Source organism: Streptomyces sp. NPDC048277, from assembly GCF_040652235.1.
GTDB lineage: Bacteria > Actinomycetota > Actinomycetes > Streptomycetales > Streptomycetaceae > Streptomyces.
On record NZ_JBEZLQ010000010.1, the window covers coordinates 228,439 to 284,443 of the forward strand.

Annotated in this window: 51 protein-coding genes and 1 tRNA gene (1 of these 52 cut by a window edge); 26 read left to right on the forward strand and 26 right to left on the reverse strand. The window is 70.6% G+C overall.

Annotated features, from left to right (window positions below):
• Positions 1–194 precede the first annotated feature (194 nt).
• Both AB0D85_RS22990 and AB0D85_RS22995 read left to right on the forward strand, forming a co-directional pair.
• On the forward strand, positions 195–1,091 hold the full coding sequence (locus AB0D85_RS22990) for a hypothetical protein (RefSeq protein WP_362322992.1): 897 nt from the start codon (positions 195–197) through the stop codon (positions 1,089–1,091).
• Positions 1,092–1,276: 185 nt separating this feature from the next.
• The gene (locus AB0D85_RS22995) at positions 1,277–1,750 is read left to right on the forward strand and encodes a carboxymuconolactone decarboxylase family protein (RefSeq protein WP_362322994.1); all 474 of its coding nucleotides are present in this window, start codon (positions 1,277–1,279) and stop codon (positions 1,748–1,750) included.
• A 26-nt stretch (positions 1,751–1,776) separates the two neighbouring features.
• On the opposite strand, the gene AB0D85_RS23000 is transcribed toward AB0D85_RS22995, so the two are convergent.
• Positions 1,777–2,232 (reverse strand): MarR family transcriptional regulator, encoded by a 456-nt coding sequence (locus AB0D85_RS23000; RefSeq protein ID WP_362322996.1) that lies wholly within the window; start codon positions 2,230–2,232, stop codon positions 1,777–1,779.
• A 99-nt stretch (positions 2,233–2,331) separates the two neighbouring features.
• Here AB0D85_RS23000 and AB0D85_RS23005 point away from each other — a divergent pair, with 99 nt between their 5' ends.
• Together AB0D85_RS23005 and AB0D85_RS23010 are read left to right on the forward strand one after the other, a co-directional pair.
• Entirely contained in the window at positions 2,332–3,330 is a 999-nt protein-coding gene (locus AB0D85_RS23005) for an NADP-dependent oxidoreductase (RefSeq protein ID WP_362322998.1), read from the forward strand.
• A 141-nt stretch (positions 3,331–3,471) separates the two neighbouring features.
• A complete protein-coding gene (locus AB0D85_RS23010; protein ID WP_362323000.1) occupies positions 3,472–4,794 on the forward strand; it encodes a transposase in 1,323 nt (440 codons plus the stop codon).
• A gap of 107 nt (positions 4,795–4,901) precedes the next feature.
• Here AB0D85_RS23010 and AB0D85_RS23015 read toward each other — a convergent pair whose 3' ends face one another.
• Complete coding sequence (locus AB0D85_RS23015) at positions 4,902–6,059, reverse strand: serine hydrolase domain-containing protein (protein WP_362323002.1); 1,158 nt, start codon at positions 6,057–6,059, stop codon at positions 4,902–4,904.
• Complete coding sequence (locus AB0D85_RS23020; protein WP_362323004.1) at positions 6,056–8,596, reverse strand: M14 family zinc carboxypeptidase; 2,541 nt, start codon at positions 8,594–8,596, stop codon at positions 6,056–6,058. The genes AB0D85_RS23015 and AB0D85_RS23020 overlap by 4 nt, the downstream gene beginning before the upstream one ends.
• 178 nt (positions 8,597–8,774) lie before the next feature.
• Here AB0D85_RS23020 and AB0D85_RS23025 point away from each other — a divergent pair, with 178 nt between their 5' ends.
• A complete protein-coding gene (locus AB0D85_RS23025; RefSeq protein ID WP_362323006.1) occupies positions 8,775–9,563 on the forward strand; it encodes an EI24 domain-containing protein in 789 nt (262 codons plus the stop codon).
• A gap of 49 nt (positions 9,564–9,612) precedes the next feature.
• Here AB0D85_RS23025 and AB0D85_RS23030 read toward each other — a convergent pair whose 3' ends face one another.
• A complete protein-coding gene (locus tag AB0D85_RS23030; RefSeq protein WP_362323008.1) occupies positions 9,613–10,866 on the reverse strand; it encodes a pyroglutamyl peptidase in 1,254 nt (417 codons plus the stop codon).
• Between the two features lie 69 nt (positions 10,867–10,935).
• A complete protein-coding gene (locus AB0D85_RS23035) occupies positions 10,936–11,907 on the reverse strand; it encodes a LysR family transcriptional regulator (RefSeq protein WP_362323010.1) in 972 nt (323 codons plus the stop codon).
• A 109-nt stretch (positions 11,908–12,016) separates the two neighbouring features.
• Here AB0D85_RS23035 and AB0D85_RS23040 point away from each other — a divergent pair, with 109 nt between their 5' ends.
• Positions 12,017–12,409, forward strand: a complete 393-nt coding sequence (locus AB0D85_RS23040; RefSeq protein WP_362323012.1) for a RidA family protein — start codon at positions 12,017–12,019, stop codon at positions 12,407–12,409.
• Between the two features lie 159 nt (positions 12,410–12,568).
• Here the strand turns inward: AB0D85_RS23040 and AB0D85_RS23045 are convergent, their stop codons facing one another.
• Together AB0D85_RS23045 and AB0D85_RS23050 are read right to left on the reverse strand one after the other, a co-directional pair.
• Entirely contained in the window at positions 12,569–13,543 is a 975-nt protein-coding gene (locus AB0D85_RS23045) for an aldose epimerase family protein (protein ID WP_362323014.1), read from the reverse strand.
• Between the two features lie 38 nt (positions 13,544–13,581).
• The gene (locus tag AB0D85_RS23050) at positions 13,582–14,475 is read right to left on the reverse strand and encodes an SGNH/GDSL hydrolase family protein (RefSeq protein WP_362323016.1); all 894 of its coding nucleotides are present in this window, start codon (positions 14,473–14,475) and stop codon (positions 13,582–13,584) included.
• A gap of 252 nt (positions 14,476–14,727) precedes the next feature.
• On the opposite strand from AB0D85_RS23050, the gene AB0D85_RS23055 reads away from it, so the two are divergent.
• Positions 14,728–15,222: a DUF3145 domain-containing protein gene (locus AB0D85_RS23055; RefSeq protein WP_123977426.1), complete on the forward strand. Its 495-nt coding sequence runs from the start codon at positions 14,728–14,730 to the stop codon at positions 15,220–15,222.
• A 125-nt stretch (positions 15,223–15,347) separates the two neighbouring features.
• On the opposite strand, the gene fabF is transcribed toward AB0D85_RS23055, so the two are convergent.
• From fabF to fasR, 5 genes are all read right to left on the reverse strand, one after another.
• A complete protein-coding gene (gene fabF / locus AB0D85_RS23060) occupies positions 15,348–16,610 on the reverse strand; it encodes a beta-ketoacyl-ACP synthase II (RefSeq protein ID WP_362323018.1) in 1,263 nt (420 codons plus the stop codon).
• 103 nt (positions 16,611–16,713) lie between these two features.
• Complete coding sequence (locus AB0D85_RS23065) at positions 16,714–16,962, reverse strand: acyl carrier protein (protein ID WP_355710875.1); 249 nt, start codon at positions 16,960–16,962, stop codon at positions 16,714–16,716.
• A 90-nt stretch (positions 16,963–17,052) separates the two neighbouring features.
• Positions 17,053–18,084, reverse strand: a complete 1,032-nt coding sequence (locus tag AB0D85_RS23070) for a ketoacyl-ACP synthase III (RefSeq protein ID WP_362323021.1) — start codon at positions 18,082–18,084, stop codon at positions 17,053–17,055.
• A gap of 17 nt (positions 18,085–18,101) precedes the next feature.
• The gene (locus AB0D85_RS23075) at positions 18,102–19,013 is read right to left on the reverse strand and encodes an ACP S-malonyltransferase (RefSeq protein WP_362323023.1); all 912 of its coding nucleotides are present in this window, start codon (positions 19,011–19,013) and stop codon (positions 18,102–18,104) included.
• 89 nt (positions 19,014–19,102) lie between these two features.
• Positions 19,103–20,308, reverse strand: a complete 1,206-nt coding sequence (gene fasR, locus AB0D85_RS23080) for a fatty acid biosynthesis transcriptional regulator FasR (RefSeq protein WP_362323025.1) — start codon at positions 20,306–20,308, stop codon at positions 19,103–19,105.
• Positions 20,309–20,381: 73 nt separating this feature from the next.
• Between fasR and AB0D85_RS23085 the strand changes: the two genes are divergently transcribed.
• Both AB0D85_RS23085 and AB0D85_RS23090 read left to right on the forward strand, forming a co-directional pair.
• Positions 20,382–21,038, forward strand: a complete 657-nt coding sequence (locus tag AB0D85_RS23085) for a pirin family protein (RefSeq protein ID WP_362323300.1) — start codon at positions 20,382–20,384, stop codon at positions 21,036–21,038.
• A 114-nt stretch (positions 21,039–21,152) separates the two neighbouring features.
• Positions 21,153–21,680 carry a DUF4232 domain-containing protein gene (locus AB0D85_RS23090; protein ID WP_362323027.1) on the forward strand — a complete coding sequence of 176 codons (528 nt, stop codon included), beginning with the start codon at positions 21,153–21,155 and terminating at the stop codon, positions 21,678–21,680.
• Between the two features lie 74 nt (positions 21,681–21,754).
• Here the strand turns inward: AB0D85_RS23090 and AB0D85_RS23095 are convergent, their stop codons facing one another.
• Positions 21,755–22,582: a serine hydrolase domain-containing protein gene (locus tag AB0D85_RS23095; protein ID WP_362323029.1), complete on the reverse strand. Its 828-nt coding sequence runs from the start codon at positions 22,580–22,582 to the stop codon at positions 21,755–21,757.
• 19 nt (positions 22,583–22,601) lie between these two features.
• Positions 22,602–23,072, reverse strand: a complete 471-nt coding sequence (locus AB0D85_RS23100; protein ID WP_362323031.1) for an N-acetyltransferase — start codon at positions 23,070–23,072, stop codon at positions 22,602–22,604.
• A 97-nt stretch (positions 23,073–23,169) separates the two neighbouring features.
• Between AB0D85_RS23100 and AB0D85_RS23105 the strand changes: the two genes are divergently transcribed.
• Complete coding sequence (locus AB0D85_RS23105) at positions 23,170–23,637, forward strand: MerR family transcriptional regulator (protein ID WP_362323033.1); 468 nt, start codon at positions 23,170–23,172, stop codon at positions 23,635–23,637.
• Between the two features lie 94 nt (positions 23,638–23,731).
• Here AB0D85_RS23105 and AB0D85_RS23110 read toward each other — a convergent pair whose 3' ends face one another.
• The 3 genes from AB0D85_RS23110 to AB0D85_RS23120 form a co-directional block, all read right to left on the reverse strand.
• Positions 23,732–24,580, reverse strand: a complete 849-nt coding sequence (locus AB0D85_RS23110) for a DUF4429 domain-containing protein (RefSeq protein ID WP_362323035.1) — start codon at positions 24,578–24,580, stop codon at positions 23,732–23,734.
• A 67-nt stretch (positions 24,581–24,647) separates the two neighbouring features.
• Positions 24,648–25,865, reverse strand: coding sequence for an alpha/beta hydrolase (locus AB0D85_RS23115; protein ID WP_362323037.1), 1,218 nt, complete (start codon positions 25,863–25,865; stop codon positions 24,648–24,650).
• Between the two features lie 100 nt (positions 25,866–25,965).
• Complete coding sequence (locus tag AB0D85_RS23120) at positions 25,966–26,592, reverse strand: TetR family transcriptional regulator (protein WP_362323039.1); 627 nt, start codon at positions 26,590–26,592, stop codon at positions 25,966–25,968.
• Between the two features lie 66 nt (positions 26,593–26,658).
• Here AB0D85_RS23120 and AB0D85_RS23125 point away from each other — a divergent pair, with 66 nt between their 5' ends.
• Positions 26,659–28,278: an MFS transporter gene (locus tag AB0D85_RS23125; RefSeq protein ID WP_362323041.1), complete on the forward strand. Its 1,620-nt coding sequence runs from the start codon at positions 26,659–26,661 to the stop codon at positions 28,276–28,278.
• Between the two features lie 217 nt (positions 28,279–28,495).
• Here the strand turns inward: AB0D85_RS23125 and AB0D85_RS23130 are convergent, their stop codons facing one another.
• A complete protein-coding gene (locus AB0D85_RS23130) occupies positions 28,496–29,281 on the reverse strand; it encodes a potassium channel family protein (protein WP_362323043.1) in 786 nt (261 codons plus the stop codon).
• A gap of 135 nt (positions 29,282–29,416) precedes the next feature.
• The gene (gene aceE / locus AB0D85_RS23135) at positions 29,417–32,164 is read right to left on the reverse strand and encodes a pyruvate dehydrogenase (acetyl-transferring), homodimeric type (RefSeq protein ID WP_362323045.1); all 2,748 of its coding nucleotides are present in this window, start codon (positions 32,162–32,164) and stop codon (positions 29,417–29,419) included.
• A 404-nt stretch (positions 32,165–32,568) separates the two neighbouring features.
• Here aceE and AB0D85_RS23140 point away from each other — a divergent pair, with 404 nt between their 5' ends.
• The 6 genes from AB0D85_RS23140 (at position 32,569) to AB0D85_RS23165 (ending at position 37,186) form a co-directional block, all read left to right on the forward strand.
• Positions 32,569–33,006, forward strand: coding sequence for a DUF3052 domain-containing protein (locus AB0D85_RS23140; protein ID WP_355710888.1), 438 nt, complete (start codon positions 32,569–32,571; stop codon positions 33,004–33,006).
• A 117-nt stretch (positions 33,007–33,123) separates the two neighbouring features.
• A complete protein-coding gene (locus AB0D85_RS23145; RefSeq protein ID WP_362323047.1) occupies positions 33,124–33,582 on the forward strand; it encodes a peroxiredoxin in 459 nt (152 codons plus the stop codon).
• A gap of 163 nt (positions 33,583–33,745) precedes the next feature.
• A complete protein-coding gene (locus tag AB0D85_RS23150) occupies positions 33,746–34,321 on the forward strand; it encodes a TerD family protein (protein WP_360231231.1) in 576 nt (191 codons plus the stop codon).
• A gap of 139 nt (positions 34,322–34,460) precedes the next feature.
• The gene (locus AB0D85_RS23155; protein WP_362323049.1) at positions 34,461–35,036 is read left to right on the forward strand and encodes a TerD family protein; all 576 of its coding nucleotides are present in this window, start codon (positions 34,461–34,463) and stop codon (positions 35,034–35,036) included.
• Positions 35,037–35,192: 156 nt separating this feature from the next.
• On the forward strand, positions 35,193–36,338 hold the full coding sequence (locus tag AB0D85_RS23160; RefSeq protein WP_362323052.1) for a DUF475 domain-containing protein: 1,146 nt from the start codon (positions 35,193–35,195) through the stop codon (positions 36,336–36,338).
• Positions 36,339–36,448: 110 nt separating this feature from the next.
• Positions 36,449–37,186: a Tellurium resistance gene (locus AB0D85_RS23165; protein ID WP_362323303.1), complete on the forward strand. Its 738-nt coding sequence runs from the start codon at positions 36,449–36,451 to the stop codon at positions 37,184–37,186.
• Positions 37,187–37,204: 18 nt separating this feature from the next.
• Here the strand turns inward: AB0D85_RS23165 and AB0D85_RS23170 are convergent, their stop codons facing one another.
• Positions 37,205–38,005 carry a TerD family protein gene (locus AB0D85_RS23170; RefSeq protein WP_362323055.1) on the reverse strand — a complete coding sequence of 267 codons (801 nt, stop codon included), beginning with the start codon at positions 38,003–38,005 and terminating at the stop codon, positions 37,205–37,207.
• A 177-nt stretch (positions 38,006–38,182) separates the two neighbouring features.
• Here AB0D85_RS23170 and AB0D85_RS23175 point away from each other — a divergent pair, with 177 nt between their 5' ends.
• The 3 genes from AB0D85_RS23175 to AB0D85_RS23185 are packed head-to-tail and all read left to right on the forward strand — an operon-like array spanning position 38,183 to position 42,815.
• The gene (locus tag AB0D85_RS23175; protein WP_362323058.1) at positions 38,183–39,355 is read left to right on the forward strand and encodes an HpcH/HpaI aldolase/citrate lyase family protein; all 1,173 of its coding nucleotides are present in this window, start codon (positions 38,183–38,185) and stop codon (positions 39,353–39,355) included.
• A gap of 29 nt (positions 39,356–39,384) precedes the next feature.
• A complete protein-coding gene (locus AB0D85_RS23180) occupies positions 39,385–42,000 on the forward strand; it encodes a phosphoribosyltransferase (RefSeq protein ID WP_362323061.1) in 2,616 nt (871 codons plus the stop codon).
• The gene (locus AB0D85_RS23185; RefSeq protein WP_362323064.1) at positions 42,000–42,815 is read left to right on the forward strand and encodes an HAD family hydrolase; all 816 of its coding nucleotides are present in this window, start codon (positions 42,000–42,002) and stop codon (positions 42,813–42,815) included. Before AB0D85_RS23180 ends, AB0D85_RS23185 begins: the two co-directional genes overlap by 1 nt.
• 53 nt (positions 42,816–42,868) lie before the next feature.
• Here the strand turns inward: AB0D85_RS23185 and AB0D85_RS23190 are convergent, their stop codons facing one another.
• Complete coding sequence (locus tag AB0D85_RS23190; RefSeq protein WP_362323067.1) at positions 42,869–43,072, reverse strand: zinc ribbon domain-containing protein; 204 nt, start codon at positions 43,070–43,072, stop codon at positions 42,869–42,871.
• 642 nt (positions 43,073–43,714) lie between these two features.
• Between AB0D85_RS23190 and AB0D85_RS23195 the strand changes: the two genes are divergently transcribed.
• The 3 genes from AB0D85_RS23195 to AB0D85_RS23205 all read left to right on the forward strand — a co-directional run bounded on the left by AB0D85_RS23195 (position 43,715) and on the right by AB0D85_RS23205 (position 48,463).
• Positions 43,715–45,832 (forward strand): transglycosylase domain-containing protein, encoded by a 2,118-nt coding sequence (locus tag AB0D85_RS23195; protein WP_362323306.1) that lies wholly within the window; start codon positions 43,715–43,717, stop codon positions 45,830–45,832.
• Between the two features lie 53 nt (positions 45,833–45,885).
• Positions 45,886–47,181 carry a hypothetical protein gene (locus tag AB0D85_RS23200; protein ID WP_362323070.1) on the forward strand — a complete coding sequence of 432 codons (1,296 nt, stop codon included), beginning with the start codon at positions 45,886–45,888 and terminating at the stop codon, positions 47,179–47,181.
• A 109-nt stretch (positions 47,182–47,290) separates the two neighbouring features.
• Positions 47,291–48,463: an amidase domain-containing protein gene (locus AB0D85_RS23205; RefSeq protein ID WP_362323073.1), complete on the forward strand. Its 1,173-nt coding sequence runs from the start codon at positions 47,291–47,293 to the stop codon at positions 48,461–48,463.
• Here AB0D85_RS23205 and AB0D85_RS23210 read toward each other — a convergent pair.
• Together AB0D85_RS23210 and AB0D85_RS23215 are read right to left on the reverse strand one after the other, a co-directional pair.
• Positions 48,451–48,996 carry a DUF4383 domain-containing protein gene (locus tag AB0D85_RS23210; RefSeq protein WP_362323076.1) on the reverse strand — a complete coding sequence of 182 codons (546 nt, stop codon included), beginning with the start codon at positions 48,994–48,996 and terminating at the stop codon, positions 48,451–48,453. The genes AB0D85_RS23205 and AB0D85_RS23210 overlap by 13 nt on opposite strands.
• Before the next feature lie 116 nt (positions 48,997–49,112).
• Complete coding sequence (locus tag AB0D85_RS23215) at positions 49,113–50,555, reverse strand: hypothetical protein (protein WP_362323079.1); 1,443 nt, start codon at positions 50,553–50,555, stop codon at positions 49,113–49,115.
• 139 nt (positions 50,556–50,694) lie between these two features.
• On the opposite strand from AB0D85_RS23215, the gene AB0D85_RS23220 reads away from it, so the two are divergent.
• Positions 50,695–50,766 (forward strand) — tRNA-Val (locus AB0D85_RS23220).
• A gap of 48 nt (positions 50,767–50,814) precedes the next feature.
• Here the strand turns inward: AB0D85_RS23220 and AB0D85_RS23225 are convergent.
• Together AB0D85_RS23225 and AB0D85_RS23230 are read right to left on the reverse strand one after the other, a co-directional pair.
• Positions 50,815–51,144, reverse strand: a complete 330-nt coding sequence (locus tag AB0D85_RS23225) for a hypothetical protein (RefSeq protein ID WP_362323082.1) — start codon at positions 51,142–51,144, stop codon at positions 50,815–50,817.
• Between the two features lie 127 nt (positions 51,145–51,271).
• Entirely contained in the window at positions 51,272–52,357 is a 1,086-nt protein-coding gene (locus AB0D85_RS23230) for a DUF5937 family protein (RefSeq protein ID WP_362323085.1), read from the reverse strand.
• 100 nt (positions 52,358–52,457) lie between these two features.
• On the opposite strand from AB0D85_RS23230, the gene AB0D85_RS23235 reads away from it, so the two are divergent.
• Positions 52,458–53,660 (forward strand): MFS transporter, encoded by a 1,203-nt coding sequence (locus AB0D85_RS23235; protein WP_362323088.1) that lies wholly within the window; start codon positions 52,458–52,460, stop codon positions 53,658–53,660.
• Between the two features lie 61 nt (positions 53,661–53,721).
• Here the strand turns inward: AB0D85_RS23235 and AB0D85_RS23240 are convergent, their stop codons facing one another.
• Positions 53,722–55,629 (reverse strand): SMI1/KNR4 family protein, encoded by a 1,908-nt coding sequence (locus tag AB0D85_RS23240; RefSeq protein ID WP_362323091.1) that lies wholly within the window; start codon positions 55,627–55,629, stop codon positions 53,722–53,724.
• Positions 55,630–55,735: 106 nt separating this feature from the next.
• Here AB0D85_RS23240 and AB0D85_RS23245 point away from each other — a divergent pair, with 106 nt between their 5' ends.
• Positions 55,736–56,005: the 5' end (the start) of a hypothetical protein gene (locus tag AB0D85_RS23245; RefSeq protein WP_362323094.1), read on the forward strand. Its footprint extends 312 nt past the window's final position; only the first 270 of its 582 coding nucleotides appear in the window; its start codon is at positions 55,736–55,738; the stop codon falls past the right edge of the window.

The following is a 56,005-nucleotide window of genomic DNA, read 5'->3' on the forward strand; positions in this document are numbered from 1 at the left end:
GCCTCTCAGCTGTTCGAGATTTCGTCACTCGTTCGAAATGCTGGCGTGACAGTAAGGACGGGGCGGTCGGAGTGTCAATGGGTCGAACAGGTAACGGTTTCGACAAGGCTTTCGACAGTTTTTTCGGTCCCCTACAGAACCTTCACAGAGGTGCCTGGTTATGTGACCGGCGGGGAACTTAGTCTTCCCGCGTCATGGACTACTGCCACCCGTGCCGACGGCACCTCAACGGCGCCCTCGCCTGCCCGGGGTGCGGCACACCGATCGAAACGCTACGCGCGTCCGCGCCGGAAGCGGACGCGGCTCCTCTGTCGGGAGCGGGGTTCGCGGGTGGCGGACACGGGGGCTACGCCGACGGGGCGTACGACCCGCACGGCGGCTACGACGCGGGGGCGTACGAGCGTGACGGTGACGCCGGTGGCGGCGATGCCGAGGGCCACGACGGCGAGGGTGACGACGGCGACGAGCCCCGGGCCGGCGGCCGTGCCGACCGGCGCCGGTCGGGTCGCGGCCGGGGTCGCGGCCGGGGCGCCGGGAGTCCCTCCGAGGCCGACGGGGACGCCGCCACGGGCCCTTCCGAGGCCGACGGCAGCCGTCGCGACCGCAAGGCCGCGGCCCATCGCCGGCGGCGCCGCAGGGTCCTGCTGGTGACCGCGGCGTGCGTGCTCGCGGCGGGCGGCCTGAGCCTCGCCGAACTCGGCACGGACGCCATACCGTTCACGAGCCCGGGCCCGGCCTCGGCGGGCGGCGACACCACCGACGGCGGTACGTCGACGTCGTCCCCGGGCACGACGGCCGAGCCCCTGGGCAACACGTCCGGCGCGACGGGCGCGCCGGACTCCGCGTCGGCCGACCCCTCCGCGTCCCCGTCCCCGTCCGCGTCGAAGGACAAGGCGTCCGACTCCCCGTCGGCGTCCCCGAAGGACACGGACGCGCAGTCGGCGACGACGGGCCCGATCACGAAGACACCGACGGCAACGGCGACGAGCACGACGGGATCGACCCCGACGGCCGATCCCACGACATCGGACCCGACCCCGGCCCCGTCCCCGAGCGCCACGTGCAACCGGTTCCTGTGGTGGTGCACGTGACTGAAGCGCCCCGACAGGGGCGCGGGGCTGTATCGATTTGCGGCTCCGCCGCGTGGGCGCGACCAGCCCCCACCGGCGCGCACTCAAAAAACCCACCAACGCAAATCCAGCAAACGTGTCACATTCGACGAACCCGTTCCGTCGTAGGTGTGTAACCCGCCGAGCCCCACCACAGGGAGCACACCATGGAAGCCCGCCTGAACGTCTTCGCCAGCCCCCTCGCCAACAAGCTCATCAAGCACTTCGTCGGCGCCGGCAAGGTCGCCCACGAGTCGACGATCCCGGACTCCACCCTGGAACTCGTGAAGATCCGCGCCAGCCAGATCAACGGCTGCGGCTTCTGCCTCGACATGCACACCAAGGACGCGGCCGCCGCGGGCGAGACCCAGCAGCGTCTCCACATGGTCGGCGCATGGCGCGAGGCGACCGTCTTCACCGAGGCCGAGCGCGCCGCCCTGGAACTCGCCGAGCAGGGCACCCGGATCGCCGACGCGGCGGGCGGCGTCCCGGACGAGGTGTGGGCGAACGCGGCCAAGCACTTCGACCAGGAGGAACTCGTCGCGCTCGTGGCGACGATCGCCGCCATCAACGCCTTCAACCGGCTGAACGTGATGTTCCAGCAGCCGGCGGGCGACTACCGGCCCGGCCAGTTCGCGTAACTCCCCGAAGGAGCCCGGCGCCGGCCCTACGCGTCGGCGCCGAGCATCCGGCGCAGCAGGTCCCGCAGGGACAGCCGCTCCTCGTCCGACAGCCCCGCCAGCGGCTCGCGCGCGAAGCGCAGCCCCTCGCGCAGATCGCGGGCGACCCGCCGGCCCTCGTCCGTCGCCGCCGCCAGCTTCACCCGGCGGTCGGCCGGGTCGGGCCGCCGCTCCACGAGCCCGCGTGCCTCCAGCCGGTCCACGATCCCGGTCACGTTCGACGGCTCGCACTTCAGCTTCTGCGCCAGCTTCCGCATCGGCAGCGGCTCCAGCGACAGCAGGCTGAGCAGCCGCGCCTGCGCCCCGGTGAGCGTGTGCTCGCCCGCCGCGTCCTCGTAGTCCGCGTAGAAGCGGGCCACGACGTCCCCGATGAGCTCGACGACCTCCATGGTCAGGGCGTCGGGCCGACGGGTCTTCGCTGGGCTGGACTGTGAGGTGGACATGGACTCCAGCGTACCCCGTTACTTGACATCCTGAAATATTAAGGAGCATGGTTGTTTCAGGTACTGAAGTAATTGTAGTGATCCGGAAAGGCGCACGTCATGATCAACCGCGAGTGGCACCTCGTCAGCCGTCCCGTCGGCTGGCCGAAGCCGGAGGACTTCGCCCTGGTGGAGGCGGAGGTCCCGACGCCGGGTGAGGGACAGGTGCTGGTACGGAACAAGTACCTCTCCGTCGACCCGTACATGCGCGGCCGGATGAGTGCCGCCAAGTCGTACGTCGCCCCCTTCGAGCTGGGCAAGGTCATGCAGGGCGGCGCGGTCGGCGAGGTCGTCGAGTCGAACGCCGAGGGCATCGCGGCCGGCGACCACGTCCTGCACTTCCTCGGCTGGCGCGAGTACGCCGTCGTGGACGCGAAGACCGCGGTCAAGGTCGACGCCGACGCCGCGCCCCTGTCGACGTACCTCGGCGTCCTCGGCATGACCGGCCTCACCGCCTACGCGGGCCTGCTGCGCACCGCCTCCTTCAAGGAGGGCGACTCCGTCTTCGTGTCGGGCGCGGCCGGCGCGGTCGGCAGCCAGGTCGGCCAGATCGCCAAGCTCAAGGGCGCCTCCCGGGTGATCGGCTCGGCCGGCTCCGACGAGAAGGTCAAGCTGCTGGTCGAGGAGTACGGCTTCGACGCGGCGTTCAACTACAAGAACGGCTCGGTCAGCGAGCAGCTCCGCGCGGCCGCGCCCGACGGTGTCGACGTCTACTTCGACAACGTCGGCGGCGACCACCTGGAGGCCGCGATCGGGCAGCTGAACAAGGGCGGCCGGATCGCCGTCTGCGGCATGATCTCCGTCTACAACAGCACCGAACCCGTCCCGGGCCCGAAGAACCTCGCCCGGCTCATCCAGACCCGCGGCCGGATCGAGGGCTTCCTGGTCGGCGACCACTACGACCTGCAGCCGCAGTTCGTCTCCGAGGTGGGCCCGTGGGTGGCGTCCGGGCAGCTGAAGTACCGCGAGACGGTCGTCGAGGGCATCGAGAACAACCTGGAGGCGTTCCTCGGGGTGCTGCGGGGCGACAACACCGGGAAGATGATCGTAAAGATCTGATCCGCGTGACGCCCGGCTGAGTTCCGTCGTTGCGCTTCGCGGAGGCCGCGCCCTTGGACGTGGGGTGCGGCCTCCGCCCTGTCCCCGAGCGAACCTCGCGGTTTCATCGTGGTGACATGAACCAAACGGTATGGTGATCAGGTGATTACGGAACGTGTGCAGGAGGTGTGGCAGTTCGGGCATCGCGCCCGACTGGCGCTGACACCTGCGCAGGTCCGACTCATGGACGACCAGGCGCATGCGGCCCGCGCTCTGTGGAACTGCCTGCACGACTGGTGGACGATGCTCCCGAAGGAGAAGCGCTCCCTGGCCGCGGCCGACGCGGCGATCCGTCAGGCCCGCATGGACATCGACTGGCTCGGCGCGCTCCCCGCCCAGGCCGCGCAGGCGGTACTGAAGACGTACTTCCAGGCTTGGCGGAACTGCTGGGACAGACGCGCCGACGCGCCGAACTTCAAAGCCCGGCTGCGCACGGTGATGTCGGTGGACATCCCGCAGGGCCGGGACCTGAACATCGCCCGTGTACACCGGCGCTGGGGCATGGTCCAGATTCCCAGGATCGGCCGCGTCCGTTTCCGCTGGACAAAGGACCTTCCGGTCGGGAAGAGGACGGGTGCAGACAACCGGATCACCGGGGCCCGGCTGGTCAAGGACGCGCTCGGCTGGCACATCGCCTTCCGCGTCCAGACCCTTCAGGCCGCACCCGAACCCCATCAGGGGCCGCAGGTCGGCATCGACGCCGGGGTGAACCTACCCCTGGCCCTGTCAGACGGCAACCACCAGGACCACGGACGCCCGCCCCGTCTCCCCGACGGTACGGCCGACCGGGACAAATGGCTGAACCCGCAGGAGAAGGCCAAGCTGCTTGGCCTGGAACGACGCGCCGCCCAGCGCAAGCAGCACCAAGGACGCGGGGAGAAAACCTCCCACCGCCTGCGGCACACCTACGACCAGATCAAACAGCTCCGCGCAAAAGCCACGCGCCGCGCCGTTGACTGGCAGCACAAGACCACCACCAGCATCGCCAAGCAGTACGCCACGGTCGTGGTCGAACAGCTCGACATCAAGAACATGGTCAAGTCCGCCAAGGGCACCATCGAGGAACCCGGCCAGAACGTCGCCCAGAAGTCCGGCCTGAACCGCTCCATCAGCCAGGAGGCATGGGGCCGCACCGTGACGATGCTGACCTACAAGACCGCCCGCCAGGGCGGCACCCTGGTCAAGGTTCCCGCCCCCGGCACCTCCCAGCGCTGCTCAGCATGTGGCTTCACCACACTGGGCAGCCGGGAGGACCAGGCCACGTTCGTGTGCAAGAACCCCGACTGCGGCTGGTCCGGCAACGCCGATCACAACGCGGGCCGGAACATCTTGCACCTGTTCCGGATGGGCCGTGCGCTCGTCCCGGCTGCCGGGAGGGCAGTCGTCAGGCGTCCCCGTGGCGTCAAGCCAGCCACCGCAAGGTAGGCAGGAATCTCCCTCGTGTACGAGGAAGAGCACTTCAATCCCTGACCACCACCAGTCGTCGTCGGCGGTCGGCGGCTCAGTCGGCCGCGGCGCGGCCGACTGGGACCTCACATGGTCAGCGTTGCCCTGTGTACAGCCAGTGCCAAGCCGTTGTTCTCCGGCGCCGCACCGCCCGGGAACGCGAACCTCCTTCGGATGTAGCCGTAGGCGATGCCGCTGCGGGGGTCCGCGAACGCCTGGGAGCCCGCTGCTCCGCTGTGGCCGATCGTGCCCGCGCCCAGGAACGGGTGCCAGGTGTCCGCCGTCGCCTGGAAGCCCAGGCCGTAGGACTTGTGGGCCCGCGCCACCAGGTCGTAGCCCACCGAGTGGATCTGGCCGAACTCCGCCACCGTGTCCTCCTTCAGCAGCGGGGCCTCGCCGTCGATCTCGCTGAGCAGCGCCGCGTACATCCCGGCCAGGCCGCGCGCCGACGCCACCCCGCCGAACGACGCCGGGCCCTTGGCGCGGACCTGCGGGTCGTTGGGCAGGGCGGCCAGGTCCGTCGGTTCGGCCGTGTGCTCGTTGAAGGCGATCCCGGCCAGCGTTCGGCGGCCCGACGGGACGGAGTCGAGCAGCGCCTGCTGCTCGGGCGTCGGAAGCATGGGCCGGGTGGTGCGGAAGCGGGGCTCGTGCGCGGCCGGCAGGCCCAGGAAGAAGTCCAGGCCGTACGGCGCCCGGACCCGCTCCTCGTACACGTCCTGGAGCGTACGGCCCGTCGCGCGCCGTACCACCTCGCCGGTGAGCGCGCCGATGACGAGCGCGTGGTAGCCGAAGGCCGTGCCCGGGCGCCAGAACGGCCGCTGGTCGGCGAGGCGTTCGGCCATCGCCCGGTCGTCGGTCAGCTCCTGTGGGCTGAACCCGGTGTCGGTGCCGATCAGGCCCGCCCGGTGTGCGATCAGTTCCCGCAGGGTCAGCGCGCCCTTGCCCTCGGCGGCGAACTCCGGCCAGTAGTAGGTGACTTTGCGGTCCAGCTCCAGCGTGCCGTCCTGCACCAGCAGCGCCGTGACGAGATGGGCCGCGCCCTTGGTGGACGAGAACACGCCGTAGAGGGAGTCCCCGTCGGACTCCTCGCCGGCCCACAGGTCGACGACCCGCCGGCCGTGGACGTACGCACACAACTGTCCCTCGTAGTCGGCCGGTTCGCCGGCGACGAAGGCGGCGAACTCCTCGCGCACCGCTTCGAAGCCCTCCGCGACCGTGCCCTGGACGGTGATCTCCTGCGTCATCCGCTCTCCTCAACCGAGCCGCCGCGAGCAGCTCCCACTGTGAACAACGCCCTACCCACCTGGGCGAACTCCCCCTTCGGATGGTCCCGGAAGAGGGGCTCGGTGCCGAACAGCACGGCCCGCGGGCCGCTCACCACCGAGGCCTGTCCCGCCGCCGCGCCCGGCCCACCCGAGCCGTCGGACAGCGCCCGCCAGTGTCCCGACAGCAGCGGGTTCCCGGCCGCGTAGGTCTGCTCCACGCGTACTCCGGGACCGAGGTCGGTGAACCACACCGGCGCATACACGAAACCGTAGTCGGGGGCACCGGCCGTGACCGGGCCCGAACTCACAACCCGCACCACGCCGTTGGCGTCCGCGCTACCCTGCACGGCCCGCACGGGGAGCCGCCCCAGCGCCGCTCCGGCGGTACCGCGGCCGACCAGCCCGTGCGCGGAGAGGAATCCGTCGAGGGCGGTCCGGGCGGTCGCGGTCAACGCCGTACGGTCGAGTCCGGCGGACACGAACAGCACGTCCGTCCGCGACCAGTCGAAGCCCGCGTTCAGGATGTCCGTCGAGACCGGCGTGACGTCGAAGCCCATCTCCCGCAGCGCGAACAGCTCACCCGGGGTGACGGCGGCGGCCACCCGCAGAGGGCGGCGGACAACCGGGCCCGAGCCGGGGCGCGTCGCCTCGAAGACCACGTCGTACGTGCGGGCCGCCTGTGCCGCCCGTGGCCGTGCCGAGGCCGGGAAGACCGCCGTGCCGCCCGACACGCGCGCCGAAACACCTTGCGCGAGAAGGGAGTTGAGGGCGGCCAGGGCGCTCGGGTCGTCCAGGCGAAGGCGCAGGTCGCCGCGCGTAGCTACGGACCCGACGGCGGCCGCCCCGCGCACCCGCCGTACCGGCAGCCCGGACAGGGAACCCGTGCGCACCGACTCCACCCGGGCGCCCCACAGCCGTCCCAGGCTCCAGCCCGAGATGTCGTACATCACCGAGACCTTGCCGCTGATGTCCCGGCCGTCGGCGAGCAGCGCGTTCGCCAGGCCCCGCTCGGGCTGGTGCATGTCGACGACGTACGAGCCCTGCGGGTACGGCCGTCCGCCGAGCCGGAAGGCGCGGGTCGCACGGGTGACGCGGATGCCGTTGGCGAGGAGGTGGTCCACCAGACGGGCGGTGGCGGTGCCGGTGGTGCCGGAGGGGAGGACGTAGGCGCGCGGGAACCTGGTCGTGTAGACGTCCTCCGGGCCGATGCCCGGTACCCCGGGGACGGTCTGCGCCGACACCGGCACCTGTGCGGCCCCTGCCGCTCCCCGCCGGAAGACCTCGATCTGGTCGGCGAGGAGGGCATCGCGGTGCTGCCGGGCGTAGGCGAGGGCCGCGTTCATGGCGGCGCCGGCGACGGCCACGTTGATCGCGGAGCGGCGGCGGAGTTCCGTGACCGGGAGGGCGTCGTACGCCGTGCTGTTCACCGTCATCGGGATCTCGACGGTGTGGGCGGCGACCGTGCCGTGGAAGGCCGCGTACTGCGGGGTGAAGACCGGCGGCCAGTCGTCCCAGCCCTCCTGCTGGTCCCGGAACGGGATCTGGACCGGCACCACGCCGTCCTTCGCGGCGGTGTAGCCGAGGCCGTTGACGGCGGCCTCCATGCCGAGGGCGTTGGCGTAGGTGTTCTTGAGGAACAGGTCGTACTCGTAGTTCTCGCCGTGCGGCGGGGTGGTCGGCTCGATCAGCGTGCCGTTGACGTAACCGTGCAGGTCGAGCATGACGGCCGGCTGTTTGTCGATCTCGATCTGCCGCATCGCCCGGACCTCGGGCTGGGAGGCGGTGACGAAGTCCCGGTTGAGGTCGAAGCCGTTGGCGTTGGCGCGGGTGCCGGCGATCCGGCCGTCCGGGTTGGCCGTGATGTCGAAGTACAGGCGGCTGTGGGCCAGCAGCTCGCGGGTCCTGGCGTCGTTCGCGCTGGCGAGCCGCTCGATGAGCTTCAGGGAGGCGTCGGTGCCCTCCCATTCGTCGCCGTGGATGTTGGCGTTGAAGAAGACGGGGGTCTTGTAGCCGGCCTTCAGCGAAGCGTCCTCGGCGGCCTTCGCCGGCGCGTTCTCGATGAGGTCGCGCATCCGTTCCTGCGCCCGGGTCTGCGCGGGCGTCTCCGGGGCGGTGACCGTGACCAGATAGAGCCGGTGGCCGCCGGCCGAACGGCCCGTGACCTCGACGCTCACCCGGTCGCCGAGCCGCTGGAGGGCGTTCAGCTCCGGGGCGATGCCGTGGTACGGGGTGAGGCCCAGTCGGATCGACCGGTCGGCGGGGTTCACCGGGTCGGCGGAGAGGACCTGCTGCCGGGGGTAGCCGCGGCCGGCGTCCGCGAGGTCGGGGACCGGGGCGGCGAGCGCGGTACGGGCGGCTGCGGCCGGGGCCTGGGCCGCCCGGGTGTCACGGCCGTGGCCCTCCCGGACGGCCGGGGCCGGGTCGGCACCGGCCGCCGTGCCGGTGACCAGGGCGGTGAGGGCCAGGGAGACGAACAGAACGGGTCCGGGGGGAACGGCTGTTGCGGTGGGGCGCACGCGTACCTCCTCTGCTGGTTCCTGAGATCGGTACGGCGAGACGTACCCGTTCGACTCAACAGGAACGAGGAGGTCTTGGTGTCACCGTTGCCCCGGATGGCCGATGGCGGGGGTGGCGGTGGCGCAGCCCTGTGGGGCAGCGGACCGGCGCTCCGAACACCTCGGTAAAGTTTTCGCCATGCGTGATCTCGGGGCGGGTTTCGGATATCTCCTCAAGGGCCAGCGATGGGTCGGCCGGCACGGCAGGCAGTACGGCTTCGGCCTGCTCCCGGGCCTGATCACCCTCGTGCTGTACGCGGCGGCCCTCGTCTCCCTGGCGATATGGGGAGAGGCCTTCGTCGCCTGGGCCACCCCGTTCGCCGACGACTGGTCCAGCCCCTGGCTCGGCCTCTTCCGCGGCTTCCTCACCGCCGTGCTGTTCGCCCTCGGTCTCCTCCTCGCCGTCCTCACCTTCACCGCGGTGACCCTGCTGGTCGGCCAGCCGTTCTACGAGAACCTCTCCGAGAAGGTCGACGCGGACGTCTCGCCCGACGGCACCGCGCCCGAGTCCGGGCTGCCGCTCTGGCGCGAGCTGTGGATCTCGGCCCGCGACAGCCTGCGCATCCTGGTCCGCGCCGGCCTCTGGGGCGTGCTGCTCTTCGCCCTGGGCTTTCTCCCCTTCGTCGGGCAGACCGTCGTACCGGTCGTCGGCTTCTTCGTGACCGGGTTCTTCCTCACCGAGGAGCTCGCCGCCGTCGCCCTCCAGCGCCGGGGCGTCGACCTGCGCGCCCGGCTCGCCCTGCTGCGCTCCCGCAAGACCCTGGTGTGGGGCTTCGGCACCCCGCTGGGCCTGGCCTTCCTGGTGCCGTTCGTCGCGGTGTTCCTGATGCCGGGCGCGGTCGCGGGCGCCACCCTCCTCGCCCGCGACCTGCTGGGCGAGGAGACGGCGGAGGAGGACGAGCACACCGACGAACCGGTCACGTCCTGACGCTGCCGGTCACGTCCTGACGCTGCCGGTCACTTCTTCAAGCCGCCGGTCACTTCTTGAAGCTCGCGTCCGCCGCCACGGTCACGATCGCCCGCACCTGGTCGATGATGTCCACCCGGTTCTTCACGAAGTCGGGGTCGGTCACCTCGGTGGTGTTCCCGGCGCCGAACTCCAGCACCGGTGTGTGCACATGCCCGCCCGGGAGGGTGTCGTGCAGTCCGAGGCGGTCACGCAGCAGGGTGGCGCGGTAGGCGATCTCGTTGGAGAGGTAGTTCCCGCCGCCCCCGGCACGGGCCGTCGACCCGGCGGTCGGCCCGTCCGCCTGTACGACCGGAACGGTTCCGCCCGCCGGGATCTCGGTGACCTCGGTGTGGTCGTACACCGGGAAACGCCCCGTCCGCGCCGCCACGATCGCCGCGTACGGCAGGGTCGTGGTCGTCCACTGCGGCTGCGAGGCCGGGTCGTCGACCGGGACGGTCTCGGTGCTGCTCAGGTTCTCGTTGTCCGGGAAGCCGCCTCGCCAGGCCCCGTTGGTGCGCTCCACGTCGAAGCGCCCGACCCGTCCCTGGCTCACGGTGGTGAACAGGTCCACCTTCGGCAGATACGGCCGCAGCGTCCGCTCCACGGTCCCCTGCGCGAAGTCGTCCCACCGCACGGGGAAGACGGCCGTCTCGACCCGGGCCGGACCCTCCTCGGTCTGTATGACCGTCCCGTCCAGCGCGAGCGCCGACGCCCCCGAGGGATTGGAGATCCGGATGTCCCGGTCGAGCGTGAACGGATCGAACCCGGTGACCAGGATCCGCCTCAGGTGCCGGCCGGGATAGCGGATGTCGGTCTGCCCGCGCGAGGTCCGCTCCAACGCGTCCAGCAGCCGCGTCCGTTGCGCCGCGCTGAGAGCGAACTCCGGCTCCCAGGTGCGCACATCCCGGGTCATCCCCAGCCGCGCCCAGTACAACGGCCGGTCGTCGTCCCGGCTCAGGTCGCCCCCGGCAGGGCCTCGCCCCTGCGCCCGGTCCACGGCCCGCCGCCACAGCGCGGACCCGTCCCGTACGACGATCCGCCGGGCCTGCGCATAGGAGTGCGCACCCGTGAGCGCCTCGGTGAACTCCGGTGCCACGGCGTCGAATCCGGACCGCCGGAGGATCTCCTGAGGCACCGCCTTGTCCAGCCGCTGCTCCTCGACGGTGGGGGAGGCGGCGGTCGTCGCGGGTGTCGCGGCCGTCGCCTGTGTCGCGCTGGGCGACAACGCCCCGGCCAGCAGGGCGACTCCGAGGACACCGATCCGAACGCGTAGGGATTGCACGGGAGTTGGCCTTCCGTCGCAGTGGGGTGCGTGGTGCCGGACGGCCGCAGTATCGCCTGCCGGGCTGGTCTACGCCATGGTGCCCCCGGGGGTCCCGCCCGGGATGCGGGCGACCGCCTCGCGCAGTGCGGCGAGGAAGGACTCCGCGGCCGGGGCCAGGGACCGGCCCCGGGCCGTCGCCGCGTACACGGCCCGGGCCGGGGCGCCCTCGTCGAGCACCGGCAGCAGGACGACGTCCTGGCGTACGGACTCGGCGGCGAGCGCCGGGACCAGGGTCACACCGAGGCCCGCGGCGACGTATCCCAGCTTGGCGGTCCACTCGCCGACGACATGGGCCACGCGCGGGCGGAAGCCCTGCCGCAGGGCCGCGTCCAGGAGGGTGCCCTCGGGGCGGGCACCGCCGGAGATCCAGTCGGCGCCGGCGAGCCGGCCGAGCCGCACCGGCCCCGTGACACCCGCCAGGGGATGGTCCACGGGGACGGCGACGTACAGCGACTCGTCGAGGAGGTGGTGGAGGTCGTAAGGCTCCAGCGGGGCGCGGCCCGTCGTCGAGACGACCGCGAGGTCCAGGTGACCGGCAGCCAGCCGGTCCAGCAGCCCGGGCGTGAGCCCCTCCTCGCGGGACAGCCGCACCCCTGGGTGCCGGGCGCGGAACGCGGCCAGGGCGTGCGGCACCAGGGCGGCGTCGGCCGTGGCGAACGCCCCGAACCGCAGCCGCCCGCCCGCCGCCTCGCGCAGCGCGGTCAGCTCACGGGCGGCCCCGCGCAGCGCCCCGGTGACGGCCTCGGCGTGCGGGACGAGCACCCGCCCGGCCTCGGTGAGCCGTACCCCGCGCGGCAACCGGTCGAAGAGCGGGCCACCGCCGAGCGCCGCCTCCAGCGAGGAGATCTGCCGGGACACGGCCGACTGCGTCCACCCGAGCGTCCGCGCGGCCACGGTGAACGAACCGTGCCGGGCGACGTCCAGGAACACCCGCAGCCAGACGGTGGACACATCGGCGTCGGGAAGGGCGGGGGCATCCTCGGAATGCTGGTTCGGCATGGCGGCCATGCTAGACATTCGCTTGTCGCATCACTCGCCCCGCGCCTAGCGTCGACGCGTGGCCCGTCGCCCGGCCGCCGCCCGCATCCCAACCTCCTGAAGGAGAGCCGTGCAGGTCACCCTGGACAACCCGGCAGACGCGCCCCAGCCGGCGAGCCCCTACTACTCCCAGGTCGCCCGCGTCGAACACGCCGACGGCAGCGCCCTGCTGTTCGTCTCCGGCCAGATCGCCGAGGGCGCGGGCCTCGCGGAGCAGACCCGGGGCGTCTTCGAGGGCCTTGCCGCGCTGCTCCGCGCGCACGGGGCGACTCTGGCGGACGTCATCAACATCCGCACGTATCTGACCGACATCTCCCGGCTGGCCGAGTACGGCGCCGTACGCCGGGAGTTCCTCACGGGGACGCCGCCGACGAGCATGACGTTCGAGGCGTCCCGGCTGTTCCGGCCGGAGGCGCTGGTGGAGGTGGAGGTCGTGGCGGCGGTGTCCGCGGGCGGGGCGTAGGGACGGTGTTTGTGAAAGGTTCGTACGAAATCGCTGTGGGCTGTTCGATCACCGACCGTCGCCTCACAGACACGGCTAAGGTCTGAGGCGGGACGAGTCCCCCTTGAGCAGCCCCGGTCCGAGACCTGACCCTTGGACCGGGGCTTGCGTGTGTGCGTGTCAGTCCCGCACGCCGAAGCCGTAGACCGTCTCCGAGCGGTAGACCTCGCCCGGCCGCAGCACCGTGCTCGGGAACCCGGGCCGGTTGGGGGAGTCCGGGAAGTGCTGGGTCTCCAGGGCGACGCCGTCGCCGGGGGCGAAGGGCCCGGTCAGGTGCTCGGCCGTGTAGAGCTGGATGCCGGGCTCGGTGGTGGCCACGGTGAGGGTGCGGCCGGAGGCCGGGTCGTGCAGCTCGGCGATCTCGGCCGGCGCGTCCGTGACGCCCTTGTCGAGGACGAGGTTGTGGTCGTAGCCGGAGCCGACCTTGCGGGCCGTACGGAAGTCGAAACGGGAGCCGGAGACGTCCTCCAGGACCCCGGTCGGGATCAGGTCGTCGTCGACGGGGGTGTAGCGGGAGGCGGCGATGCGCAGTTCATGGCCGCCCGCGTTCCCGGAGCCCGCGAGGTTGAAGTAGCTGTGGTTGGTGAGGTTCACGACGGTCGGCGCGTCGGTGACCGCCTCGTAGGAGATGCGCAGCGCCCCGGAGGCGTCCAGCACGTAGGTCACGGAGACCTCCAGCTGCCCCGGGAAGCCCTCCTCGCCGTGCCGGCTGACCCGGGTGAGCCGCACCCCGTGCTCGACGCCCTCGACGTCCCACACCCGCTTGTCGAAGCCGCGGGAGCCGCCGTGCAGGGAGTTGGGCGCGTTGTTCGGCTCCAGGGCGTAGGTCACGTCGTCCAGCGGGAAGCGGGCGTGGGCGATCCGGTTGGCGTACCGGCCGACCAGGGCGCCGAAGTACGGGCCCGGGTTCTCCAGATAGCCGTCCAGGTCCGCGAACCCCAGCACCACGTCGGCCGAACGCCCCTCCCGGTCCGGGACCTCGACCGACTGCACGATCCCGCCGTACGACAGGACCCGCACCCGCGTCCCCGCGCGCTCCAGCGTCCAGCGGTGGACCTCGGTGCCGTCGGAAAGTGTGCCGAAAAGTTCGCTCATGTGGGAAACCCTAGGTCAAGCACGGGGGAATCCCTAGGTCACGGGGCCTTCGCGGTGATGGTCCGGTAGGCGATCGCGGCGAGCTTCGACTGGCCGTCGGTGCTCGGATGGAACCAGTCCCAGTGGCTCAGCTGATCGGTGCCGAAGCGGTAGTCGTACACCGCCCCGCCGTCGAAGCGGCAGCGCCGGTCCTTGGCGCAGACCTGCTCCAGCACCTTGTTGTAGTCCTCGACGCGCTGCTGCACCTTGTCCCGGCGCAGGGTCGCCGCGTTGGTCAGATTGTCCGCGTCACGGAGCATGGACGGGCAGATGCCGAGCTTCCACACCTGCTTGCCCAGCGGATTGGTCCGCCCCTCGGACCACAGCCGCTTCAGGTTCGGCACGCTCGCCACGTACACCTGCGTCTTCGGCAGCGTCTTGCGCAGGGTGTCCATCGCGTCCTCGAACTGGGTGCGGAAGGCGGTCACCGAGGTCATCGCCCGCACCGACGTACGGCAGGCGTCGTTGGCCCCCACCATCACCGTCACCAACTGCGGCCTGCGGACGGCCGCGTCGGCCAGCTGCCCGGACAGGTCGGCCATCCGGGCGCCCGTCACCGCGTAGTTCCAGCTGTGGTCGGCCGCCTTCGCCCGCCCCAGCAGCCGTACCGCCAGGCTGTCCACCTGGTCGCTGGTGCCGGTCGCCCAGGACACCTCAGGGCAGTCCGAGAGCACCGTGCACGCGTCGAAGCCGCGCGTGATGGAGTCGCCGACGGCCGCGATCGAGGCCGGGCTGCTGTCCCACACCGCTACGGCCCGGGAGGCGCGCGGCTTGCCGCCGGACGAAGCGGAGGAACCGCCCAGCACATCGCACCCGGCCAGCCCCAGCGCGGCCGTGACGGCCACGGCACCGACCAGGGCATGCGAACGCCGACGTCGTCGCTGCTTGCGCATACCCCGTTGGTCCTCTCCGTCGGCCGGCCCGTCCCCCTCCATAACAACGCACGGGAGTTCCCACCCCGCGCCCTGCAACGGTCCACCCCCGTACAAGCGTCTCCCTGGGTGAATGGCAGGGGTTTCCTGGCTGTGGGACCGACGGTACGTCACACTCCTTGCGCCACCGCACGGTAGCCTCGCAAGCAACGCGGCCGTCGTGCCACTGCCGCCAGCCAGCCAGCAAGATGTCCGCTCTGCCCGGAGGTTCCGGTGACGACACGTGGAGTTCTGTACGTGCACTCCGCGCCGCGCGCGCTGTGCCCGCACGTCGAGTGGGCCGTCGCCGGGGTGCTCGGCACGCGCGTCAACCTCGACTGGATCCGCCAGCCGGCGGCACCCGGCACCTGGCGCTCCGAGTTCTCCTGGCAGGGCGAGGTCGGCACGGCCTCCAAACTGGCGTCGGCGCTGCGCGGCTGGCACCTGCTCCGCTTCGAGGTCACGGCGGAACCCTGTGCCAAGGCCGAGGGCGAGCGCTACAGCTGCACACCGGACCTGGGCATCTTCCACGCGGTCACCGGAATCCACGGCGACATCCTGATCCCGGAGGACCGTCTGAGGGCGGCCATGACCCGCTCACAGCGCGGCGAGACGGACCTGGAGGCCGAGATCGCCAAACTCCTCGGCAAGCCCTGGGACGACGAACTGGAGCCGTTCCGCTACGCGGGCGAGGGCGCGCCGGTGCGCTGGCTCCACCAGGTGGTGTAGCGCCCCGTAAGGGGCGCGGGGAACTGCGCGACCAGCCCCCACCGGCCTGCAGTCGACGACGAAACGCACTGTGGCCCGGACTCCGACCAACGGAGTCCGGGCCACAGGCGTCAAGCCGGCGTTTCTCAGATCGTCCTGAACGCGAGTACGACGTTGTGCCCGCCGAACCCGAACGAATCGTTCAGCACGGCGATCCGGCCCTCGGGCAGCGCCCGCGCCTCACCCCGCACCACGTCCGCGTTGACCTCGGGGTCGAGGTCGTTCAGGTTGATGGTCGGCGGAGCCGTACGGTTCACCAGCGCCAGGATCGACGCGACGGTCTCGATACCACCGGCACCGCCCAGCAGGTGACCGGTCATCGACTTGGTCGCGGAGATGGCCATGTGCTCGACGTCGTCGCCGAACACCTTGCGCAGCGCCTTGATCTCGGCCACATCACCCTGCGGCGTCGACGTCGCGTGAGCATTCACGTGCACGATCTCCGCCGGCTTCAGGTCCGAGCTGTCGAGCAGGTTCTGCAGCGCGTGCGCGATCCCGTTGCCGGACGGCTCCGGCTGCGTGATGTGGTGCGCGTCGGCCGAGATGCCCTGGCCGACCGCCTCGACGTAGATCCGGGCCCCGCGCGCCTTCGCGTGCTCCTCGGACTCCAGGACGATCACGCCCGCGCCCTCACCGAGCACGAAGCCGTCACGGCCGGAGTCGTAGGGACGCGACGCGCCCTCGGGGTCGTCGTTGTTCTTGGACATCGCCATCATGTTGCCGAACGCGGCGATCGGCAGCGGGTGGATCGCCGCCTCGGTGCCGCCGGCCACGACGACGTCCGCACGCCCGGTGCGGATCATCTCGATGGCGTATCCGATGGCCTCGGCGCCGGAGGCGCAGGCCGACACGGGGGTGTGCACACCGGCCCGCGCACCCAGCTCGATACCGACGTTGGCGGCCGGCGAGTTGGGCATCAGCATCGGCACGGTGTGCGGGGAGACACGGCGTACGCCCTTCTCCTTGAGCACGTCGTGCTGTTCGAGCAGGGTCGTCACACCGCCGATGCCGGAGGCGATGACGGCGCCGACCCGGTCGGGGTTGGCGGACTGGTCCTCACCGGCCTTGGCGGTGAAGCCGGCGTCCTTCCAGGCCTCCCGAGCGGCGATCAGCGCGAACTGCGCGGACCGGTCCAGCTTGCGGGCCTGGGGGCGCGGGATGATCTCGGTCGGTTCGACGGCGATCTGCGCCGCGATGCGGACGGGCAGCTCGGCCGCCCAGTCCTGCTCCAGGAGGCGGACGCCGGACTTACCGGCGACCAGGGCCTCCCAGAACGAAGCTGCGTCGCCACCCAGCGGTGTGGTTGCGCCGATACCGGTGACGACCACGGTGCGATTGGTCGGGCTCATCGGGAATTCTTTCTCCAACGGATACGGGATTCGACGGCGCCACCGCCGGGTGGCGGGGCAGTGCGGCCGGAGGCTGTGTGACGCCTCAGGCCTGGTCAGGACCTCAGGCCTGGTGCGTGAGGATGTAGTTGGTCGCGTCGCCGACGGTCTTGAGGTTCTTGACGTCCTCGTCCGGGATCTTGACGTCGAAGCGCTCTTCGGCGGCGACGACGACCTCGACCATGGACAGCGAGTCGACGTCCAGGTCGTCGGTGAAGGACTTGTCCAGCTGGACGTCCTCAACCGGGATGCCGGCGATCTCGTTCACGATCTCGGCGAGACCTTCGACGATCTCTTCCTGAGTGGCGGCCATGTCAGGCGCTCCTTCTTAGATGTTCCAGACGGTTGCTGCGGTGTTGCAGTCGGCGTTCCCGCACCGGATGCATGATCCGGCACGGAGTGCCTAGGGGAGGGTAACGACAGTGGCGGCGTAGACGAGACCCGCCCCGAACCCGATGACGAGGGCGGTGTCGCCGCTCTTCGCCTCACCGGTCGCCAGAAGCCGCTCCATCGCGAGCGGAATCGAGGCGGCCGAGGTGTTGCCGGTGGTGCGGATGTCACGGGCGACCGTGACGTGCTCCGGCAGCTTGAGAGTCTTCACCATCGAGTCGATGATCCGCACATTGGCCTGGTGCGGGATGAAGACGTCCAGGTCGTCCGCGCTGATCCCGGCCGCGTCCAGCGCCTGCTGAGCGACCTTCGCCATCTCGAACACGGCCCAGCGGAACACCGCCTGGCCCTCCTGCGTGATCGCCGGGAACTTGACGTCGCCCTGGCTGTCGACCGGGAGTTCGGATCTGTCGGCGAAGTGCATACGGTCCCAGGGGACCGTCTGCTTGATGGTCTCGGACTTGTCGCCCTCCGAGCCCCAGACGGTCGGGCCGATCGCCGGCTCCTGCGAGGGGCCGACCACGACCGCGCCCGCGCCGTCGCCGAACAGGAAGGCGGTGGCCCGGTCCTCCAGGTCGGTGAGGTCGCTGAGCCGCTCCACGCCGATCACGAGCACGTACTCGGCGGAACCTTCCACCACCATGCCCTTGGCGAGCGTGAGGCCGTAGCCGAAGCCCGCGCAGCCGGCGGAGATGTCGAAGGCGGCCGCCTTGTCCGTGCCGAGCTTGTCGGCGATCTCGGTGGCGACGGCCGGGGTCTGGCTGAAGTGCGAGACGGTGGAGACGACCACGGCGCCGATCTGCTCGGCGGAGATGCCCGCGTCCGCGATCGCCTTGCCTGCGGCCTCGATCGACATCGCGGCGACGGTCTCCTCGGGGCCCGCCCAGTGCCGGGTCTCGATACCGGAGCGCGACCGGATCCACTCGTCGGACGAGTCGATCTTCTCGAGGATCACCTCGTTGGGCACCACGCGGGTCGGGCGGTAGCCGCCGACACCGAGGATGCGCGCGTACGGGGCACCCTTGCTGGGCTTGATCTTCGACATCGCAGTGCGCTCCTAATTCAGCTGTGCTCGGCGATGAGCTCGCGGGCCGCGTCGAGGTCGTCGGGGGTCTTCAGGGCCAGCGTCTTGACGCCGGGCAGGGCGCGCTTGGCCAGACCGGTCAGGGTGCCGCCGGGGCACACCTCCAGCAGGGCGGTGACGCCGAGCTCCTGGAAGGTCTCCATGCACAGGTCCCAGCGGACCGGGTTGGCGACCTGGCCGACGAGGCGCTTCACGATCTCGCCGCCGGTGGCGACGCGCTGCCCGTCCTTGTTGGAGACGTAGACGAACCTCGGGTCGGCGGGCGCCAGTTCGGCGGTCGCGGCCTCCAGCGCCGACACGGCCGGGGCCATGTGGTGCGTGTGGAAGGCGCCGGCCACCTTGAGGGCGACGACCTTGCGGACTCCCTCGGGCTTGTCCTCGGCGAGCGCGGCGAGCTGCTCCATGGTGCCGGCCGCGACGATCTGGCCCGCGCCGTTGATGTTCGCCGGGGTCAGACCGAGCTTCTCCAGATGCGCGACCGAGACGTCCGGGTCGCCGCCGAGCAGCGCCGACATACCGGTCTGCGTGATCGCGGCGGCCTCGGCCATCGCGAGGCCGCGCCTGCGGACGAGGGCCAGCGCGTCGGTGTCGTCCAGGACGCCCGCGAAGGCGGCGGCGGTGATCTCACCGACGCTGTGCCCGGCGACCGCGCCCGGCGCGATGTCACCGAGTGCCGCGCCCGAGACGAGTCCGGCGGCGACGAGCAGCGGCTGCGCGATCGCGGTGTCGCGGATCTCGTCCGCGTCGGCGTTCGTGCCGTAGTGCACCAGATCGAGACCGATGGCGTCCGACCAGGCACGCAGACGGTCTTCGACACCGGGGAGGTCGAGCCAGGGGGTCAGGAAGCCAGGCGTCTGGGCGCCCTGGCCGGGAGCGACGAGTACGAGCACTCTCACACTCTCTCTTGGGGACGGCCACGGCCGCCCGTGAGGACAGGGACGAAGAACACGAGGGGGTTTTGTGGACCCCCGACAAAATCCTATGGCTGGAGATCTCCATCGACCAGACGCCCCAGGATCAGCGCGATCCGCAGTGTGAAGGCGGATCGTACATCGGACGGTGACCATCCGGTGACGTCAGTCACACGTCGGAGCCGGTAGCGGACGGTGTTCGGGTGGACGAAGAGCATCCGGGCCGCGCCCTCCAGGCTGCTCGCCTGTTCCAGATAGACGCTCAGTGTTTCCAGCAGCGCCGAGCCGGCTTCTTCCAGCGGTCTGTAGATCTCCTCCACCAACTGCTCGCGCGCACCGGGATCGCCCGCGATCGCGCGTTCCGGAAGCAGATCGTCCGCCAGTACCGGCCGCGGCGCGTCCTGCCAGGCGGTACACGCCTTGAGCCCCGCGGCGGCGGCCTGCGCGGACCGGGTGGCGGCCAGCAGATCGGGTACGACGGGCCCCGCGACGACCGGTCCGGCGGCATAGGGCCCGATCAGCGACTTGGCGACGGCCAGCGGATTGTCGTTGCCGCCCGCGATGACGACGAGCCGGTCCCCGAGCACGCCCGTCAGCACCTGCAGCTTGGCGTGCCGGGCGGCCCGCCGGATGGCCTCGACGGTCAGTTCGCTGTCCCCGTCGGGCGCGGTGCCGAGCACGACGCACACGTTGTCGGGCGAGTTCCATCCGAGAGCCGCGGCTCTGCTCACGGCCCCTTCGTCGGCCTCGCCGCTCAGCACGGCGTTCACGACCAGCGACTCCAGCCGCGCGTCCCAGGCACCCCGTGCCTCGGCGGCCTGGGCGTAGACCTGGGCGGTGGCGAAGGCGATCTCACGGGCGTAGACGAGCAGGGCCTCGCGCAGCACGCTCTCGTCGCCGGGCGCCGCCACCTCGTCGATGGCGCTCTCCATGACCTCGATGGTGGTCCGCACCATCTCCACGGTCTGCCGCAGCGTGATCGCCCGGGTCAGCTCCCGTGGCGCGGTCCCGAACACGTCCGTCGAGATCGCCTGCGGGGCGTCGGGGTGCCGGAACCACTCGGTGAAGGCCGCGATACCCGCCTGGGCGACGAGCCCGATCCAGGAGCGGTTCTCCGGGGGCATGGCCCGGTACCACGGCAGGGTCTCGTCCATGCGTGCGATGGCCTGGGCGGCGAGACTGCCGGAGGACTTCTCCAGCCGCTTCAGGGTCGCGGAGTGCGGGTGGACCTGATGAGCCGAGGGGTCGGACTTGCGCGTTACGGGTTCGGGCACGGGGACAAGACTGCCTTATCCGGACGGGAGCCTGCGCCGCCGGGTGCCGACTGCGGTCTACCGTGGTGCCGTGATGGACGTACGGCGCGCGGCGCAGCGCTACCCCGGAGGCGACCCGGCGACCGGGATCGAGTCGGCGCACGCCTTCTCCTTCGGCCCGCACTACGACCCCGACAACCTGCGCTTCGGCGCGGTCATCGCGTGCAACGAGGAGCGGCTGGCGCCCGGCGCCGGCTTCGACGAGCACCCGCACAGCCACACCGAGATCGTCACGTGGGTGGTCGAGGGCGAGCTCACCCACCGCGACTCGGAGGGCAACGAGACGGTGGTGCGGCACGGCGATGTGCAGCGCCTGAGCTCGGCGGGGGGCGTCCGCCATGTGGAGCGCAACGACGCCGACGTCCCCCTGACCTTCGTCCAGATGTGGCTGGCCCCGGTACGGCCCGGGGGAGAGCCGTCGTACGAGATCGTCCGCGGCATCGCCGACTCCACGCCGTACGCCGTCCCGGAGGCCGGGGCGATGCTGCACGTCCGCCGGCTGGGCGCGGGGGAGCGGACGGCGGTGCCGGACGGGGCGTTTGTGTACGTGCACGTGGTGCGGGGTGAAGTGCGGCTGGGGGACGAGGAGTTGGGGCCGGGGGACGCGGTTCGGGCGGTGGCGGCGAAGGACCTGGAGGCGGAGGGGCTGACACCGGCCGAGGTGCTGGTGTGGGAGATGACGGCCGGCTGAGTGGACCCGGGACTTCTGTGACAGTCGATCATCCGCCTGTGACAGAACGATCAAAAAGTCTCTCCACACTGTTGATCGCATCGACCGATCAACGGGGGACAAGGAGACACACGTATGCGTTTGCGGCACCTGACCACTGCCATCACCGCCACCGTCGCTCTCGGCCTGGGGACGGCCGCGTTCAGCGGTACGGCCAGCGCGGGCACGGGCGGCGACCCGGCGCCCCTCGCGCCGGCGTGCGACACGGCGGCCTTGAACATCGCGTTCGACGCCAAGGCCGTCTACAGCGCCCCGGGTGAGCAGATTCCCGTGACCGTCCTGATGAAGAACACCAGCGACGCCACCTGCAGCCTCCATGGCTTCCCCGGCGTGGACCTGAAGGCCGGCAGCGACACCTGGTCTCTGGCGCAGGGCGGCGGCGCCGAGGACCCGTTCAACCTGACGCCGGGCACGAGCGCACGTTTCCTCATCACCTACATCTCGTGGGAGCAGGGCAGCGGCACGGAGTTCAAGGCGACCTCCGCCGTGATCACCCCGCCCGGCGCGACCACCTCCGTCACGCTCCCCTGGCCCGGCAGCAGCATCCTCCGCCAGGACGGTGCCACGAACCCCGGGACGTACGTGGGCGACGTCACCCCGTAACCATCTGCCGAAAGCAGCGCGGCCGCGCCCGAATCCCCCGATCGGCGCGGCCGCGCTTCTCGACTGCGGTGGCCTCAGCCGCGCGACTCCGCCAGCACCGCGTCCGTGAACACCGGCCACGCCTCGACCGCCCAGGGGCCGAACGCGCGATCCGTCAGTGCCACGCACGCCACGCCCGCGTCGGGGTCCGCCCACAGGAACGTGCCCGACTGCCCGAAGTGGCCGAACGTCCGGGGCGAGGACGAAGCACCCGTCCAGTGCGGGGACTTGCCGTCGCGGATCTCGAAGCCCAGCCCCCAGTCGTTCGGGTTCTGGTGGCCGTAGCCCGGCAACACGCCCTTCGTCCCCGGATACTGCACGGTCAGCGTCGCCTCCGCCACCGTGCGCGGGTCCAGCAGCCTCGGTGCCTGGACCTCCGCCGCGAACCGCAGCAGGTCCGTCACCGACGACACCCCGTCCTTCGCCGGGGAGCCCTCCAGGGACGTCGACGTCATGCCCAGCGGCTCCAGCACCGCCTGCCGCAGGTACTCCGCGAACGGGATCTCGGTCGCCTTGGCGACATGGTCCCCGAGCACCTCGAACCCCGCGTTGGAGTACAGCCGCCGCTCCCCGGGCGGTGCCGTCACCCGGTGTTCGTCGAAGGCCAGCCCCGAGGTGTGCGCGAGCAGATGCCGTACCGTCGCCCCGTCCGGCCCCGCCGGCTCGTCGAGGTCGAGCGCCCCCTCCTCGTACGCGACGAGCACCGCGTACGCCGCGAGCGGCTTGGTGACCGAGGCCAGCGGGAAACGCTGCCCGGCCGGCCCATGGGTGCCCAGGACCGTCCCGTCGGCCCGTACGGCACCCGCCGCGGCGGTGGGCACGGGCCAGTTCTCGATCGACGTGAGGCTGTTCAAGGACGACATGGCCCCGAGCCTAGGCCGCTCAGAGCGACAGCCGCATCGAGGGGTCCGGCTTGCGGACGAAGCCCAGCGAGGCGTACAGCGGCTCCGCCTCGGCCGACGCGTTCAGGTCGACCTGCCCCGCGCCCCGCTCCCGGAACCACTCCAGCAGCTCCTCCATACACGCCCGGGCGTACCCCCGGCGCCGGGCGTCCGGGTCGGTGGCCACACTGAAGACGTGTCCGACCCGGCCGTGCGGATTGCCGGCCCGGCCGATCCGGTACTCCAGCGCCCCCACGACCAGCGCGGCCAGCGCCCCCGGCCGCTCCGGGTGGTCGACGACGAACGCGGCGAGGTCCCCGCCGCCCGCACCGAGCCGCTCCCGCAGCGTCGGCAGCGACTCGGCGTGCCATTCCGTGGAGCCGTTCACCTCGAACATGGAATCGATCATGACCTGGCGGAGCCGGAGCACTTCCGGCGCGTCCTCGGGCGTGGCACGGCGTACGAGACTCATGCCGGGCACGGTAGCCACCCCGCTTCCTTCGCGTCGCGGGTATTTCTTACCGGGTTCCGCTTGCTTCGAGTGCACTCCAAGGCCATAGCGTTGGCCCATGACGGTGATGCAGACCTCGACCGCGGCCCCCACCGAGCAGTCCGACAGCGCGCCCGCCGACATCTGTTCCGCCCCACCCCGGCGGCACCCGCGTCCCGAGGGCCAGGACCGCTACACGATCAGCGAGGTCGTCGCCTTCACCGGCCTGACCGCCCACACCCTGCGCTGGTACGAGCGGATCGGCCTGATGTCCCACATCGACCGCTCCCACACCGGCCAGCGCCGCTACAGCAACCGCGACCTGGACTGGCTGGACTTCGTGACCAAGCTCCGTCTGACCGGCATGCCGGTGGCGGACATGGTCCGGTACGCGGAACTGGTGAGAGAGGGCGAGACGACCTACCCCGAACGCCGGGAACTCCTGGAGCAGACCCGCCGGGACGTGGTGTCGAGAATCGCGGAGCTGCACGACACGCTGTCGGTACTGGACAGGAAGATCAGTTTCTACGAAACAGGCGGCAACTGAAGCGCCCCGTCAGGGGCGCGGGGCTGTATCGATATGCGGCTCCGCCGCGCGGGCGCGACCAGCCCCCACCGGCCGGCAGCCGACAGACCACCTGTCACAACTCGGCCAACAACTCGGCCTTCTTCGCAGAGAACTCCTCATCAGTGACCAGCCCGGCCTGATGCAGCTCTCCCAGATGACGGATCCGCTCGGCGATGTCCGCGGGATCCCGGCGCCCCGCCGGCGCCGGCACCGCGGCCGCCCCCTTCGCCCGCACCGCCTCCAGGACCGCCGCCGCGAACGGCAGCGACTCGTGCACGGGGCCGTACCCCAGCCCGAACACCACGGCCGCCGGATCCTGGTCCGGTGCCGTCGGCCGCACCCCCGCGAGGTCCCGCCGCAGCAGTCGCAGATGCCCCTCGAAGACCTCCGGCGACCGCCACTCCACACCCCCGAGGCCGGCCACCGCGAAGCTCTGGTCACCGGCCTTCCACTTCGCCGTGGACGCGCCCGTCCACGACCACCGGAAGTGCACGGCCTTGCCGTCGAAGCTCGCCTTCCCGTCGTACGCCTTGAACTGCCGGGGCGCCTCGGGCGCCGCCACGAGAAACCTTTCCGCCGGGCCGGACCCGGTCAGCAGCGGCCGCAGTTCGTCGGCGTAGTACTCCGCGAGGGTCTCCCGCTCGGCCGGGAGGACGAGGCGGTAGGGGTCGCTGCCGTCCTTGAGCTGACCGGCCGCCGCCTCCATCAGCGGATCCGCGCCGGGGCGCGGCTCGGCGCGGAGCACGACCGTGCCCCGTTTCCCGGCCGTGAGCGTCACGCCCGCGAGCGCGGCCAGCGGCACCCGCCGTTCACCCAGGGTCTGGAACAGCCTGGGTGTTCGAATCCCCCGTTCGTAGCGGATGAGCACGGAGTCGGACTCGAACTCCCAGGCGGCATGAAATCCGGCCAGTACGTCACCCATGCGGCTCATCGTATGCGGCACGTGCTTCCCAGTCCCATCCCCGCGCGCACCGCACTTCCTGCTGTCTCTACGCGCGTCCGGCCATCAACGTGCCGGACAAACCCGCCCGGCACCCGTCATCGTCGTGGGCGCACGTCACCGCGCCGTATTCGCCGGTTCCGATGTCGGCGAGGTTGCGCAGGCTGTCCGTGTCCGGCTCGAAGTAGCCCGCGTGTCCCAACGCGTCGCGCGCCGACAGCACCCGGGCCCCGAAGGAGGAGGAGACGGGGTCGGCGCCGTGGCCGAGTCCGCCGAGCTCCATATAGGGGACGTCCTGGATCCAGTCGGTGGCGTCCCGCATCGCCCACACCCGCGCCGAGGTGCCCAGGTGCGAGGCCTTCTCGACCCGCATCCCGGGGCTCGCGGCCACGGCTATGTCGGCCACCCGGTCCGGCATGTCGTGTGCGGCGACCCCGCAGACCACCGAGCCGTAGCTGTGGCAGAACATCGACACGGGGGCGCTGCCGGGCAGGGCGCGCAGCAGGGCGTTCAGGCGTACGGCGCCCTGCTCGGCGGAGGTGCCGGTGGCCGCGTCCACGCCGAGCCCGGCGGGCGCGGTGTAGTCGGCCCAGGCGATCACCGCGGTACGGGTCGTGGGGCTCGCGGTGTGCTCCGCCGCGTACAGCGCCTTGGCCATGCCGACCGGCGCGGTGTACTGGCGGTTCGTCTTCTGGAAGGTGAGCAGGTCGGTGTCGACGCCGGGGACGACGACGGAGATCCGCTCGGCCTTCGTGAGGTCGCCGAACACCTCGGCGACCCGGCCGTCGCCGTCCGGGTCGAAGGAGAGGATCTGCCGGCCCTTCTCCATCAGCGCCTCGTAGCGGTGCATACGACGGCCCGCGTCCTGCTGCCCGGCCGCGGTGAGCCGCGGGTCGTGCATGCGCTTCTTCTCGATCCTGCGCTGCTGGTCGAGGGCGATGTGGTTGGCGTGGTAGCGCAGTTGGGCCGGGGCGCCGTTCATGTTGCCGACCGCGAGCGGGTAACGGTGGGCGAGCAGGTCGCGTTCCTGCGGGGTGAGCGACGCGAAGAAGCGGCCGAGCCGCGCGGGCGACGCCTCCGGGTCCGGCAGGTGGAGGCCGTGGACATGGCCGTGCTCCCACCGGTCGAGGGAGGCCTGCAGGGCGGTGGTCTCGCGGTGCGTGCGCAGCGCGGTCCAGCCGGTGGTCGCGAGCATCACGAACACCACGGCCAGCGCGAGCAGGGCGCGCCAGACGTTGAGTGGCGGGGAGGTGTCGAAGGAAGTCACTGGGAGGACACACTAGGAGAACGAGAGGGTCTCGCGGTAACTGAGTGACGGTTATCACGTTTCGGCAAAGGTGAGACTCGTCTCGGGCGTGCGGTCGGCCTCAGCTCTCGCGCCAGTGCCCGGTGAGCGCGGGGCCCACCTGATCGAGGTAGGACGTGGTGAGTTCGCGGATCGCCGTGACGCTGAAGTCGTCCCCGACCGACCACTGACGCTCCGTCACCCGCATCACCGCGCCGAACAGGGCCACCATGAGCCGGGGCCGGGGGTCGGTGTCCGGGTCGACGCCCTCCCGCTCGGCGACGATCCGGGCGATCTCCTCCTCCGTCTCCGACTGGCGCCGCAGATGGGCGGCGTGCAGGGCCGGGGTCACCTCGATCATCTTGTAGGCACGCATGTGCAGTTCGACCGGGACGTACCGCTCGATGGCCTGCTCGATGGTGTCGAAGCTCTCCAGGACCGCCCGGCGCAGCGCTTCCAGGGGGGCCTCCTCGGGCGGCCGGCGGCGCACCGCCTCGATGTAGTGCGCCTCGGCGAGCCGGGGCACGAAGAAGGCCACGTCCTCCTTGCTGGCGAAGTAGCGGAAGAAGGTGCGCTGCGAGACGTCCACGGAGTCGGCGATCTCGTCGACGGTGGTCCGCTCGTAGCCCTGGGCCACGAACAGTTCGAGCGCGGACCGCAGCAGCGCGTCCCGGGTGCGCTGCTTCTTGCGTTCGCGCAACGTTTCCATGCCTGACAGTTACTGACTAGTGAATTGGTTTGTCAAATGTCAGCGGCTGTCACTAGCCTCGAAGGCATGACTAGTCAGACCACGATCGACACGACGGGGTCGGGGGACAAGGTACCGACAGCCCCGTCGGAGCGGCCGCCGGCCTCCGGACTGCGCGGCCACCCCTGGTTCACCCTGATAACCGTCGCCGTCGGGGTCATGATGGTGGCCCTCGACGGCACCATCGTGGCCATCGCCAACCCGGCGATCCAGAAGGACCTCGGTGCCACCTTCGCCCAGGTCCAGTGGATCACCAACGGTTACTTCCTCGCCCTCGCGGTCTCCCTGATCACCGCGGGCAAGCTCGGCGACCGCTTCGGCCACCGGCAGACCTTCCTGATCGGCGTCGTCGGCTTCGCCGCCGCCTCCGGCGCGATCGGCCTGTCCGACAGCATCGGCCTGGTCGTCACCTTCCGCGTCTTCCAGGGCCTGTTCGGGGCGCTGCTGATGCCGGCCGCGCTCGGTCTGCTGCGGGCCACCTTCCCGGCCGAGAAGCTCAACATGGCCATCGGCATCTGGGGCATGGTCATCGGCGCGTCCACCGCGGGCGGCCCGATCCTCGGCGGCGTGCTGGTGCAGCACGTCAGCTGGCAGTCGGTGTTCTTCATCAACGTGCCGGTCGGCCTGATCGCCCTCGTCCTCGGCGTGGTCATGCTGGTCGACCACCGGGCCGAGAACGCCCCGCGCTCCTTCGACCTGCTCGGCATCGGCCTGCTCTCCGGCGCGATGTTCTGCCTGGTCTGGGCCCTCATCAAGGCGCCGAGCTGGGGCTGGGGCGACGGCAAGACCTGGGCGTTCATCGCCGCGTCGGTACTGGGCTTCGCCCTCTTCGCCTTCTGGGAGACGAAGGTCAAGGAGCCGCTGATCCCGCTGGGCCTGTTCCGCTCCGTCCCGCTCTCCGCGGGCGTGGTGCTGATGGTCCTGATGGCGATCGCCTTCATGGGCGGCCTGTTCTTCGTGACGTTCTACCTCCAGAACGTGCACGGCATGGACCCCGTCGACGCGGGCCTCCACCTTCTCCCGCTCACCGGCATGATGATCGTCGGCTCCCCGCTGGCCGGTGTCGCGATCACCAAGCTCGGCCCGCGCATCCCGCTGGCCGGCGGTATGGCGGCCACCGCGATCGCCATGTACGGCATGTCCACACTGAAGGCGGACACCGGCAGCGGGATCATGGCCGTCTGGTTCGCCCTGCTCGGCCTCGGCCTCGCGCCGGTCATGGTCGGCGCCACCGAGGTCATCGTCGGCAACGCCCCCATGGAGCTCTCCGGTGTGGCCGGTGGCCTCCAGCAGGCCGCGATGCAGATCGGCGGCAGCCTCGGTACGGCCGTCCTGGGCGCCGTGATGGCCTCCAAGGTCGACGGCGACCTGCCCGGCAACTGGGCCGGCGCGGGCCTGCCGAAGCTGACCTCGGCGCAGCTGGCCCAGGCCTCCGAGGCGGTCCAGGTCGGTGTCGCGCCGGTCGCCAAGGGCACGCCGGCGGAGATCGCCGCGAAGATCACCGGCGTCGCGCACGACACGTTCATCTCCGGCATGAGCCTGGCCTCGCTGGTCGCGGCGGGCGTGGCGGCGGTCGCGATCCTGGTCGCGCTGCTGACGAAGCGCGGCGAGAACGCGGACGGCGGCGCCGGCGTGGGCCACATCTGAGGCCGATCCGGGCGGATTTCACCTATCTGGGTGACTCCGCTAAAGATCCCTCGCCCTCGGGACGCGCCGCAGGTTGCATGGGTCAGGTCCTCCGCAGGGCATGGGGGACCGGATATCCGGGCTGCGGCGCGCTGCTGGAGGGGGGCGGCGCGCCGTCGTTCGGGTGCGGGTGCGTGGGGGCTGGTCGCGCAGTTCCCCGCGCCCCTGAAGGGGCGCTCTAGCTGCGGGCAGTCGTGCTGCTCGGGCGGCACGGGTGGGCGCAGCGGCACCCGGCCAGCGCCGGTGAGCGCAACGCCGTTACCTCAGCCCTGAGCGCCCGCACCTCCTCGGTCAGTACAGCGATCGCCTCCGTCTGCCGCCGTTCCTCCACATCGTCCTTCTCGAACCGCGCGATGAACCACGTCGCGATGTTCGCCGTCACCACACCCAGCAGCGCGATCCCGGACAGCATCAGGCCCACCGCGATCATCCGGCCCAGCCCGGTCGTCGGTGCGTGGTCGCCGTATCCCACCGTCGTCATCGTCGTGAACGACCACCACAGCGCGTCACCCAGTGTCCTGATGTTCCCGTTCGGCGAGTCGCGCTCCACCGACAGCACGGCCAGTGACCCGAACATCAGCAGCCCGACGACCGCGCCGCCCACATATGTTGTCAGCCGGATCTGCTCGGCCATCCGCGCCCGCCGCCCCACCAGCGTCAGCGTCGCGACGAGCCGCAGCAGCCGCAGCGGCTGGAGCAGCGGCAGCACCACCGCGCACAGGTCTATCCAGTGCGTCCGCACGAACTCCTTGCGCCGGGGCGCCAGGGCCAGCCGCACCAGGTAGTCCAGGGCGAAGCAACCCCACACCACCCACTCCGCCACCGTGCACACGGCGGTGAGGACATGTCCTGCGGAACTGTCCACGATCGGCAGCGCGTAGGCGACGGCGAAGGCCACCGCCAGCGCCAGCAAGGGCCGTTGAGTGAGCTGCTCCCAACGAGCCTGCGCGGACTGTTCCTTCATGTACGCATCGTAGGCGCGCCCCGAAGTGGCGCGGGGAACTGCGCGCCCGGCCCCCACCGGACCCGCAGCTCCCCACCGCCTACCCCGCCTGCCCCGTCGGCCCCCGCCTTCCCCGGCCGAAGCCGAGCGCAGCGGTTACGCGTCGCCGCCCGCCACGCCCGGGTGTGCCGCCGTCACGTCCAGCAACTGGTACCGGTCGATGGCCTGCTTCAGCACCGAGCGGTCGAGCTTGCCTTCGCGGGCGAGTTCCGTCAGCACCGCGACCACGATCGACTGCGCGTCGATGTGGAAGAAGCGGCGCGCCGCGCCCCGGGTGTCGGCGAAGCCGAAGCCGTCGGCGCCCAGCGACTGGTACGTGCCCGGCACCCAGCGTGCGATCTGGTCCGGAACCGATCGCATCCAGTCGGACACCGCCACGAACGGACCCTCGGCGCCGCTCAGCTTCTGCGTCACCCACGGGGTCCGCTGCTCCTCCTCCGGGTGCAGCAGGTTGTGCTGCTCGCAGGCCACGGCCTCGCGCCGCAGCTCGTTCCAGGAGGTGGCGGACCAGACGTCGGCCTTCACGCCCCAGTCCTCGGCGAGGATCTTCTGCGCCTCCACGGCCCAGGGGACCGCCACGCCGGACGCCATGATCTGCGCCGGGACCGTGCCCGCCGTGCCCGCGCTGATCCGGTGGACGCCCTTGAGGATGCCCTCGACGTCGACGTCGGCCGGCTCGGCCGGGTGCTGGATCGGCTCGTTGTAGACGGTGAGGTAGTAGAAGACGTCCTCGCCGTGCGGGTGCTCGGCGTCGCCGCCGTACATCCGGCGCAGGCCGTCCTGGACGATGTGCGCGATCTCGTACGAGTACGCCGGGTCGTAGGCGACACAGGCGGGGTTCGTCGAGGCGAGCAGCTGGGAGTGGCCGTCGGCGTGCTGGAGGCCCTCACCGGTCAGGGTCGTACGCCCGGCGGTCGCGCCCAGGACGAAACCGCGCGACAGCTGGTCGGCCATCTGCCAGAACTGGTCGCCGGTGCGCTGGAAACCGAACATCGAGTAGAAGACGTAGACCGGGATGAGCGGCTCGCCGTGCGTGGCGTACGCCGAGCCCGCCGCGATCAGGGAGGCCGTGCAGCCCGCCTCCGAGATGCCGTCGTGCAGCATCTGGCCGGTCGGCGACTCCTTGTAGGCGAGCAGCAGGTCGCGGTCGACCGCCTCGTACTGCTGGCCGAGCGGGTTGTAGATCTTCGCGCTCGGGAAGAAGGAGTCCATGCCGAAGGTGCGGTACTCGTCCGGCGCGATGAGGACGAAGCGGCGGCCGAGCTCCTTGTCCCGCATGAGGTCCTTGAGCAGGCGCACGAAGGCCATCGTCGTCGCGATGGACTGCTGGCCCGTCCCCTTCTTCACGGTCGCGTACGTCTTGTCGTCCGGCAGGGCGAGGGGCTTGGAGCGTACGACGCGGGTCGGGACGTAGCCGCCCAGGCCCTTGCGCCGGTCGTGCATGTACTGGATCTCCTCCGAGTTCCGGCCCGGGTGGTAGTACGGCGGCAGGCCGGACTCCAGCTCCTTGTCGGAGATCGGCAGGTGCAGGCGGTCGCGGAAGCCCTTGAGGTCGGTGACCGTCAGCTTCTTCATCTGGTGCGTGGCGTTGCGGCCCTCGAAGTTCGGGCCGAGCGTCCAGCCCTTGATCGTCTTGGCCAGGATGACCGTCGGCTGGCCCCGGTGCTCGGTGGCCGCCTTGAACGCCGCGTAGATCTTGCGGTGGTCGTGGCCGCCGCGGCCCAGGTGCAGGATCTGGTCGTCGGTCATGTGCTCGACCATCGCGCGCAGCCGCTGGTCGTCGCCGAAGAAGTGGTCGCGGATGTACGCGCCGGACTCGGTGGCGTAGGTCTGGAACTGGCCGTCGGGGGTCGTGTTCATCCTGTTGACGAGCACGCCGTCGCGGTCCTGGGCGAGCAGTGGGTCCCAGGTGCGGTCCCAGACCAGCTTGATCACGTTCCAGCCGGCGCCCCGGAAGACCGACTCCAGCTCCTGGATGATCTTTCCGTTGCCGCGCACCGGGCCGTCGAGCCGTTGCAGGTTGCAGTTGACGACGAAGGTCAGGTTGTCCAGGCCCTCGCGGGCGGCGATGGACAGCTGGCCGAGCGACTCCGGCTCGTCCATCTCGCCGTCGCCGAGGAACGCCCACACGTGCGACTTCGAGGTGTCGGCGATCCCGCGCGCGTGCATGTAGCGGTTCATCCGCGCCTGGTAGATCGCGCCGATCGGGCCGAGGCCCATCGAGACGGTCGGGAACTCCCAGAAGTCCGGCATGGAGCGCGGGTGCGGGTAGCTGGAGAGGCCGTCCGGGTACTTCGACTTCTCCTGGCGGAAGCCGTCCAGCTGGTTCTCGGTGAGCCGGTCGAGCAGGAACGCGCGTGCGTAGATGCCGGGGGAGGCGTGCCCCTGGAAGAAGACCTGGTCGCCGCCGAGGCCGTCGTCCTTGCCGCGGAAGAAGTGGTTGAAGCCGACGTCGTAGAGGGACGCGGAGGAGGCGAAGGTGGCGATGTGGCCGCCGACCCCGATGCCCGGGCGCTGCGCCCTGGAGACCATCACGGCCGCGTTCCAGCGGGTGGCGTTCAGGACCTTGCGCTCGATCTCCTCGTTGCCCGGGAAGAACGGCTCCGCACGGGTCGGGATCGTGTTCACGTAGTCCGTGCTGCGCATCTCGGGCACCGCCACGCGCCGCTCGCGGGCGCGCTCGATCAGGCGGAGCATCAGATAGCGGGCCCGCTCCCGGCCGCGCTCGTCCACGGCGGCGTCGAGCGAGTCGAGCCACTCCTGGGTTTCCTCGGGATCGAAGTCAGGAACCTGACTCGGAAGGCCGCCAATGATGATCGGGTTGCGATCGGATCCGGAAGCCACGCTGTTCCTTACCTGTCAGAGGGGCACTGATTCCCTGCGTTTCCCTGCACCGCTGTCCATCGTCCACCCCGGGACAGCACACGTCATCTCTACCGCGAGGTAACCCGGGGCAGGCCAAAACGCAACGATACGCCCGGGGTGTGACGCGCTTGGCAAACTCGTTCGACCGCCGTATGTGAGGATGATTCCGAAAGGGATATTGCGGGCAAAAGGGAGTGGTGTGTGTCACAGCTGTCCGCGATACGGTGCCGGGAGTTGCGGGGACACGGCCGGGATCGTCACCGTTTCGGCGGTCTGAACGGCCGGGTACTTGCGCGATCCGCCCCGCCCGTGTGGACTACGGCCAATGCTTCGCGCACGCGCGTGGCTGAGTTCATCACCAAGACATGATCAGGAGGCAACCCGTGAGCGCGACCGCGGACCACGCGGAGGAGCGGACCACCCCTGCCGTCAGGCTGGGGTTCCAGCCAGACCAGGTGGTCCAGGAGATCGGCTTCGACGACGACGTCGACCAGGAGCTCCGCGAGTCCATCGAAGAGACCATCGGCAGCGAGCTGATGGACGAGGACTACGACGACGTGGCAGACGCCGTGGTGCTCTGGTTCCGTGAGGATGACGGCGACCTGACGGACGCGCTGGTCGACGCCCTCGGCTACCTCGAAGAAGGTGGCTCGATCCTGCTGCTGACGCCGAAGACCGGCCGCGACGGCTACGTCGAGCCGAGCGACATCGGCGAGGCGGTCACGACCGCCGGCCTCTCGCAGACCAAGAGCGTCAGCGTGGGCAAGGACTGGAACGGCAGTCGGCTGAACACGCCGAAGGGTGCCGCCAAGAAGCGCTGAGCCGTGCCGGTGGACGGACCGGGCAACGGTCCGTCCACCGGCCTGCCGTGATCGCCGCGCGGGAGTCGCCGCATAGGGTGTCCTCACCCGAACAGCCCCTGACGAAGGGATGCAGCGATGGCGATCCAGGTCGGCGACAAGGCGCCCGACTTCGAGCTCAAGGACAACCACGGCAGGACCGTGAAGCTGTCCGACTTCCGCGGTGAGAAGAACGTGGTGCTGCTCTTCTATCCGTTCGCCTTCACGGGCGTGTGCACCGGCGAGCTGTGCGAGCTGCGCGACAACCTGCCGAGGTTCCAGGACCGCGACACCCAGCTGCTCGCCGTCTCCAACGACTCCATCCACACCCTGCGCGTCTTCGCCGAGCAGGAGGGCCTGGAGTACCCGCTGCTCAGCGACTTCTGGCCGCACGGCGACACCTCCCGCGCCTACGGCGTCTTCGACGAGACCAAGGGCTGCGCCGTGCGCGGCACCTTCGTGATCGACAAGGAGGGCGTCGTCCGCTGGACCGTGGTCAACGCACTTCCCGACGCCCGCGACCTCGACGAGTACGTGACGGCGCTCGACGCCCTGTAGGCCGCATGGATCCCGGGTGGATCCCCTAGGGGGCGACACCCGGTAATTCTTCGGGGTCCAGGGCCTGCGGGGTGCGGGAACCCGTCACTAGGATCGAGTCGTTGATCCGGTATCCGAAGCACCACGGGGGCTCCCCGCCCCTGGACACCACATGGGAGGACTCGTGGGAGTCAGCCTCAGCAAGGGCGGCAACGTATCGCTGACGAAGGAGGCCCCCGGCCTGACCGCGGTCCTCGTCGGTCTCGGGTGGGACGTGCGGACCACCACCGGCACCGACTTCGACCTGGACGCCAGCGCGCTGCTGCTGAACACGGCGGGCAAGGTCGCCAGCGACCAGAACTTCGTCTTCTTCAACAACCTCAAGAGCCCCGACGGCTCCGTCGAGCACACCGGTGACAACCTCACCGGTGAGGGCGAGGGCGACGACGAGGTGATCAAGGTCAACCTGGCCACGGTCCCCGCCGACGTCGACAAGATCGTGTTTCCGGTGTCGATCTACGACGCCGACAACCGCCAGCAGTCCTTCGGCCAGGTCCGCAACGCGTTCATCCGCGTCGTCAACCAGGCCGGCGGCGCCGAGATCGCCCGCTACGACCTGTCCGAGGACGCCTCGACCGAGACCGCCATGGTCTTCGGCGAGCTGTACCGCAACGGCGCGGAGTGGAAGTTCCGCGCCATCGGCCAGGGCTACGCCTCCGGCCTGCGCGGCATCGCCCAGGACTTCGGCGTCAACGTCTGAGCCGTCCGGGCGTCCCGGCGCACCCGACACCGGGGCCCGGGCCGTTCGAAAGTCCGCTCTGTCCGGCGCCGCACCGTTTACGGTCGGCGCCGGACGCGCAGGACAACCGGAGAAGCACCGCTAGGGGAGGACCAGCATCATGGGCGTCACGCTCGCCAAGGGAGGCAATGTCTCCCTCTCCAAGGCCGCACCGAACCTCACCAACGTCATGATCGGACTCGGCTGGGACGCCCGCTCCACCACCGGCGCCCCCTTCGACCTGGACGCCAGCGCGCTGCTGTGCCAGGGCGGGCGGGTCCTCGGCGACGAGTGGTTCGTCTTCTACAACCAGCTCAAGAGCCCCGACGGCTCGGTGGAGCACACCGGTGACAACCTCACCGGTGAGGGCGAGGGCGACGACGAATCGATTCTGGTCGACCTGCCCAAGGTCCCGGCCAACTGCGACAAGATCGTCTTTCCGGTCTCGATCCACATGGCCGACGAGCGCGGCCAGAGCTTCGGCCAGGTCTCCAACGCGTTCATCCGGGTGGTCAACCAGGCCGACGGCCAGGAACTCGCCCGCTACGACCTCAGCGAGGACGCCTCCACCGAGACCGCCATGATCTTCGGCGAGCTCTACCGCTACCAGGGCGAGTGGAAGTTCCGGGCCGTCGGCCAGGGCTACGCCTCCGGGCTCCGGGGCATCGTGCTCGACTTCGGTGTGAACGTCTCATAGGACCTTCACGGCCGGATGTTGGGGGCCGCCCGAGCCAGGGGACACCTACGCCCTCTAGAATCCGGTCAACAGATAGTAAAGCCGAGTACGGCGCGGGGGAGACCCTCCCCCCAGACTTCGTCTGGGAGGTGCCCCCAATCAAGGATTGGGTAGCCAGTGCTTCTGAAAACCTTCGGCTGGTCGTTCGCGATCACTGCGCTCGGGCTGGTCGCCGCGGTCTTCTACGGGGGGTGGGAGGCCTTCGGCCTCGTGGCGATCCTCGCCGTCCTCGAGATTTCCCTGTCGTTCGACAACGCGGTCGTCAACGCCGGAATCCTGAAGAAGATGAACGCCTTCTGGCAGAAGATCTTCCTCACGGTCGGCGTCCTCATCGCGGTCTTCGGCATGCGGCTGGTCTTCCCGGTCGTCATCGTCGCGGTCACCGCCAAGATGGGCCCCATCGAGGCCGTCGACCTAGCGCTCAACAACAAGGACCGCTACCAGGAACTGGTCACCGACGCCCACCCGGCGATCGCGGCCTTCGGTGGCATGTTCCTGCTGATGATCTTCCTCGACTTCATCTTCGAGGACCGGGACATCCAGTGGCTGCGCTGGATCGAGCGCCCGCTGGCCAAGCTCGGCAAGGTCGACATGCTGTCGGTCTGCATCGCCCTGATCGTCCTGCTGGTCACCTCCTTCACCTTCGCCGCCCACGCCCACCAGCACGGCGGCGGTCACGCCGACAAGGCGCAGACGGTCCTGATCGCCGGTATCGCCGGTCTGATCACCTACATGATCGTCGGCGGTCTCTCCGGCTTCTTCGAGGACCGGCTGGAAGCCGAGGAGGAGCGCGAGCACGAGGAGGAGGAAGAGGCCGAGCGCACCGGCAAGAAGAAGTCGGCGGTACTGCTGGCCGGCCAGGCCGCGTTCTTCATGTTCCTCTACCTGGAGGTCCTGGACGCGTCCTTCTCCTTCGACGGCGTGATCGGCGCGTTCGCCATCACCAACGACATCGTGCTCATGGCCCTCGGCCTCGGCATCGGCGCGATGTACGTCCGGTCGCTCACCGTCTACCTGGTCCGTCAGGGCACCCTTGACGACTACGTCTATCTGGAGCACGGCGCCCACTACGCGATCGGCGCGCTGGCGGTGATCCTCATGGTCACCATCCAGTACCAGATCAACGAGGTCATCACCGGTCTCGTCGGCGTCGTCCTGATCGGCTGGTCCTTCTGGTCCTCCGTACGGCGCAACCAGAAACTGGCGGCCGCCGAGGGAAAAGCGGGGGCGGACGAGAGGGCTGAGATCTCGTCCGGCGTCTGACCGACCGAAAAGAAGGGTGTGACACCCTTCGGGACGAGGAACGCTCTGTTCAGGGGCGGCCGACCGGGTCGGCCGCCCCTGGCGTTGACATGAGTTCTCTGGGGGCGGGAATGGGTTTCTTCGACGGGCTGCTGGGCGGGAAGGCGGCCGACTTCGACTCGGGCAGCGCCGCGTCCAACTCCATCGAGCTCACCAGGCGGCACCAGCAGGTGTCCCTGACGAAGCAGGGCGCGGCCACCGGCAACCTGCGGGTCAACCTCACCTGGCGGATGCGGACGTCCGACTTCGACGGTGAGCAGCGGACGAGTCTGTTCCGGCACCCCTTCAAGGCGCTCAGGCCGCCGGAGGTGCTCGGGCACGGGCAGAGCATGGTCAACGTCGACCTCGACCTCGGGGCGCTGTACGAACTGGCCGACGGGACGAAGGGGGTCGTCCAGCCGCTCGGCGGCCTGCTGGGGGACGTCAACGCACCGCCGTACGTCAAGCTCAGCGGCGACGACCGGTTCGGCTCCGCGTCCGGCGAGACGATGTACGTCAACCTCGACCACCGGGACGACATCAAGCGGTTGCTGGTGTTCGTGTACATCTACGACCAGACGCCGGCGTTCGACCGCACCCACGCGATCGTCACGCTCTACCCGAGCAACGGACCGCGGATCGAGATAGGCCTCGACGAGCGGCATCCGCAGGCCCGCTCCTGCGCGGTGGTGATGATCGAGAACGTGAAGGGCGAACTGGTCGTCCGGCGCGAGGTGAAGTTCGTCTACGGGTTCCAGGGCGAGCTGGACCGGTTGTACGGGTGGGGGCTGCAGTGGGGGCGGGGGTACAAGACGAAGGTGGAGAAGTAGCCGCCCGAGTGCATCCGGTCAGCGCCCGATGAACTGGGGGCCCTGTGGCGGCAGCCGGAAGTCCGTGTTGGGGACCGTCGCCACCGGGATCGGGGCCGGGGGCGGGTAGCCGTAGCCCGACTGGGGCTGCTGCTGGGTGTACGCGGGCTGCGGGTAGCCGTAGGCAGGCTGGGCCGGTGAGGTCGGCTGGGGGTAGCCGTAGGCCGGCTGGGTGGGGACCGAGGTCGGCTGCTCCGGGGGGAGCGGCTGGGACGCCGACGGTTCCTCCATCGGCTCCGACTCGTCCACCGAGATGCCGAAGTCCGTGGCCAGGCCCTTGAGGCCGTTGCTGTAGCCCTCGCCCAGCGCGCGGAACTTCCAGCCCTCGCCCCTGCGGTACAGCTCCCCGCAGATCAGGGCGGTCTCGGCGCCGGTCTCCGGCTTGATGTCGAAGTGGGCCAGCGGCTCGGCGTCGGGGGACACGGCGTCGTACAGCAGGATGCGCAGGGCGGGTACGTGCTCGAACGGGACGCCGTCCGCCGATGCGACCAGCAGGATTCGGCCGACATTGGGCTCGACACCGGGGAGATCTGTCTGGATCGTGTCGGTGAGGCCCTCGGCCATCCGCTTCTTGCCGAGCCGCCAGACCTTCCCGGAGGGGTGCCGGGGCTGGTTGTAGAAGACGAAGTCCTCGTCGGAGCGCACACGTCCGTCGGGGCCGAGGAGCAGCGCCGAGGCGTCGACGTCCGGGACCCCCTGTCCGGGTGTCCAGCGCAGCACGGCCCGGACCGTGGTGGCTTCCAGCGGGACGTTGGACCCCTTCAGCATCGCGTGCGTCATGCGGTCATCCTGCCCTCTCGGTCCTGGTCACGACAATGCGGGGTGCCTCGCGACCGACACAGGCGGGTTACCTGAAATTCATGCCCTGCGGGAACCCGCGACATGGCTTTGTACGTACTATTACCGGCCACCCTTTACCAATTCCACAGGCTCGGTCTACCGCCGCGGGGGAGATCTATGCGTCATTTCGGGCACATCGCACCTGACGTGCGACAGCGCCTCTTCCACCAGGAGCCGTGCGCGTTCACCGCCGACTCCCCGGCCCGGCTGCTCTCCGCGGCCCTGGGCGCCACCCTGTACAGCCCGGCCACCCGGCCGCGGCTCGCCGACGACATCGTCAAGCAGGCGGGGCTCGGCGTGGTCTCCATGGTGCTGTGCCTGGAGGACTCGATCGGCGACGAGGACGTGCCGGCGGGCGAGGAGAACCTGGTACGGCAGTTCGCCGATCTGGCCGAACGGGAGCGCGCGGGTACCGAGCTGCCGCTGCTCTTCATCCGGGTGCGCGAGCCCGAGCAGATCCCCGATCTCGTACGACGCCTGGGCGCGAGCGTGTCGCTGCTGTCCGGGTTCGTGTTCCCCAAGTTCACCGAGGAGCGCGGCATCCCCTTCCTGCAGGCCCTGGACGGCGCCTCGACGCGCAGCGGCCGCCGGCTCTTCGGGATGCCCGTCCTGGAGACGCCCGAGCTGATGTACCGGGAGACGCGCGTGGACGCCCTGGAGGGCATCGCCCGCGCCGTCGACAAGTACCGCGACAAGGTGCTCGCGCTGCGCCTCGGGGTCACCGACTTCTGCTCCTCCTACGGGCTGCGGCGGGCCCCCGACATGACCGCCTACGACGTCCAGATCATCGCCTCCGTCATCGCCGACGTGGTGAACATGCTGGGCCGGGCCGACGGCACCGGGTTCACGGTGACCGGGCCGGTCTGGGAGTACTTCCGGGTCCCCGAGCGCATGTTCAAGCCGATGCTGCGCTCCAGCCCCTTCCTGGAGGGGCAGGCCGTGGAGCTGCGCGAGCGGCTCATCGAGCACGCCATGGACGGCCTGCTGAGAGAGATCTCCCTGGACCAGGCCAACGGCCTGCTCGGCAAGACCTGCATCCACCCGTCCCACGTCATCCCCGTGCACGCGCTGTCCGTCGTCAGTCACGAGGAGTTCTGCGACGCCCAGGACATCCTGCGGCCGGAACGGGGCGGCGGGGGTGTACTTCGCTCGGCCTACACGAACAAGATGAACGAGGTGAAGCCGCACCGCGCCTGGGCCGAGCGGACGATGCTCCGTGCCGAGGTGTTCGGCGTCGCCAACGAGGACGTCGGCTTCGTGGAGCTGCTCGCCGCCGGAATACCCGGGTGACGGGCCCTAGGGGACGACACAAGGAACGCATGAACATCGCAGCGAACAACGGGGAGTGGTCCGGCAGCTGGGTCGCCGAGCGGCTCGGCGTCGAACTGGTGGGCGACGACGGCCTGACGGCCCTGCTGGGCCTCGCCCTGCGCCGCAACCCCAGACGGGCCCACCTCCTGGTCTCCAACGTGCTCGGCAAGCACGTGCCGCAGTCGCCGGCCGTGGTCTACGGCCACGGCTTCGCCCTGGGCCGCCGGGTCCGCGACCTCCTCGGCGAGCAGGAGGCGGCCCGCGCCGTGGTGCTCGGCTACGCCGAGACCGCCACCGGCCTCGGCCACTCCGTGGCGGACGGGATCGGCCTCGCCCCCTACCTCCACTCCACGCGCCGCCCGGTCGCCGGAGTCACCCCCGCGGGCGGCTTCGAGGAGTCCCACTCCCACGCGACGTCGCACCTGCTGCTCCCCGAGGACCCCGCCCTGCTGTCCGGCGAGGGCCCGCTGGTCCTGGTCGACGACGAGTTCTCCACGGGCAACACGGTCCTGAACACGATCCGCGACCTCCACGCCCGTTATCCGCGGAAACGTTACGTCGTAGTCGCTCTGGTCGATATGCGCTCACCGGCGGATGCGGGGCGACTGACGTCGTTCGCCGAGGAGATCGACGCGAGGGTGGACCTGGTGGCGGCGGCGTCGGGGACCGTGCTCCTGCCGGAGGGGGTGCTGGAGAAGGGGCAGGAGCTGGTGGCGCGGTACGAGGAGAGTGCCGCGTCAGGTGATTCGTCGTCTGCGGCAGCGTCGGGGCTGGTCGCGCAGTTCCCCGCGCCCCTTCCCGGCGCTGCCCTTGAAGGCGACTCCAAGCCCAACCCCCTAGGGGCGCGGGACTGTGTTGAATCTGCGGCTACCGCCGCGTGGGCGCGACCAGCCCCCACCCACCCGCACCCGACCGACAACCGCACCACCCCCCACACCACCCGCATCGACCTGCACTGGCCCCCCGGCCTCCCCGACGGCGGACGTCACGGCTTCACTCCGGCCCACCGCATACGCCTCGAATCGGCGCTCCCCACCATGGCCGCGAGGCTCGCCGAAGCCCTCCCGGCCGGCACAAGCCGCGTGCTCACGCTCGGCTTCGAAGAACTGATGTACGCCCCCCTCAGGGTCGCCCGCGAGCTGGAGGCCCTGGTGGCCGCCGAGGTGCGGTACTCCACCACCACCCGCTCACCCGTCCTGGCCGTCGACGACCCCGGCTACGCCATCCGCAGCCGCCTCGTCTTCCCGGCCCACGACAACCCCGCCGACGGCCCCGGCGAGCGCTACGCGTACAACGTGGCCGGCGCCGGCTTCGACGCCGTCGTCCTGTTCGTCGACTCGGCCGGCGACACCCCCGAACTGCACGCCCCGGACGGCCTGCTGGCCCGGCTCGGCGCGCACGCCCCGCACGTCCTGCTCGCGGTTGTACCGTCGTACGTCCCCGCGCTACCCGAAGAGAGCCCCGCCATGCTGCCCGAGCCCCTCCGCGGCCCCGCCTTCTCCTCGTACCCGCCGGAGGACGTCGGCTGGCTGCTCCAGGACCTCTCGGACGTGACGCTGGAGGCGCCGACCGAGGAGCGCGAGGAGGCCATCCAGAGCGGCGGCGCGCACTACGCCGAGTCGCTGCCGGTGGAGTACCAGCCGAGCGAGCAGTACCAGGCGCTCTTCCACGCGGCCCTGGAGACCTCGGCCGCGCGGATCGCCCAGGCCGTCGGAGTCGTCACCGAGACCGTGATGGCCGAGCGGTCGCCGCGGCCGGTCCTGGTGTCGCTGGCCCGGGCCGGGACCCCGGTGGGCGTGCTGATGCGCCGCTGGGCCCAGTTCCGGTACGGCGTCGACCTGCCGCACTACGCCGTGTCGATCGTGCGCGGCCGCGGCATCGACGCGAACGCGCTGCGCTGGCTGGCCGCCCACCACGACCCGCGGGACGTCGTCTTCGTGGACGGCTGGACCGGCAAGGGCGCCATCACCCGGGAACTCGCCGACGCGATCGGGGAGTTCGAGGAGCGGCAGGGCGTGACCGGCTTCGATCCGGAGATCGCGGTGCTCGCCGACCCGGGGTCGTGCGTGCGGACGTACGGCACCCGGGAGGACTTCCTCATCCCGTCCGCCTGCCTCAACTCGACCGTCTCCGGGCTGATCTCGCGGACCGTGCTGCGGGCCGACCTGGTGGGGCCGAACGACTTCCACGGCGCGAAGTTCTACCGCGAACTGGCCGGGGCCGATGTCTCCGTGGCCTTCCTGGACGCGGTCGCGGCGCGGTTCGGGGAGGTCGTGGACGCGGTGGACGAGGCCGTGAAGGAACTCGTCGTCGCCGACCGGGCGCCGACCTGGGAGGGCTGGGCGGCCGTCGAGCGAATCAGCGAGGAGTACGGCATCCACGACGTCAACCTCGTCAAGCCGGGCGTGGGGGAGACCACCCGGGTGCTGCTGCGCCGGGTGCCCTGGAAGATCCTCGCGCGGGCCGGAGCGGGGGCCGACCTCGACCACGTACGGCTCCTTGCGGAGCAGAGAGGGGTACCGGTGGAGGAGGTCGGCGAGCTGCCGTACACCTGTGTCGGGCTGATCCACCCCAAGTACACGCGCGGGGCGACCGGCGCCGACGGCAAGGCGGTGAACCTCTGATGGCGGTGCTCGTCGCGAGCGACCTCGACCGTACGCTCATCTACTCGGCCGGCGCCCTGGCCCTGACCATGCCGGACGCGCGGGCGCCCCGGCTGCTCTGCGTCGAGGTGCACGAGGCCAGGCCGCTGTCGTACATGACGGAGACGGCGGCCCAGCTGCTGACCGACCTCGGGGACGCGGCCGTCTTCGTGCCGACCACGACCCGTACCCGCAAGCAGTACCAGCGGATCAACCTGCCGGGGCCCGCGCCGAAGTACGCCATCTGCGCCAACGGCGGGCATCTGCTCGTGGACGGGGTGTCCGACCCGGACTGGCACGGGCGGGTGCTGGCACGGCTGGCCGACGAGTGCGCGCCGCTGGACGAGGTGCGGGCGTATCTGACGGAGCACGCCGATCCGCTGTGGCTGCGCAAGCACCGGGTCGCGGAGGACCTGTTCGCCTACCTCGTCGTGGAGCGGGAGCTGCTGCCCGAGGAGTGGGTGAAGACCCTGGCGGTGTGGGCCGAGAACCGCGGCTGGACGGTGTCCCTGCAGGGACGGAAGATCTACGCCGTGCCCAAGCCGCTGACGAAGAGTGCGGCGATGCGGGAGCTTGCGCGCAGGACCGGGGCGGAGCTGACGCTGGCCGCGGGGGACTCCCTGCTGGACGCGGATCTGCTGCTGGCGGCGGATCGGGGGTGGCGGCCGGGGCACGGGGAGTTGGCCGACGTCGAGTGGACCGGGCCGGCGATCAGTGCGCTGCCGGAGAGGGGGGTTCTCGCCGGCGAGCGGATCCTGCGGGAGTTCTTGAAGGGCGTGCGTGGTTCGGTGGTGTAGTTCGCTGCGGGCCGGTGGGGGCTGATCGCGCAGTTCCCCGCGCCCCCAGCGGGTCAGCTGCAGCAACCGCCGCCGCAACATCCACCGGCGCTGGGGCTCGGCGCCGAAGAGACGCCGCCCACCGCCACCGTCGACAGCAGCTTCACCGTGTCCTTATGGCCCTCCGGGCAAGCTGCCGGGGCCGACGACTCGGCCATGGGGCGGGACAGTTCGAACGTGTCGCCGCAGGTGCGGCAGCGGTACTCGTATCGGGGCATGGGGACAGGCTAACGGGAGTGATGCGGGAGTGATGGGCATCACTGCACCTCAGAATTTCATGAGTGTTCCTTTCTGTCCGATACTTGTGAGGAGATATTGAAAAGATCGCTGATAATTTGAGCTGGCCGCGAGGAGCCGAAAGACCGGGGGAAGAGGGGGGCTCGTAGTGCCGCGCCTGTCGCGGTCCTGTCCACCCGACCTGTCTAACCGCGCGCGCAAGACCGAGTGCGAGGGGAGACGCAGTCGTGACGGACGCAACGGAGCGGACGGGCGACCCGGAGGATGGCAATGACCAGGCCGGATCCCGGGAGAAGAAGCCGTTCGAGCCGGACGCGACCCTGCATCTGAAAGTCGACGCACTGCGTGCGGAGCATGCTCCGCGGCAGAAGGGCGACGACGCTCAGGGGGCAGAGGAGATCGCACGGCGCAGAGCGGAGGCTCTGTGGAAGGAACTGCACGCCCTGCGGGCCGAGGACGCCGAGGCTGCCGAGTCCGCGAAGGCGGGCGAGGGCAAGAACGCGCGCCGCGGCGGGGCCGACGTCCCCGCGCCCCGTGACGGGGCGCGGCGGAAGAAGCCGGACCTGCCGGTGCACGACGAGACCCTGCATCTGAAGGTGGACGCCCTGCGGGCGGACGTCACGATGCAGATCCGGGTGCCCGAACAGCGGCAGCCGGAGCCGGAGTCGGAGTCGGCGGCCTCGGGCGGCCGTGCCGAGCGGCGCCGCAGTGCCCGCCTGTCGCCGCGTGAACGGGTGCTGGCGGCGGTGGCGGGGCTCCGGGCCCTCGTGGGACCCCGGCTCGCGCCACTGGCGCCGTACGCGCGCAAGCTGCGGCCGATGTACCCGCGGCCCGGCCGGAGCGGCTGGCGGCGCTGGGTGCCGTCCTGGCGGCAGTGGCTGGGGGCGTGGCTCGGGGGCATCGGGCTGACGGGCCTTTTCCTCGTCGTCGCCTACGCGTCCACGGACATACCTTCCAATCTCAACACCTATGCCACCCAGCAGGACAACGTCTACTTCTGGTCCGACGGCACGCCGATGGCCCGTACCGGGTGGGTGCAGCGGCAGGACATGCCGCTCAAGGACATACCCGTGGATGTCCGGTGGGCGGTTCTCGCCGCGGAGAACGAGAGTTTCTACACCGACCCCGGCATCTCACTCAAAGGCATAGCCCGGGCGCTCTACCGAACGGTCGGCAAGGGGGACACCGAGGGTGGCTCCACCATTACCCAGCAATATGTGAAGAACGTCTATCTGACGCAGAACCAGACCGTCAGCCGTAAATTCACCGAGGCCATGATCTCCCTCAAGCTCGACAGCAAGATGAGCAAGGACCAGATCCTGGAGGGGTACCTCAACACCAGCTGGTTCGGCCGGGGGACGTACGGCATCCAGCGCGCCGCCCAGGCCTACTACGGCAAGGACGTCGGCCAGCTGAACGCCAGCCAGGCCGCGATGCTCGCCTCGCTCCTCAAGGGGGCCGGGCTCTACGACCCGACGCTCGGCAAGGCCAACCACAAGCGGGCGGTGGAGCGCTGGTCCTGGATCCTGGACCGGATGGTGAAGATCGGCAAGCTGTCGGCGAGCGAGCGGGCCAAGTACAAGACCTTCCCCGAGCCGATCAAGACCAACAAGGTCTACGACACCGGCAAGCAGAGCGACTATCTGGTGGAACTGGCGCAGACGTACGCCAAGAAGGCCGCCCACATCTCGGACAAGGAGTTCGACCTGGGCGGATACCAGATCTACACCACCTTCGACCGCAAGAAGGAGGCCACGCTCACCGACGCCGTGACCAAGGCCCGCAAGGACGCCGTGAAGAGCGACTCCAAGCTCGCCGAGGCCGCGCACTACGGCGCCGCCTCGGTGGCGACCGACGGGCGGATCGTCGCCGTCTACGGCGGACCCGACCACCGTACGCAGGGCTACAACGAGTCCAACGCCACCACCGTCCCGGCGGGCACATCCTTCCTGCCGTTCGTCTACGCGGCCGGACTCCAGAACGGCATCCACAAGGAACGCGGCGGGGCCGCCACCGACGTGCTGCCCGGGATGCTCTACGACGGCAACGACAAGATCGACGTCACCACCCCCGACGGACCGTACTGGGACCGCAGCGGCAAGAAGGTCCACGCGAACAACGACGGCGGGACGTCCTACGGGCAGATCAGCCTGGAGAAGGCCCTCGCCCTGTCGGTGAACACACCGTTCATGCAACTCGGCATGGACACCGGGCTCGACAAGGTGCGGTCCACCGCCGTCGCCTCGGGGCTGCTCTCCGACACCATGGGGGCACAGGTGCCCGCGCTGTCCATGGGCAGCTCCACGCCCAGCGCGATCCGGATGGCGAGCGGGTACGCCACGTTCGCGGCCGGCGGCGACCACACCGAGCCGTACTCCGTCGCCAAGATCACCCGCAACGGCCACCGGGTCGCCATGGACACCCCGCAGCCGACGCGCGCGGTCCGCGACGACGTGGCCGAGGACGTCGAGCAGGCGCTCACCGAATCGTTCCGTCTCGCCCATCCGACCACCGCCCTCGACACCGGGGCGGCCGGAAAGGCCGGCAACACCCTGGCCACCAGCGACAAGGACACCGCCTCCTGGTACACCGGCACGGTCTCGTCCGTGACGACGTCGGTCGTCGTCTACCGCATCGACCTGAACAAGTCCCTGGAGCCGCTCCCGCTCAAGGGAATCGCCGGTTCCGGCGCCGACAACGTCCCGTACACGGTCTGGGCACAGGCCATGGGCCTTGACTGACCACCAAGGCCCCGCGAAGCTCCCCCACGCCACCTCGCAGATTGAGCACCCGCATGAAGCCCCGCACGAAGTCGACAACAGGCGGCCGACGCCGCAAGGCGCCCGCCCGTGACCGCCGTCCGGCCCGCCCGGAGTTCCTGACCCTGGCCGCCTTCCTGGTCGTGGCCTCCCTCGTCGCGGGCTATCTGGTGCTGACCAGGCAGGACGACACCACGCCCACCGCCGCCGGCACCAGGAAGGCCACCCCGTCGGCGTCGGCGTCACCCAAGTGGGACGGCAAGACCCACATCCTCGGTGACGGCTCCACCTCGTACACCGGGCCGCAGAAGGACCAGCTGAAGCCCGTCAAGCTCAAGCCGGGTGAGAAGCCGCCCCAGTTCGTCGTCTTCTCCTGGGACGGCGCCCTGGAGGGCGACGACCATCTCTTCTCGCACTACCGGGAGATGGCCAAGGAGTACAACGCCCACATGACCTTCTTCCTCACCGGCATCTACCTGCTGCCCAAGAGCAAGAAGACCCTCTACACCGGGCCGATGCACCAGCCCGGCGACGCCGCCATCGACTACGCCACCGACGAGCACATACGCACCACCCTGGAGCAGCTCCGCGAGGCGTACAACCAGGGCAACGAGATAGGCACCCACTTCAACGGCCACTTCTGCGAGAAGAAGGGCGGCGGCGAGTGGAGCGTCGCCCAGTGGAAGAGCGAACTCGACCAGTTCTACGAGTTCGCGGAGAACTGGAAGACCAACACCGGCTACAAGGACATCCCCGCCCTGCCCTTCGACTTCAAGCAGGAGGTCGTCGGCGGACGCGCCCCCTGCCTGGAGGGCCAGCCCAACCTCCTCAAGGCCCTGCAGAAGTACGGCTACAACTGGAAGTACGACGCCAGCTCCCCCGGCGACCTCCAGATATGGCCGTCGAAGAAGGACGGCGTCTGGAACTTCCCGCTCGAACTGCTGCCGTACAGCAACAACAACCAGGCCCTCTCGATGGACTTCAACTTCCTCTACAACCAGTCCAACGGCGAGGTCGACGGCGACTCCTCGAAGTACGCCGCATGGGAACAGCAGACCGTCGACGCCTACATGAACGGCTTCAACCGCGTCTACTACGGCAGCCGCGCCCCGCTGTTCATCGGCAACCACTTCGAGAACTGGAACGGCGGCATCTACATGAAGGCCATCGACCAGATCATTCCGAAGATATGCACCAAGAAGGGCGTCAAGTGCGTGTCCTTCAAGGAACTCGCCGACTGGCTCGACGCGCAGGACCCGCAGACCCTGGCACAGCTGCGCACCCTGGACCCGGCCCAGGCACCGGCGGACTGGTCGAGCGTCGTCAAGTGAGGCGCGCTGAGGGCTGATTGCAGTTCTGCAACCCCCTTCACAGGAGTCACACACGCCGTGCGAAGATGCGGTTCGCCCGGTAGGTGTACCGGCGTAGAGGGGAACATCATTGAAATCCAGAAAACTGAGCCGTAAGCGCAGCCGTACGGCCATAGTCGCGGCGACGGCCGCCACGGTCGTCGTCGGTGTCGGCTTCGCGGCCAACTGGAGCGCGGGCGCGGCCGTCGTCGACGACCCGACCGTGAACGCCGCGACCAAGGCGACCTTCCAGAAGCTGGCCGACGCGGTCTTCACCGACCGCACCCAGGCCCTCGTCGACGGGGCCACGAAGAAGCAGACCGCTTCGCGCTTCTCCGGGGACGTACGGCTCTCCGGCACGCAGTCGCGCGAGGAGAACTCCGCGCTGACCCAGCTGCGCGGCCGCCAGGAGCGCATCGCCAAGGCCGGCGAGACGTACAGCGCCGGCAGCACCAGGGTCACGCTCGACGCGACCCGGGTCACCGGCCGCACCGCCAAGGCCGACGTCACCGAGACCACGACGCTGACCTACGCGAAGGCCACCGGCAAGGAGCCGAAGACCACCGGCTTCCAGGCCCACCACGAGCTGACCTTCAAGGCGGACCAGCAGGGGACCTGGCAGCTCACCGGCATCGCGGACACGGACAACGGCGGCCTCGCCGTCAACACCCTGTCCAAGCCCTCGGTCAAGGCGCCGACCACCGCCGACGACGGCAACACCACGCCGGACGCCCCGCGCGCGGCCATCACGCGCAACCCGGTGGCCGTGCCGAAGAACCTGACCGGCGGAACGTACGACTACACGGCCATGGCGGCCTACGCCGAGAAGTACGTGTACAACTACAACCCGGACTACCCGAACTACAACGGGCACGCGGACGGCGGCGACTGCACCAACTTCGTCAGCCAGTCCCTGAAGGCCGGCGGCTGGAAGCACGTCCCGGGCTACGTGTACGACTACACGAAGTGGTTCGGCAACGCCGACATCCAGTCGGACTCGTTCGTCGGCGTCAACGAATGGTCCTGGTTCGCCCAGAACTCCAAGCGCACCACGCCGCTCGCCAACGTCTACCAGGCCGAGGTCGGCGACGTCATCCAGATGGACTTCGACCGGGACGGTGCGAAGGACCACACGATGATCGTGACGTACAAGGCCAACGGCGTCCCGTACGTCACGTACCACTCGACCAACACCTACCGCAGGTCGCTGGCGAGCATCATCGCGTCGTACCCGAACGCGTACTACTACGCCTACCGCACCTGATCCTCGGTGGCCGGTGCGGCCCGCTGCTCCGCCTCGGGGTGGCGGGCCCGCCAGTACGGGTTGTCGTGCGGCAGGTTCGTGCTGACCCTGCCGTACATCCCGAACACCATCAGCACCAGGCCCACGACGAAACTGAACAACACGTTCTGGATCTTGAACGCCAGGAAGTCCGAGGCGGTGTCGAGCAGGCCGAGGAACAGGAAGCCGTTCAGGATGAACAGCACGCCGAGGACCATGTTCAGCGTCGACGCGAAGTTCCCGCCGATCACCATCCCGACGAAGAGCAGCAGGCCGACAAGGATCGACAGCACGCTCAGCGCGCCGTTCGTGTTCAGGCCCAGCGCGGTGTTCCCGCCGGTGTCGAAGTAGCCGATGTTGCGGGTGAGCCCGAGGACGCCGAAGGCCACCAGGAACAGGCCCATCAGGCCGGCCCCGATCCGGTAGACCTGGTTCAGCCGGTGGTCGACGGGCAGCGCCTCATCGAAGTCGATCTTGTGCCGCCGCGTCCCCGAGTGCGTGACGTGTGAGGCCATCTCCGCCTCCTGGTGTCGAATGCGGATCCAATACGGGTCGCGTACCCAATATCCGCCCGGGACGGCTCCTCGGCAAACGCCTCGGCGGCCGGTGGCCGGTGCTCGGCGGCCGGTGCTCAGTGGCCGGTGCCGCGATCCTCCCGGATCTGCGTGACCACCCGCGCGACCGACTGCCGTACCGCTTCCGTCTCCGTCAGGAAGTGCCAGTAGTCCGGGTGCCGCCCCTGCAACGAGTCCACCGCCCGGTCCAGCCGCGCCACCGCGTCGTCCAGCGGCCGCGCGTGCCGCGGATCGGGACTGCTCCGCCCGGCCATCGCCAGCCGCTGCGCGTCCCGGATCGCGAACCGGGTCCGCTCGGTCTCCGCCTGCGGATCCTTCTGTACGGCGTTCAGCCGGCCCAGCCGGTCACCGGCCGCCGACACGGCCTCGTCGGTGCTGTTCAGCAGCGCCCGCACGGTGGAGAGCAGCGAGGTGGCGTCCGCCCACTTCTGGGCGTCCCGCGCGGCCTGCGCCTCCTTCAGCCTGAGCTCGGCCTGCTGTACGTTCTGGGCGGCCTGCTCGGGCACCTGCTGCAGATCCTGCCAGCACGCCGCGGAGAACCGCCGCCGCAGCTCGCTCAGCACCGGGTCGACCTGCCCGGCCCGGGTGGTCAGCGCCTGCGCGCGCGTCCGCAGCGACACCAGCCGGTGATCGATCTCGGCGGCCTGCTCCGGCAGCCGCTCGGCCGCCACCCGAAGGGCCTCGGCCTCCCGCTGCACCCGCCCGGCCCGCTCCAGCGTCGCCTGCACGCCGTGCTGCCCGGCCCCCTGATTGAGCTTGGTCAGCTCGGGCGCGAGCGCGGCCAGCCGAGCCGCCAGCTCATCGGCCCGCAACTGCGTGCTCCGCACCGCGTCGAGCGCGTTGCTCGCCGCCAGCAACGCCTGCCGGGCCCGCTCCACGGCGGGCGCGAGCCGCGCCAGCTGCGTCTCGGCCTTGCCGAGCAGCGGCCCGAGCGACTCCTCGAACCGGTCCAGCTCCCGCTTCACACCGACGAGCTCGTCCTTGGCCCGGGTGATCTCCCCCCGGGCCCGTGACGCGACGGCGGCCTCCAGATCGTCCCGGTCCAGGTCGTACGCGTCGATGGCCTGGATGTACCGATTGCTCACCTCGTCGATGCGCCGTCCCAGCGCCTCGAAGTCGGAGACGGCCCGACGCGCGGCCGGCGAGTCGTCGACGGCGGAGATGGTCTCTATGGAGATCCGCAGATCCCGCTGCGCGGTGTCCAGCTCGTAGAAGGCGGCGGCAGCGGCGTCCTTCGCGGCCTGGGCCTCGGCCCGCTGCCCCTCGGCCCGCCCCCCGAACCACCGCCGGGTCCCCCCGCCGGCGAACGCCCCGGGCACCACGAGCACCGCCACCAACGGCAGACCCACGAGGGCGAGAACATCCCTGAGGGGAGTGCGCCGGACCCTCCCGGGAGGCGAGTACGACTGCTCGGATGCCGCCGAAGTCGCCGATGTCCCCGTCACTTCTCCCTCTCCCCGTGCCGCGGTGCGCCCTGTGTGCTGGCGGTTCCCAGCCATTCTCCCACCCGTGAAAGACGAACACACGGGGCGGTCAGTTCGCGGTTTGTGCGACAGGTCCGCAGCGGTTCGCGCAGTCGGGTCCGGATACGGGTTTGCGGGACAGTGCCTGCGGCAATGTAGGCTGTCGACTCATCTCGGGTGCGTAGCTCAGTGGTAGAGCGCCTGCCTTACAAGCAGGATGTCGGCGGTTCGAAACCGTCCGCGCCCACTTTGGTGAGAGGACCCCGGCCGTGGCGGCCGGGGTCCTCTTGTGTTGTCAGCCCTTCTCGTGCGCGTGCTTGAGGCGGCTTCTTGCGTTCATGCGGTCCGTTGCCGTCACTTCCGCCCAGAAGCGGTGGCCGCTGACGAACACGGCGAGTTCGTGTTCGCGGCGGCGCAGTTTCTCCACCTCGGCCTGTTCGTCCTCGGTCCAGCCCGGGGAGGCGGGGCGCTCCACCTTGCGCCAGCCGCCGCCGTCACTGAATCCGTCCAGCGGCTCGACCGACCAGGGGAGCCGCTTCAGCAGGGCCGACAGCTCGGCCCGGACCTGATGCAGCTCCTCCTGACCGGCGAGGAGGTCACTCGGAAAGTCATAGGTCGCAGCCACCCGGCAATGGTACGCCTGTTCGATTTTGGGTGGCGAGTTCGTTCGGGAGGTTCATGCGAAAGGGTGGGGACGTCCGACTCTGCGTTGTCGTGCAACTCCGCGTTACGGCACGGCAGCCCGCGGCCGCTCAGCGCAGTACGGCTGCCAGCAGGTCCGCGCCCAGTGCCGTCATCTCGGGCAGGTTGAGGGTGTAGTGGACGTAGCGGCCGTGCCGCCGGGTGGTGAGCAGGCCCGTGCGGCGCAGGACGGCGAGGTGGCGGGAGACCTCCGGGGGCGAGAGTTCCCAGGCGTGGGCCAGCTCGCCGGTGGTGTGCGGGCCGCGGGCCAGGGTGCGCAGCAGCCGTAGCCGTACCGGGTGGGCGAGTGCCTCCAGCCGGAGGGTGACCGTTTCCAGCGACACCGGCTCCGACGGGCTCGGCTCGGCCACGGGGTACTGCACCACCGGCTGCCAGCCGGGCGCGTGGACCACCACCAGGTGCGGGCTGCCGAAGTCACTGGGGATGAAGGTGACCCCGGTGCCGTGGGCGGTGGTCGCCCTGTCCTGCAGCTTGTCCAGGACGATGCAGTCGCCGTCCGGTGTCAGGGTGACCGCGCCGGAGACCGAGGCGAGTGCCGCCCCGATGCCCCGGCGCTTCAGCAGGTCGTTCTTCAGGCGCAGGTCGGTGGCCAGCCGTACGGCGACGCCTGTCCAGGCGGTGTCGAAGAACGCCTCGGCGCACTGTTCGAGGGTGTGGCGCACCCGTGCCCGCACCGCGGCCGGGTCCGCGAGCAGCCGTTCCGCGAAGGCCTCCTGGAGTGCGCCGCGGGCCTGGGCCAGGTCCAGGGCCCGTTCGCGTGCGGCCCGGTCGGCGAGCGGCGACGGCGCGGCGAAGAGGACCCGGTTGCTGCCGCACGTGGTGATGAGCGCGGCGGTCACATAGGTCTCGTCGTCGATCCGGTCCACGTCGTCCAACTCCTCGGCGAGGGTCGGCCGGGGCCGGGCGGGGACCAGGAAATCGGCTCGTGAGGAGCGCCAGAGGAACTCCGCCTCCCGGAGCCGCTCGGCCAGCTCCGGCGGCATCCCGGACCAGACGTCCCCGGCCCAGCCGGCCAGCCGCGGGTGATGCCCGGGTTCGGCCAGGACGTGCAGCATCGCGGTCAGCTCGGCCAGCGGGGAGGCGGCGAACCGCAGCCGCTCGGCCGGCAGTCCGGTGATGTCGATGCGCAGCGTCATCCCCTCAGCATGGCCGGTCGGGCGGCCGGTGACGGCGTCGGTTGACGATGTCCGTCAACCGACGTGCCGCTTGCGGCGGCCCGCCCGGACCGTTGGCGCCATGGCAACCACCACCAGAGTCCGTCCCCGTGTTCTCCTCCGCGCCTCCGGAGGTCCCCGTTACGCCGTCGCCCTGACCGTGGACGCGCTCGGCACCGGCCTGCTGCGGCCCTTTCTGCTGCTCTACGGAGTGCTGGTGCTCGGGCTGTCCGCGCCGGTCACCGGCACCGCCATGACAGTCGGCGTCGTCGCGGGTCTCGGGTGCATGCCCGCGGTGGGCCGCTGGCTGGACCGGGGCGCGCGCAGCACGGCCGTGGCGGCGTCGATGCTGGTGCGGGTGGTCGGCGTGGTGCTGCTGCTGGCCACGCCGACGGGGAACGTCTGGCTGTTCGCGACGGCCGCGCTCTTCCTCGGCATCGGCAACCAGGCATGGCCGGCCGCCCTCGTGGCCACCGTCGCCCACGGCCGGGAACGCGACGCCGCCCTCGCGGCGGGCCGCGCCCTGCGCAACGCCGGCCTGGGCGCCGGTGCCCTCCTCGCCACCGCGTGCCTGGCGGGCGGCACCACCGCGTTGCGGGCGCTGGCAGCCGTCACCGGGCTCGCCTACCTCGCCGCGGCGGCCTTGGCGTGGTCGGTCCACGTACACGGCCGTCCGGCCGCTGCCACGGCCGAGGACGGGGACGGCGGGCCCGCACCCCGGATGCGCGCGCTGCTGGCCGCCAACGTGATCTACGTCTTCTGCCTCAACGTCCCCGAAATCGCGCTCCCTCTGGTCCTGGTGACGCAGATGCACGCCTCCCCGGTGTGGTCGGCGGCCATCTTCGTGGCCAACACGGTGCTGGTGGTCGCCCTGCAGGTGCCGGTCACCGTGCTGCTGTCCCGCTTCCCCCGCCGACCCGTGCTGGCGATCGCCGGCGTGGTGCTCACCGCGTCCTACCTCGGCTTCCTCGCGGCCACCTCCCTGGGACACGGCTGGGGCGCACCGGCCGTCGCCGCGGTGTCCGTGGTCTGCACCCTCGGCGAGATCATCTACGCGGGCAGCGCCACCGCGCTCGTCACCGCCCTCACCCCGGCGCATGTCCTGGGACGCACCCTCGCCCGCTTCCAGCTCTCCACGGGCTTCGGCCTCGCCGCCTCGCCGGCGGTCATCACCGCTCTCGCCCCCCACGGCCAGGCCGCCCTCTGGGGCAGCCTCGCCGCCGCGACCCTCGTCTCCGCGGGCGCCGTAGCCACGGAGAAGGACCAGGAACCGCGACTCGGGTGAAAGCCCCCCCGGGGGCGGCCCCGGCCCGGCGTCCTGGAACACGGGCCCCGGGCCTACCCCGCTACGGCCGCAACCGCGCGAAGCCGATGGTCACATACGCCTCGCCCGGGCCCGGGGCACGGTTCCAGGAGCGGGTGCGGAAGGTGTGCAGGCGCCCCTGGGTGAGCGCGAACCGCGGCAGCCGGACCCCGAGTTCGCCCGCGAGCGCACCGAGGGCGCGGCGCTCGCCCCGGCGGTCCTCGGCGGGGGCGTCCGGTGGGAAGAGGAGGTCCGGGCGGAGGGCGTCCGGCACCGTGCCGCGGCTGTCGGTCGCGGTGCCGCCGACCGTGAGGCCGTACCGTTCCTCGCCGTTCTCCGCGACGGAGAGATGGAAGACCCCGGGGCGGTGCGCCCGGGAGGGCTCGCTCCACACGGTCACCGTGCGGGTGCCCCGGGAGGCGGCGAGGCCCGGGGAGACGAACCGCTGTCCGCCGGGGCTCCCGCCCGGCGCCGCCTCGAACGCGAAGCTCCAGCCCGGGCCCGCCCGGCCGACGGCGGTCAGCGCCACGTCCGCCCACGGCGGGATGTCGTCGGTACGGCGGAAACGCGTCCGGGCGTCCCAGAGCGTCGCCGGGTCGTTGAGGACGGCGGACTCGTCCACGCCTATGAGGGACGGCAGTTCGGCCGGTTCCACGCCCTCCACGAGAAGGAAGCGGTACGACGACAGGAGCCGGCCGGAGTCCACGTCCGCCAGCCAGGCCAGGCCCGGCGGATCCAGGTCGGCGGTGGGCGGCGGGGGGTCACCCGGCTCACCCGCCCGGGGCGTGGCCAGCAGTTCCCGGCCCCGCTCCGGTGTGATCAGGGGGCCCAGGAGCGGGTCGGCGCACAGGCCGACCGGGGCGAGGTGGTCGGGGCTGAGCGGGCGCCACCCGGGCAGCGCGGCGCGCAGGGTGTGCCAGGCCGCGTCCGTCTCACCCCAGCGTGCCTGTTCCCGTGCCTCCTCGACGGCCCGCCCGAAGGCGCCCTCGGCGGTCGAGCGGAAACTGCCGTCCCGTATCCGCCGCAGCACCTCGTCCGCCGCCTCGCGCACCGCGTCGGAGGCGCCCGGCAGGTGGCGGGCCGCCAGGTCCTCGTCCCTGCGCATGCGCGCGTGCTCGGCCACGAGCACCGGCACGATCTCCCGGGCGTACAGGGGACCGTCCGCCAGGCCGTGGAAGGACACCATGTACGTCTGGCCGAGCAGCCGGCGGATCTGGTCGCGCATTCCCGCCGCCCGGGGCCTGCCGTGCGCGACCGCCTCCGCCAGTGCCGTCGCGGCCCGCTCGTACCGCCCGCCGAGCGCGTCCAGCCGCGCGGCCTCCACGGTCGCGTCCAGAGCCCGGGTCGTCGCGTTGACGAACTCCCGCCCCGCCCGCTTCGAGCGGCTCGCCTCCAGGCTGTGGAACTCCCGGTACATCGCCTCCATGAACGTACGGAACGATCCGTACCGCGTCGGTACGTCCCCATGCCACGACGCCCACGTGTACACGGCCCACTCGCCCGCCTCGTCCACGTCCCCCGGGTCCAGCAGGACGTAGACGGCGTCGGACTCCACGTCCAGTTGCAGTGCCCGCCCCCACATCCCGGCGAGCAGGACGTCCTCGGGCGTGGGGTCCTCGTCCAGTTCCCCGGGGAAGTACTCGGACAGGCCCGCCGCGTCCTCGTGCCACCGGACGCGGTCGGTGCCGGCGAGCAGCCAGACGAACCCGCCCGCGTGCCGCCAGCCGTCGCTCACCGCGAGGAACGCCCGGTACGACGGCGGCAGCCGGTGCCCGAGCCGCTCCTCCAGCGCGCCCAGCCGTTCCTCGGAGGCGGCCGGGAACCCCAGCCAACCGGTCCGCAGGGGCTCCTCGTCCCGGGTCGGCGCGTCCACATCCTGATCCTGCGCGTCCGCCCATTCCCGGCTCCACCGCGCCAGGAAGGACCGCCAGTCCTCGATCGTGTCCGTCATGTCGGCGATGCTGCCAGCCACCACTGACAACGGCCCCGGCCCGCGGGTGAGAGCCTGGAGGCGACGATCGCGTTCCCGCCGGGCGGGAGAACGGAGCAGGGACAGGATGAGCGGGCAGCAGTCGACGTTCGTGAAGGTGTGCGGGCTCACCCAGGAGCAGCAGATCGACTGGGCCGTCGAGCTCGGGTACGACGCGATCGGGATCGTCGTGACCCCGAAGAGCAAGCGGTACTGCGCGCCCGAGCGGGCCGTGGAGCTCGCCGGGTACGCCCGGGGGCGTATCCCCGCCTTCGCGGTGGCCCTGACGTACGCCGAGACGGCCGCCGTCGCCGAGCACTTCGACACCGTCCAGATCTACGAGCCGGCCGACATCCCC

Coding starts and splice junctions, on each gene's coding strand:
- AB0D85_RS23240 (WP_362323091.1), bottom strand. CDS start 55,629: ATGACGGACACGATCGAGGACTGGCGGTCCTTCCTGGCGCGGTGGAGC.
- AB0D85_RS23110 (WP_362323035.1), bottom strand. CDS start 24,580: ATGGGTGACGTACTGGCCGGATTTCATGCCGCCTGGGAGTTCGAGTCC.
- AB0D85_RS23035 (WP_362323010.1), bottom strand. CDS start 11,907: ATGCCGAACCAGCATTCCGAGGATGCCCCCGCCCTTCCCGACGCCGAT.
- AB0D85_RS23170 (WP_362323055.1), bottom strand. CDS start 38,005: ATGACGCACGCGATGCTGAAGGGGTCCAACGTCCCGCTGGAAGCCACC.
- AB0D85_RS23165 (WP_362323303.1), top strand. CDS start 36,449: ATGGGTTTCTTCGACGGGCTGCTGGGCGGGAAGGCGGCCGACTTCGAC.
- AB0D85_RS22995 (WP_362322994.1), top strand. CDS start 1,277: ATGGAAGCCCGCCTGAACGTCTTCGCCAGCCCCCTCGCCAACAAGCTC.
- AB0D85_RS23155 (WP_362323049.1), top strand. CDS start 34,461: ATGGGCGTCACGCTCGCCAAGGGAGGCAATGTCTCCCTCTCCAAGGCC.
- AB0D85_RS23090 (WP_362323027.1), top strand. CDS start 21,153: ATGCGTTTGCGGCACCTGACCACTGCCATCACCGCCACCGTCGCTCTC.
- AB0D85_RS23045 (WP_362323014.1), bottom strand. CDS start 13,543: ATGAGCGAACTTTTCGGCACACTTTCCGACGGCACCGAGGTCCACCGC.
- AB0D85_RS23105 (WP_362323033.1), top strand. CDS start 23,170: ATGACGGTGATGCAGACCTCGACCGCGGCCCCCACCGAGCAGTCCGAC.
- AB0D85_RS23235 (WP_362323088.1), top strand. CDS start 52,458: ATGGCAACCACCACCAGAGTCCGTCCCCGTGTTCTCCTCCGCGCCTCC.
- AB0D85_RS23215 (WP_362323079.1), bottom strand. CDS start 50,555: ATGGCTGGGAACCGCCAGCACACAGGGCGCACCGCGGCACGGGGAGAG.
- AB0D85_RS23070 (WP_362323021.1), bottom strand. CDS start 18,084: ATGTCGAAGATCAAGCCCAGCAAGGGTGCCCCGTACGCGCGCATCCTC.
- AB0D85_RS23015 (WP_362323002.1), bottom strand. CDS start 6,059: ATGACGCAGGAGATCACCGTCCAGGGCACGGTCGCGGAGGGCTTCGAA.
- AB0D85_RS23025 (WP_362323006.1), top strand. CDS start 8,775: ATGCGTGATCTCGGGGCGGGTTTCGGATATCTCCTCAAGGGCCAGCGA.
- AB0D85_RS23185 (WP_362323064.1), top strand. CDS start 42,000: ATGGCGGTGCTCGTCGCGAGCGACCTCGACCGTACGCTCATCTACTCG.
- AB0D85_RS23130 (WP_362323043.1), bottom strand. CDS start 29,281: ATGAAGGAACAGTCCGCGCAGGCTCGTTGGGAGCAGCTCACTCAACGG.
- AB0D85_RS23190 (WP_362323067.1), bottom strand. CDS start 43,072: ATGCCCCGATACGAGTACCGCTGCCGCACCTGCGGCGACACGTTCGAA.
- AB0D85_RS23180 (WP_362323061.1), top strand. CDS start 39,385: ATGAACATCGCAGCGAACAACGGGGAGTGGTCCGGCAGCTGGGTCGCC.
- AB0D85_RS23125 (WP_362323041.1), top strand. CDS start 26,659: ATGACTAGTCAGACCACGATCGACACGACGGGGTCGGGGGACAAGGTA.
- AB0D85_RS23145 (WP_362323047.1), top strand. CDS start 33,124: ATGGCGATCCAGGTCGGCGACAAGGCGCCCGACTTCGAGCTCAAGGAC.
- AB0D85_RS23195 (WP_362323306.1), top strand. CDS start 43,715: ATGCAGATCCGGGTGCCCGAACAGCGGCAGCCGGAGCCGGAGTCGGAG.
- fabF (WP_362323018.1), bottom strand. CDS start 16,610: ATGAGCCCGACCAATCGCACCGTGGTCGTCACCGGTATCGGCGCAACC.
- AB0D85_RS23100 (WP_362323031.1), bottom strand. CDS start 23,072: ATGAGTCTCGTACGCCGTGCCACGCCCGAGGACGCGCCGGAAGTGCTC.
- AB0D85_RS23050 (WP_362323016.1), bottom strand. CDS start 14,475: ATGCGCAAGCAGCGACGACGTCGGCGTTCGCATGCCCTGGTCGGTGCC.
- AB0D85_RS23005 (WP_362322998.1), top strand. CDS start 2,332: ATGATCAACCGCGAGTGGCACCTCGTCAGCCGTCCCGTCGGCTGGCCG.
- AB0D85_RS23085 (WP_362323300.1), top strand. CDS start 20,382: ATGGACGTACGGCGCGCGGCGCAGCGCTACCCCGGAGGCGACCCGGCG.
- AB0D85_RS23230 (WP_362323085.1), bottom strand. CDS start 52,357: ATGACGCTGCGCATCGACATCACCGGACTGCCGGCCGAGCGGCTGCGG.
- AB0D85_RS22990 (WP_362322992.1), top strand. CDS start 195: ATGGACTACTGCCACCCGTGCCGACGGCACCTCAACGGCGCCCTCGCC.
- AB0D85_RS23210 (WP_362323076.1), bottom strand. CDS start 48,996: ATGGCCTCACACGTCACGCACTCGGGGACGCGGCGGCACAAGATCGAC.
- AB0D85_RS23000 (WP_362322996.1), bottom strand. CDS start 2,232: ATGTCCACCTCACAGTCCAGCCCAGCGAAGACCCGTCGGCCCGACGCC.
- AB0D85_RS23065 (WP_355710875.1), bottom strand. CDS start 16,962: ATGGCCGCCACTCAGGAAGAGATCGTCGAAGGTCTCGCCGAGATCGTG.
- AB0D85_RS23200 (WP_362323070.1), top strand. CDS start 45,886: ATGAAGCCCCGCACGAAGTCGACAACAGGCGGCCGACGCCGCAAGGCG.
- AB0D85_RS23175 (WP_362323058.1), top strand. CDS start 38,183: ATGCGTCATTTCGGGCACATCGCACCTGACGTGCGACAGCGCCTCTTC.
- AB0D85_RS23095 (WP_362323029.1), bottom strand. CDS start 22,582: ATGTCGTCCTTGAACAGCCTCACGTCGATCGAGAACTGGCCCGTGCCC.
- AB0D85_RS23120 (WP_362323039.1), bottom strand. CDS start 26,592: ATGGAAACGTTGCGCGAACGCAAGAAGCAGCGCACCCGGGACGCGCTG.